This is a genomic window from Blautia sp. AM23-13AC, from assembly GCF_003435675.1.
GTDB classification, from domain to species: Bacteria; Bacillota; Clostridia; order Lachnospirales; family Lachnospiraceae; genus Fusicatenibacter; species Fusicatenibacter saccharivorans.
Genome location: NZ_QTUL01000018.1, coordinates 1 through 57,671, shown reverse-complemented (window position 1 = coordinate 57,671; position 57,671 = coordinate 1). Strand labels below are relative to the sequence as shown.

56 protein-coding genes and 2 pseudogenes are annotated in these 57,671 nt (G+C 48.5%); 53 read left to right on the top strand and 5 right to left on the bottom strand.

Translation table 11 applies throughout. The features are described 5' to 3' along the window. Positions 1-579: 579 nt before the first annotated feature. The 15 genes and pseudogenes from ltrA to DW642_RS14725 all read left to right on the top strand — a co-directional run bounded on the left by ltrA (position 580) and on the right by DW642_RS14725 (position 16,393). Positions 580-2,466: a group II intron reverse transcriptase/maturase gene (gene ltrA, locus DW642_RS14795; protein WP_117510809.1), complete on the top strand. Its 1,887-nt coding sequence runs from the start codon at positions 580-582 to the stop codon at positions 2,464-2,466. 149 nt (positions 2,467-2,615) lie between these two features. Next, positions 2,616-2,717 (top strand): annotated as a pseudogene (locus tag DW642_RS14790) (Maff2 family mobile element protein); the annotation flags it as partial. Positions 2,718-2,786: 69 nt separating this feature from the next. Beyond that, entirely contained in the window at positions 2,787-3,656 is an 870-nt protein-coding gene (locus DW642_RS14785) for a VirB6/TrbL-like conjugal transfer protein, CD1112 family (RefSeq protein WP_117510807.1), read from the top strand. Positions 3,657-3,676: 20 nt separating this feature from the next. Beyond that, the gene (locus tag DW642_RS14780; protein ID WP_009272665.1) at positions 3,677-4,132 is read left to right on the top strand and encodes a PrgI family protein; all 456 of its coding nucleotides are present in this window, start codon (positions 3,677-3,679) and stop codon (positions 4,130-4,132) included. Beyond that, positions 4,089-6,491: a VirB4-like conjugal transfer ATPase, CD1110 family gene (locus tag DW642_RS14775; protein ID WP_117510805.1), complete on the top strand. Its 2,403-nt coding sequence runs from the start codon at positions 4,089-4,091 to the stop codon at positions 6,489-6,491. Before DW642_RS14780 ends, DW642_RS14775 begins: the two co-directional genes overlap by 44 nt. Beyond that, on the top strand, positions 6,491-6,871 hold the full coding sequence (locus tag DW642_RS14770) for a DUF3851 domain-containing protein (protein ID WP_432764246.1): 381 nt from the start codon (positions 6,491-6,493) through the stop codon (positions 6,869-6,871). Before DW642_RS14775 ends, DW642_RS14770 begins: the two co-directional genes overlap by 1 nt. Further along, positions 6,864-8,600, top strand: a complete 1,737-nt coding sequence (locus tag DW642_RS14765) for a CHAP domain-containing protein (protein ID WP_117510801.1) — start codon at positions 6,864-6,866, stop codon at positions 8,598-8,600. Before DW642_RS14770 ends, DW642_RS14765 begins: the two co-directional genes overlap by 8 nt. A gap of 29 nt (positions 8,601-8,629) precedes the next feature. Next, a complete protein-coding gene (locus DW642_RS14760; protein WP_006777886.1) occupies positions 8,630-8,881 on the top strand; it encodes a DUF4315 family protein in 252 nt (83 codons plus the stop codon). Further along, positions 8,871-9,635, top strand: coding sequence for a DUF4366 domain-containing protein (locus DW642_RS14755; RefSeq protein WP_117510799.1), 765 nt, complete (start codon positions 8,871-8,873; stop codon positions 9,633-9,635). Before DW642_RS14760 ends, DW642_RS14755 begins: the two co-directional genes overlap by 11 nt. Next, positions 9,632-9,826 (top strand): hypothetical protein, encoded by a 195-nt coding sequence (locus tag DW642_RS14750; protein WP_004797798.1) that lies wholly within the window; start codon positions 9,632-9,634, stop codon positions 9,824-9,826. Before DW642_RS14755 ends, DW642_RS14750 begins: the two co-directional genes overlap by 4 nt. Continuing rightward, on the top strand, positions 9,823-10,515 hold the full coding sequence (locus DW642_RS14745; RefSeq protein WP_117510797.1) for a conjugal transfer protein TraG: 693 nt from the start codon (positions 9,823-9,825) through the stop codon (positions 10,513-10,515). The genes DW642_RS14750 and DW642_RS14745 overlap by 4 nt, the downstream gene beginning before the upstream one ends. After that, entirely contained in the window at positions 10,496-12,595 is a 2,100-nt protein-coding gene (locus tag DW642_RS14740) for a type IA DNA topoisomerase (protein WP_117510795.1), read from the top strand. Before DW642_RS14745 ends, DW642_RS14740 begins: the two co-directional genes overlap by 20 nt. Continuing rightward, on the top strand, positions 12,592-12,870 hold the full coding sequence (locus tag DW642_RS14735) for an immunoglobulin (RefSeq protein ID WP_117510793.1): 279 nt from the start codon (positions 12,592-12,594) through the stop codon (positions 12,868-12,870). Before DW642_RS14740 ends, DW642_RS14735 begins: the two co-directional genes overlap by 4 nt. A gap of 6 nt (positions 12,871-12,876) precedes the next feature. After that, positions 12,877-16,176, top strand: a complete 3,300-nt coding sequence (locus DW642_RS14730; RefSeq protein ID WP_117510791.1) for a YodL domain-containing protein — start codon at positions 12,877-12,879, stop codon at positions 16,174-16,176. 1 nt (position 16,177) lies between these two features. Next, complete coding sequence (locus DW642_RS14725; protein WP_117510789.1) at positions 16,178-16,393, top strand: transposon-transfer assisting family protein; 216 nt, start codon at positions 16,178-16,180, stop codon at positions 16,391-16,393. 96 nt (positions 16,394-16,489) lie between these two features. Here DW642_RS14725 and DW642_RS16355 read toward each other — a convergent pair whose 3' ends face one another. After that, entirely contained in the window at positions 16,490-17,257 is a 768-nt protein-coding gene (locus DW642_RS16355) for a hypothetical protein (RefSeq protein WP_242991203.1), read from the bottom strand. On the opposite strand from DW642_RS16355, the gene DW642_RS16350 reads away from it, so the two are divergent. The 6 genes from DW642_RS16350 (at position 17,256) to DW642_RS14695 (ending at position 27,160) form a co-directional block, all read left to right on the top strand. Further along, entirely contained in the window at positions 17,256-17,600 is a 345-nt protein-coding gene (locus DW642_RS16350) for a TnpV protein (RefSeq protein WP_425516118.1), read from the top strand. The genes DW642_RS16355 and DW642_RS16350 overlap by 2 nt on opposite strands. Before the next feature lie 1,496 nt (positions 17,601-19,096). Continuing rightward, the gene (locus DW642_RS14720) at positions 19,097-25,261 is read left to right on the top strand and encodes an SNF2-related protein (RefSeq protein ID WP_442857745.1); all 6,165 of its coding nucleotides are present in this window, start codon (positions 19,097-19,099) and stop codon (positions 25,259-25,261) included. A 1-nt stretch (position 25,262) separates the two neighbouring features. Beyond that, the gene (locus tag DW642_RS14715) at positions 25,263-26,069 is read left to right on the top strand and encodes a DUF3849 domain-containing protein (RefSeq protein WP_117510785.1); all 807 of its coding nucleotides are present in this window, start codon (positions 25,263-25,265) and stop codon (positions 26,067-26,069) included. 2 nt (positions 26,070-26,071) lie between these two features. After that, on the top strand, positions 26,072-26,410 hold the full coding sequence (locus DW642_RS14710) for a plasmid mobilization protein (RefSeq protein ID WP_003526263.1): 339 nt from the start codon (positions 26,072-26,074) through the stop codon (positions 26,408-26,410). A 151-nt stretch (positions 26,411-26,561) separates the two neighbouring features. Then, complete coding sequence (locus tag DW642_RS14700) at positions 26,562-26,864, top strand: hypothetical protein (protein ID WP_015529855.1); 303 nt, start codon at positions 26,562-26,564, stop codon at positions 26,862-26,864. Beyond that, on the top strand, positions 26,861-27,160 hold the full coding sequence (locus DW642_RS14695; RefSeq protein WP_097772891.1) for a CD1845 family protein: 300 nt from the start codon (positions 26,861-26,863) through the stop codon (positions 27,158-27,160). Before DW642_RS14700 ends, DW642_RS14695 begins: the two co-directional genes overlap by 4 nt. 73 nt (positions 27,161-27,233) lie before the next feature. Here DW642_RS14695 and DW642_RS14690 read toward each other — a convergent pair whose 3' ends face one another. Then, positions 27,234-28,643 (bottom strand): ATP-binding protein, encoded by a 1,410-nt coding sequence (locus tag DW642_RS14690; RefSeq protein WP_117510783.1) that lies wholly within the window; start codon positions 28,641-28,643, stop codon positions 27,234-27,236. A gap of 121 nt (positions 28,644-28,764) precedes the next feature. Between DW642_RS14690 and DW642_RS14685 the strand changes: the two genes are divergently transcribed. Then, complete coding sequence (locus tag DW642_RS14685) at positions 28,765-30,177, top strand: relaxase/mobilization nuclease domain-containing protein (RefSeq protein ID WP_117453443.1); 1,413 nt, start codon at positions 28,765-28,767, stop codon at positions 30,175-30,177. Between the two features lie 222 nt (positions 30,178-30,399). On the opposite strand, the gene DW642_RS14675 is transcribed toward DW642_RS14685, so the two are convergent. Continuing rightward, positions 30,400-30,756 carry a helix-turn-helix domain-containing protein gene (locus tag DW642_RS14675; RefSeq protein ID WP_005337966.1) on the bottom strand — a complete coding sequence of 119 codons (357 nt, stop codon included), beginning with the start codon at positions 30,754-30,756 and terminating at the stop codon, positions 30,400-30,402. A 164-nt stretch (positions 30,757-30,920) separates the two neighbouring features. Here DW642_RS14675 and DW642_RS14670 point away from each other — a divergent pair, with 164 nt between their 5' ends. The 5 genes and pseudogenes from DW642_RS14670 (at position 30,921) to DW642_RS14650 (ending at position 34,031) form a co-directional block, all read left to right on the top strand. Continuing rightward, positions 30,921-31,109: a helix-turn-helix domain-containing protein gene (locus DW642_RS14670; RefSeq protein ID WP_117510779.1), complete on the top strand. Its 189-nt coding sequence runs from the start codon at positions 30,921-30,923 to the stop codon at positions 31,107-31,109. Next, positions 31,102-31,788 carry a response regulator transcription factor gene (locus DW642_RS14665; RefSeq protein WP_117510777.1) on the top strand — a complete coding sequence of 229 codons (687 nt, stop codon included), beginning with the start codon at positions 31,102-31,104 and terminating at the stop codon, positions 31,786-31,788. Before DW642_RS14670 ends, DW642_RS14665 begins: the two co-directional genes overlap by 8 nt. Before the next feature lie 8 nt (positions 31,789-31,796). Further along, on the top strand, positions 31,797-32,834 hold the full coding sequence (locus DW642_RS14660; protein ID WP_117510775.1) for a sensor histidine kinase: 1,038 nt from the start codon (positions 31,797-31,799) through the stop codon (positions 32,832-32,834). A 112-nt stretch (positions 32,835-32,946) separates the two neighbouring features. Continuing rightward, positions 32,947-33,444, top strand: a pseudogene (locus DW642_RS14655) (ABC transporter ATP-binding protein); the annotation flags it as partial. Between the two features lie 272 nt (positions 33,445-33,716). After that, positions 33,717-34,031 carry a hypothetical protein gene (locus tag DW642_RS14650; RefSeq protein ID WP_117510771.1) on the top strand — a complete coding sequence of 105 codons (315 nt, stop codon included), beginning with the start codon at positions 33,717-33,719 and terminating at the stop codon, positions 34,029-34,031. A 134-nt stretch (positions 34,032-34,165) separates the two neighbouring features. Here the strand turns inward: DW642_RS14650 and DW642_RS14645 are convergent, their stop codons facing one another. Both DW642_RS14645 and DW642_RS14640 read right to left on the bottom strand, forming a co-directional pair. Continuing rightward, on the bottom strand, positions 34,166-34,423 hold the full coding sequence (locus DW642_RS14645) for a helix-turn-helix domain-containing protein (RefSeq protein WP_114002301.1): 258 nt from the start codon (positions 34,421-34,423) through the stop codon (positions 34,166-34,168). A gap of 213 nt (positions 34,424-34,636) precedes the next feature. Beyond that, positions 34,637-34,873, bottom strand: a complete 237-nt coding sequence (locus DW642_RS14640; protein ID WP_004840642.1) for a helix-turn-helix domain-containing protein — start codon at positions 34,871-34,873, stop codon at positions 34,637-34,639. Between the two features lie 202 nt (positions 34,874-35,075). On the opposite strand from DW642_RS14640, the gene DW642_RS14635 reads away from it, so the two are divergent. From DW642_RS14635 to DW642_RS14510, 26 genes are all read left to right on the top strand, one after another. Continuing rightward, complete coding sequence (locus DW642_RS14635) at positions 35,076-35,393, top strand: hypothetical protein (protein ID WP_242991202.1); 318 nt, start codon at positions 35,076-35,078, stop codon at positions 35,391-35,393. 59 nt (positions 35,394-35,452) lie between these two features. Continuing rightward, positions 35,453-35,770 carry a DUF5720 family protein gene (locus DW642_RS14630; RefSeq protein ID WP_117510767.1) on the top strand — a complete coding sequence of 106 codons (318 nt, stop codon included), beginning with the start codon at positions 35,453-35,455 and terminating at the stop codon, positions 35,768-35,770. Between the two features lie 111 nt (positions 35,771-35,881). Then, the gene (locus tag DW642_RS14625; RefSeq protein ID WP_117510765.1) at positions 35,882-36,790 is read left to right on the top strand and encodes a ParM/StbA family protein; all 909 of its coding nucleotides are present in this window, start codon (positions 35,882-35,884) and stop codon (positions 36,788-36,790) included. Next, positions 36,787-37,062, top strand: a complete 276-nt coding sequence (locus DW642_RS14620; RefSeq protein WP_117510763.1) for a hypothetical protein — start codon at positions 36,787-36,789, stop codon at positions 37,060-37,062. Before DW642_RS14625 ends, DW642_RS14620 begins: the two co-directional genes overlap by 4 nt. A gap of 155 nt (positions 37,063-37,217) precedes the next feature. Further along, positions 37,218-37,778, top strand: a complete 561-nt coding sequence (locus tag DW642_RS14615; protein ID WP_117510761.1) for a hypothetical protein — start codon at positions 37,218-37,220, stop codon at positions 37,776-37,778. A gap of 79 nt (positions 37,779-37,857) precedes the next feature. After that, positions 37,858-39,135, top strand: a complete 1,278-nt coding sequence (dcm, locus tag DW642_RS14610) for a DNA (cytosine-5-)-methyltransferase (protein ID WP_117510815.1) — start codon at positions 37,858-37,860, stop codon at positions 39,133-39,135. Between the two features lie 6 nt (positions 39,136-39,141). Then, complete coding sequence (locus tag DW642_RS14605) at positions 39,142-40,101, top strand: amidoligase family protein (protein WP_117510759.1); 960 nt, start codon at positions 39,142-39,144, stop codon at positions 40,099-40,101. A 9-nt stretch (positions 40,102-40,110) separates the two neighbouring features. After that, a complete protein-coding gene (locus DW642_RS14600; protein WP_117510757.1) occupies positions 40,111-40,608 on the top strand; it encodes a gamma-glutamylcyclotransferase family protein in 498 nt (165 codons plus the stop codon). 53 nt (positions 40,609-40,661) lie between these two features. Next, positions 40,662-45,050: a SpaA isopeptide-forming pilin-related protein gene (locus tag DW642_RS14595; protein WP_117510755.1), complete on the top strand. Its 4,389-nt coding sequence runs from the start codon at positions 40,662-40,664 to the stop codon at positions 45,048-45,050. Further along, entirely contained in the window at positions 45,028-45,810 is a 783-nt protein-coding gene (locus tag DW642_RS14590) for a class B sortase (protein ID WP_182397030.1), read from the top strand. The genes DW642_RS14595 and DW642_RS14590 overlap by 23 nt, the downstream gene beginning before the upstream one ends. Before the next feature lie 563 nt (positions 45,811-46,373). Then, on the top strand, positions 46,374-46,571 hold the full coding sequence (locus DW642_RS16345; RefSeq protein ID WP_117510753.1) for a hypothetical protein: 198 nt from the start codon (positions 46,374-46,376) through the stop codon (positions 46,569-46,571). Positions 46,572-46,590: 19 nt separating this feature from the next. Beyond that, on the top strand, positions 46,591-46,791 hold the full coding sequence (locus DW642_RS14580) for a UPF0175 family protein (RefSeq protein WP_009245978.1): 201 nt from the start codon (positions 46,591-46,593) through the stop codon (positions 46,789-46,791). 270 nt (positions 46,792-47,061) lie between these two features. Then, a complete protein-coding gene (locus DW642_RS14575) occupies positions 47,062-47,583 on the top strand; it encodes a type II toxin-antitoxin system PemK/MazF family toxin (RefSeq protein ID WP_004840611.1) in 522 nt (173 codons plus the stop codon). 304 nt (positions 47,584-47,887) lie between these two features. Next, positions 47,888-49,048, top strand: a complete 1,161-nt coding sequence (metK, locus tag DW642_RS14570; RefSeq protein ID WP_117510751.1) for a methionine adenosyltransferase — start codon at positions 47,888-47,890, stop codon at positions 49,046-49,048. Beyond that, positions 49,048-50,019, top strand: a complete 972-nt coding sequence (locus tag DW642_RS14565) for a DUF3991 and TOPRIM domain-containing protein (RefSeq protein WP_117510749.1) — start codon at positions 49,048-49,050, stop codon at positions 50,017-50,019. The genes metK and DW642_RS14565 overlap by 1 nt, the downstream gene beginning before the upstream one ends. A gap of 5 nt (positions 50,020-50,024) precedes the next feature. Continuing rightward, positions 50,025-50,822: a hypothetical protein gene (locus tag DW642_RS14560; RefSeq protein ID WP_117510747.1), complete on the top strand. Its 798-nt coding sequence runs from the start codon at positions 50,025-50,027 to the stop codon at positions 50,820-50,822. A 91-nt stretch (positions 50,823-50,913) separates the two neighbouring features. Next, positions 50,914-51,723, top strand: a complete 810-nt coding sequence (locus DW642_RS14555; protein WP_330410156.1) for a DNA-methyltransferase — start codon at positions 50,914-50,916, stop codon at positions 51,721-51,723. A gap of 81 nt (positions 51,724-51,804) precedes the next feature. Beyond that, the gene (locus DW642_RS14550) at positions 51,805-52,131 is read left to right on the top strand and encodes a DUF7768 domain-containing protein (RefSeq protein WP_117510743.1); all 327 of its coding nucleotides are present in this window, start codon (positions 51,805-51,807) and stop codon (positions 52,129-52,131) included. A 126-nt stretch (positions 52,132-52,257) separates the two neighbouring features. Continuing rightward, on the top strand, positions 52,258-52,635 hold the full coding sequence (locus DW642_RS14545; protein WP_117510741.1) for a DUF3789 domain-containing protein: 378 nt from the start codon (positions 52,258-52,260) through the stop codon (positions 52,633-52,635). 8 nt (positions 52,636-52,643) lie between these two features. After that, positions 52,644-52,952: a plasmid mobilization protein gene (locus tag DW642_RS14540; RefSeq protein WP_009243227.1), complete on the top strand. Its 309-nt coding sequence runs from the start codon at positions 52,644-52,646 to the stop codon at positions 52,950-52,952. After that, positions 52,953-54,227: a relaxase/mobilization nuclease domain-containing protein gene (locus DW642_RS14535; RefSeq protein WP_117510739.1), complete on the top strand. Its 1,275-nt coding sequence runs from the start codon at positions 52,953-52,955 to the stop codon at positions 54,225-54,227. A gap of 14 nt (positions 54,228-54,241) precedes the next feature. Further along, positions 54,242-55,045 (top strand): PcfB family protein, encoded by an 804-nt coding sequence (locus tag DW642_RS14530; protein WP_117510737.1) that lies wholly within the window; start codon positions 54,242-54,244, stop codon positions 55,043-55,045. 4 nt (positions 55,046-55,049) lie between these two features. Further along, positions 55,050-56,000, top strand: coding sequence for an ArdC-like ssDNA-binding domain-containing protein (locus DW642_RS14525; RefSeq protein WP_117510735.1), 951 nt, complete (start codon positions 55,050-55,052; stop codon positions 55,998-56,000). Between the two features lie 86 nt (positions 56,001-56,086). Continuing rightward, complete coding sequence (locus DW642_RS14520; RefSeq protein ID WP_117510733.1) at positions 56,087-56,398, top strand: hypothetical protein; 312 nt, start codon at positions 56,087-56,089, stop codon at positions 56,396-56,398. Positions 56,399-56,416: 18 nt separating this feature from the next. Beyond that, the gene (locus DW642_RS14515) at positions 56,417-56,695 is read left to right on the top strand and encodes a DUF4314 domain-containing protein (protein WP_117510731.1); all 279 of its coding nucleotides are present in this window, start codon (positions 56,417-56,419) and stop codon (positions 56,693-56,695) included. Between the two features lie 23 nt (positions 56,696-56,718). Then, positions 56,719-57,671 (top strand): type IV secretory system conjugative DNA transfer family protein (locus tag DW642_RS14510; protein ID WP_147326131.1); only part of this gene is annotated, 953 nt, incomplete at its 3' end.

The following is a 57,671-nucleotide window of genomic DNA, read 5'->3' as shown; positions in this document are numbered from 1 at the left end:
GCGTGCAACCGCCAAAGTGTCAGAAGCTCGGTAAAGTCGGCAGAGAGTAGCCGTAAATATGGCTAACTACCATATACGAAAGCTATCCAGCGGTGGATGGTGCTACCTATATGCCGGGTGTCGGTTACCCATGGTCAGAATGTACGAAAGTACTGACGAACTTCCGAATGTACGAGTCTAAACGTTGATACTGTCGAAAGGCAGTAGCCCTTGTACGGGCGTGTCCGTGGATTAGTAAGAATGGTTGTTATGAACATCCATATATCGTTACAGGCGATATGATTATGCATGATTGGACACAGGCTTAGAGGAAGGACCTAAAGATAATCAATGATAGGAATATCGGAACGTGGAAAGCTGGGAACGTATGAAACAAGCCGTTGCAGGTCGTTGGACGGGAAAGCCGGGCAAAACCGGTACAACCGTACTTAATCCCAGTGAGAGTAGGGGCACAGTACCTGTGAAGCGATGCTAAACATCGTGGAGGGATAGCCCCAAGTCGAATTCAACAGAAAAAAATGAATATACGATAAACGCAGCTTCGAGTATGACAAAGAAAATCCAAACCGAAGGGAGAGGATGCCTGTGTTGACTTCGAAACAGCAAGAACAGAAATCTAAACAGAGAAAAATCCGCAATTCTGAGTATTATGACATGATAAGTACTTTTGATGGATTGTATGCAGACAGTAAGAAAGACAAGATATTTAATCATCTTATGGAAATCATCGAAAGTGAAGAGAATATCAAGCTGGCATACAGAATGATAAAGACGAATACAGGAAGTGATACCGCAGGTGTGGACAAAAGGACAATTAATGACCTTGCTAAATTAAACGAGGAAGAATATGTCCGTCTCATAAGAAAGCAATTCAGCTGCTATCACCCACGCCCAGTAAAGCGTGTGGAGATACCAAAGCCCAATGGAAAGACCAGACCTCTGGGAATTCCAACTATCGTTGACCGAGTGGTACAGCAATGCATCTTACAGGTCATGGAGCCGATATGCGAGGCAAAATTCAGCGATAATTCTTACGGATTCCGCCCGAATAGATCCGCTGAACATGCCATCGCTCAGTGTATGCGATTGATACAGGTACAGCATATGTATCACGTAGTAGACCTTGATATTAAAGGATTTTTCGATAACATCAATCATACTAAACTGATAAGGCAGATATGGGCATTGGGAATAAGAGATAAGAAACTGTTATGCATCATTAAGGAAATGCTGAAAGCACCTGTTATTCTGCCAAATGGAGATAAAACTTTCCCCACCAAGGGAACCCCACAAGGCGGTATCCTGTCGCCATTGCTTGCAAACATTGTTTTGAACGAGTTGGATTGGTGGATTACTTCCCAATGGGAAGAAATGCCAACGAAAACAGATTTTACAACAAGAAGCAATAAGCAGGGAACAGTTATCAAAAGCCATGCTTACAGGGCTTTGCGCAGAAGCAGATTGAAAGAAGTGCATGCGGTGCGATATGCCGATGATTTCAAGATCTTCTGCCCTACACATGCAGAAGCCGTCAGAGCGTATAAAGCCACAGAAATGTGGTTAAAAGACCGCCTGGGTCTTGATATAAGCCCAGACAAATCTAAGGTTGTCAATCTAAAAAGACAGTATTCTGATTTTCTCGGATTCAAACTGAAAGTGCGGAAAAAGGGAAAGAAATATATCGTCAGGTCACATATGTGTGACAAGGCATACAAAAAGGCTCATGAAAAGCTGACCAAGGAAGTAAAAACTTTGGCTCATTCGCCAGATGACACAGCTCAGTTTATACAGTTACAGAAATATAATTCTGTAGTCGCAGGACTGCATGAATACTACTGTATAGCAACAGAAACAACAGCGGACTTTGGAAAGCTTGCCTTCAGTATCAATAAACAGCTTAGAAATCGGCTGAAAGGCGATGTGTCCCGTAAGGGTTCTCTGAAAAATGGTTTTATCAAGGACAAGTATGGTAAAAGCAGGCAATTGAGATTTCTGCACGAACGTCCCATTGTTCCAGTGGGAGCCGTTCCGCAGAAAAATGCCCAAAACAAAAGGAAAAACATCAATAAGTACACTGTCAAGGGACGAGAGCTGATTCATAAGAATCTAGCTATTAATACCGACGCAATGTTATGGCTGATGCGTAATCCTGTCAAGGGCAGGTCAATCGAATATGCAGACAACAGAATATCACTATTTGCGGCTCAATATGGAAAATGTGCAGTTACAGGACTTCCTATGGAAGTATACGACATTCACTGTCATCATAAAATGCCATTAGGCAAAGGTGGTACAGATGCATACGAAAATCTGATTTTAGTCTCAAAAGCCATCCATGTGATTATCCATGCATCGTCTGAAATCACTATCAGAGAATATCTGAACCCACTGCAATTAGATGATTCTAAACTTGCAAAGCTTAACAAACTTCGAACTATGGCAGAAATGCCTGTAATCATTCTTTGATAAATATGCTGTTACGAAGTGTGTAAATCGTATATGAAAAACCTTGGCTGTTGAATTCGATGGAACGCCGTGTGCGGTGAAAGCTGCATGCACGGTGTGGAGCGGGGGAAAATCTGGAGATTATATCAAAAGATTACCTATCGCTATCCGGCGCCAAGAGCCAGGGCATGAAGCAGCTCATGGCCGGTGCTGGTGTAGCCGTGGTAGGCATGGTCCTTGTACCTCTGCTCTCCGGGCTTTTCTCTGTCTAAGCGTCTCCGTATGAAATCCTTGCCGCTCCCGCAGCTTTGCGGGGGCGGCGGAAAGGAGGTTGACACCGTATGGATTTCTTACTTGAAGCCCTGACAAATTGGCTGAAAGAAATGCTGGTGGGAGGCATTATGAGCAACCTTTCGGGGATGTTTGACAGTGTAAATCAGCAGGTCGCGGATATATCCGTACAGGTAGGCCAGACCCCACAGGGATGGAATGGCAGTATTTTCAATATGATTGAGAATCTGTCAAACTCCATCATGGTGCCGATTGCAGGCGTGATCCTGTCTATCGTGATGACCGTAGACCTGATCCAGATGATTGCAGACAAGAACAACCTGCATGATGTGGACACCTGGATGATTTTCAAGTGGGTGTTCAAATCAGCTGCCGCCATCCTCATTGTCACAAATACATGGAATATCGTGATGGGCGTCTTTGATATGGCGCAGAGCGTGGTGGCGCAGGCGGCAGGGATTATCAATTCGGATGCGTCCATTGACATTTCCTCAGTTATGACCGATCTGGAACCGAGGCTGATGGAAATGGATTTGGGACCGCTGTTCGGACTGTGGTTCCAATCCCTCTTTATTGGCATTACCATGTGGGCGTTGTATATCTGTATCTTTATCGTTATTTATGGCCGTATGATCGAGATCTACCTTGTAACTTCGGTGGCTCCCGTTCCAATGGCTGCAATGATGGGCAAAGAATGGGGCGGTATGGGACAGAATTACCTCCGATCCCTGCTGGCACTGGGCTTTCAGGCGTTTCTCATTATCGTCTGCGTGGCAATTTATGCTGTGCTGGTGCAGAACATCGCTCTGGAAGATGACATCATCATGGCAATCTGGAGCTGCGTGGGCTACACCGTACTGCTATGTTTTACGCTGTTCAAAACCGGCAGTCTCGCCAAATCAGTCTTTCAGGCGCACTAAAACGGAAGGAGGTTTCCACATTGGCTTATGTACCCGTACCCAAGGACTTAACAAAAGTCAAAACAAAGGTCATGTTCAATCTGACCAAGCGGCAGCTTATCTGCTTCACGGGCGGAGCGCTTATTGGCGTACCGCTTTTCTTTTTGCTCAGAAAACCTACCGGAAACAGTGTAGCGGCTATGTGTATGATGCTGGTTATGCTGCCATTCTTTATGCTGGCTATGTACGAAAAGCATGGACAGCCCCTGGAAAAGATCGTGGGCAACATTCTCAAAGTAGCTGTGATCCGTCCCAAGCAGCGTCCCTACCAGACCAATAACTTTTATGCCGTATTAAAGCGGCAGGAAATGCTCGATAAGGAGGTGTATGATATTGTTCACCGCAATAAAAAAATGGCTGCATCGGATGTTCGGGAAAACCGAGGAAAAAACTGTGCAGCCGGTAAAGACAAAGAAAAAGCTGTCCCGCGCCGATAAGAAGCAGATCGAAGCGGCCATTGTCCGCGCCAACCGCACGGACAAAAAAGGAAAATCTGCGCAGGACAGTATCCCTTATGAACGGATGTGGCCGGACGGAATCTGCCGCATATCGGACAGCCACTACACAAAGACCATTCAGTTTCAGGACATCAACTATCAGCTCTCCCAAAACGAAGATAAGACGGCAATCTTTGAGGGTTGGTGTGATTTCCTCAATTATTTTGACAGCTCGATTCATTTCCAGCTGTCTTTTTTGAACCTTGCGGCATCGGAGGAGACCTTTGCTAACTCCATTTCCATCCCGCCCCAGAGGGACGCCTTTGACAGTATCCGCGAAGAATATACCACAATGCTGCAAAATCAGCTGGCCAGAGGTAACAACGGTCTCATCAAGACCAAATACCTGACCTTTGGTATCGACGCAGACAGCATCAAAGCCGCCAAGCCCCGTCTGGAGCGTATTGAGACCGATATACTTAATAACTTCAAGCGTCTTGGTGTAGCTGCCAGAACGCTGGACGGTAAAGAAAGGCTTTTTCAGCTTCATGCGGTATTCCACATGGATGAACAACTCCCGTTTCAGTTTGAATGGGACTGGCTGGCTCCTTCCGGTCTGTCCACAAAGGATTTTATTGCACCAAGCTCCTTTGAGTTCCGCACCGGCAAGCAGTTCCGTATGGGCAAGAAATACGGGGCTGTTTCTTTTTTGCAGATTCTCGCACCGGAGCTGAATGACCGTCTGCTGGCTGATTTTTTGGATATGGAAAGCTCGCTCATTGTGAGTATGCACATTCAGTCGGTGGATCAGGTGAAAGCCATCAAAACGATAAAGCGCAAGATTACCGACCTGGACCGCAGCAAGATCGAGGAACAGAAAAAAGCAGTCCGTGCCGGATACGACATGGACATCATTCCATCTGACCTTGCTACCTACGGCAGTGAAGCGAAAAAACTCTTGCAGGATTTGCAGAGCCGCAATGAGAGAATGTTCCTTTTGACCTTTCTGGTGTTGAACACAGCGGACAATCCCCGTCAGCTTGGCAACAACATCTTTCAGGCAGGCTCCATTGCCCAGAAGTATAACTGTCAGCTGATCAGGCTGGACTTCCAGCAGGAAGAAGGGCTGATGAGCTGTCTGCCTCTGGGTCTCAATCAGGTTGAGATTCAGCGAGGACTGACCACCAGTTCCACAGCTATCTTTGTGCCCTTCACTACGCAGGAACTGTTCCAGAACGGGAAAGAAGCTCTGTACTACGGCATCAATGCTCTGTCCAACAACCTCATCATGGTGGACAGAAAGCTGCTGAAAAACCCCAACGGCCTGATTCTGGGTACGCCGGGTTCCGGTAAGTCCTTCAGCGCAAAACGAGAAATTGCCAACTGCTTTTTGCTTACAAGTGATGATGTTATTATCTGTGACCCGGAAGCGGAGTACGCACCTCTTGTTGAACGTCTGCATGGGCAGGTCATCAAGATCTCGCCTACCTCCACCAACTACATCAATCCGATGGACCTGAACCTGGACTACTCGGATGATGAAAGCCCGCTGTCCCTCAAGTCTGATTTTATCCTCAGCTTATGTGAGCTGATTGTGGGCGGTAAGGAGGGCTTGCAGCCGGTGCAGAAAACCATCATCGACCGCTGTGTGCGTCTGGTCTATCAGACTTACCTCAATGACCCGCGCCCGGAGAATATGCCCATACTGGAGGACCTATATAACCTGCTTCGGGAACAGGAGGAAAAGGAAGCCCAGTATATCGCTACGGCCCTTGAAATCTATGTAACCGGCTCCCTCAATGTGTTCAACCACCAGAGCAATGTGGACATCAACAACCGCATTGTCTGCTATGACATCAAGGAACTGGGCAAGCAGCTCAAGAAAATCGGTATGCTGGTGGTACAGGATCAGGTGTGGAACCGCGTTACCATTAACCGCGCTGCCCACAAGTCCACCCGTTACTACATCGACGAGATGCACCTGCTTTTGAAGGAGGAACAGACCGCTGCCTATACAGTGGAAATCTGGAAGCGATTCCGTAAATGGGGCGGAATCCCGACAGGTATCACCCAGAATGTCAAAGACCTTTTGAGCAGCCGCGAGGTAGAGAACATCTTTGAAAACTCCGACTTCGTGTATATGCTCAACCAGGCAGGCGGAGACCGTCAGATACTTGCCAAGCAGCTTGGCATTTCCACGCACCAGCTTAGCTATGTGACCCACTCCGGTGAGGGCGAGGGCCTGCTGTTCTATGGCTCCACAATTCTGCCTTTCGTGGACCACTTCCCGAAGAATACCGAGCTGTACCGCATTATGACCACCAAACCCCAGGAACTGAAAAAGAAGGAGGATGAATGATGATGAACCCCAACATTTTTAATAAAAATCCGTTGATGTTTTTTGACAGGGCGGTAAATGCCCAGCGCAGCCAGCTGCTTACGGTCATGGCCGATGCGGTAAGTGAGTGCCGCACGGCGGCAGATCAGGCAGCCGAACTGAATGAGACCGGTCAGGTGGGGCTGCTCCGTCTGGCAGAGGTCTGGAGCACCATCCGTGCCAAGGAAGGTATGGGTGGTCTGGTTCTGGAAGGAACCGAAGCGAAAATCCTGTCCGATGTGGTGGCACAGTTTTACGCCTACCTGTCCGGCTGTATGTTCAACGATCCTGTGGGAATGGCCATTTATGCAGAGCTGCACTACATGATGTCCTCCCTCATGCTGGGAGAATGGTTTGAATAAAGAGCCGCGCCTGCGCTTTACTGATGAGGAACGGTCTGACCCTGCACTGGAAAAGCCGATCCGTAAAGCGGAGAAAGCTGCGGCCAGAGCAGATAAGGCGCAGGCCAATATCCCAAAGAAAAAGGTCAGGCAGACGGTCATCGACCCGGATACCGGAAAAAAGACCTCGAAGCTGACCTTTGAGGACAAGAAAAAGCCACCCTCCAAACTTTCTCAAGGGGTCAAGGAAGCTCCCGTCCATCTGGTTGCGGGCAAGCTCCACAAAGAGATCCGGGAAACAGAACAGGACAATGTGGGCGTGGAAAGCGCCCACAAGTCCGAGGAAGCGGTGGAGACCGGCGCTTATCTGGTGCGGGAGGGCTATCGCAGCCACAAGCTGAAGCCGTACCGCAAAGCAGCACAGGCAGAGCGCCAACTGGAAAAGGCAAATGTAAATGTTCTGTACCAGAAATCTTTGCAGGAAAATCCCCAGTTTGCCAGCAACCCTCTTTCCCGCTGGCAGCAAAAGCAGGTCATCAAAAAGCAGTATGCCGCCGCCAAACACGCCGGGCAGACTGCCGGAAATACCGCCCAGGCTGCATCCAAAACAGGAAAAGCCGCAAGGACGGTAAAAGAAAAGGTACAGCAGGCAGGGGCATTCGTCATGCGCCACAAGAAGGGTTTCCTGATGGCAGGGGTTTTGTTCCTCATTACCTGTATGCTGATGAATACCATGTCCTCCTGCTCCATGATGGCGCAGAGCATCGGTTCCGTTCTCTCCGGCACCACCTATCCGTCAGATGACTCGAAAATGCTGGCGGTGGAGGCAGATTATGCAGCCAGAGAAGCCCAGTTGCAGGAGGAAATCGACAACATTGAAAGCAGTCACCCAGGGTATGACGAGTATCGCTATGACCTTGGTATGATCGGCCATGACCCTCATGAGCTAGCGGCATTTCTCTCTGCCGTCTTGCAAGGCTACACCCGGCAGAGCGCTCAGGCAGAGCTGGCGCGTGTGTTTGCAGCACAGTATCAGCTGACGCTTACTGAGGAAGTGGAGATTCGCTACCGCACGGAGACCTCAACCGACCCGGAGACCGGCGAGACCACCTCAGAAGAAGTTCCCTATGAGTATTACATTTTGAATGTGAAACTCGCCAGCAAGCCCATTTCCGCTGTGGTGTCGGAACTTCTGACCCCGGAGCAGATGAAAATGTATCAGGTTTACCGGCAGACCATGGGCAATAAGCCGTTGTTGTTTGGCGGCGGCTCCCCTGATACCAGCGGCTCGGAAGATCTGTCCGGTGTGCAGTTCATTAACGGTACCCGCCCCGGCAATCCTCAGCTGGTGGAACTGGCCAAGCGTCAGGTGGGCAATGTGGGCGGTTATCCCTACTGGAGCTGGTACGGCTTTGACTCCCGTGTGGAATGGTGCGCCTGCTTCGTATCCTGGTGCTATAACCAGGCAGGAAAAAGTGAACCGCGCTTTGCAGGCTGTGAGTGGCAGGGCGTTCCGTGGTTCCAGTCTCATGGACAGTGGGGCGCAAGAGGCTATAACAATCTGGCTCCCGGAGATGCAATTTTCTTTGACTGGGATTTGGATGGGACAGCAGACCATGTAGGTATCGTGATCGGTACGGATGGCAGCCGTGTTTATACCGTGGAGGGAAATTCCGGCGATGCCTGCAAGATTAAAAGTTATGACCTGAATTATCAAAGCATTAAGGGCTACGGCCTGATGAACTGGTAACAGAGATTTTTAAGAAGGAGTGATAGACGATGGCAAAGAACAAAATTGAGCGCATTGACCAGGAGATTACAAAGGTCCGCGAGAAGATCGCAGAGTATCAGGAAAAGCTCAAGGCGCTGGAAGCACAGAAAACCGAGGCAGAAAATCTGGAGATCGTCCAGATGGTGCGCGCCTTGCGTATGACCCCGACCCAGTTGAGCGCCATGCTGTCCGGCGGCACAGTTCCCGGCAGTTTGGCTGATGACAACAACGAACAGGAGGAAAACAGCTATGAGGAATAAACGATTGCTCCGAACACTTTCCGCCCTTTGCCTGACAATGGTTGTGGCATTTGGCTTTACGATCCCTGCTTTTGCACAGGGGTCAGAACAGGCTCCGGCGGCACCGGCAGAGGATTCTACCAATGATAGCAACGTGATTGTGGAAGAAACAGAACCGGCACCGGCACTTACACCAGATGGCAATGCCGCTCTGGTGGATGATTTTGGTGGCAATAAGCAGCTTATTACGGTTACGACCAAAGCTGGAAATTACTTTTACATCCTGATTGACAGGGCGAATGAGGACAAGGAGACTGCTGTTCACTTTCTGAACCAGGTGGATGAAGCGGATTTGATGGCACTGATGGAAGATGGAAATGTTAAAGAGGAGCCAGCTGCTGTGTGTAGCTGCACGACAAAATGTGAAGCAGGGGCAGTCAATACGGCTTGTCCGGTCTGTGCAACTGATAAGAGTAAATGTACGGGCAAAGCACCGGAACCTCCGGCAGAAACACCGGAGCCGGAAAAAGAGACGCCTGCCGGACTAAATCCGGCTGCGCTGATTCTTCTGCTGGCTCTGCTTGGTGGCGGTGGCGTATTTGCCTATTTGAAGCTCGTTAAGAACAAGCCTAAGACCAAGGGCAATGACAGTCTGGACGATTATGATTATGGCGAGGAAGATTCCGAGGAATGGGAAACCGAAAATGAGGAGTCAGATGAGCCTGACGCTGACGGGGGCAGCACAGAAGAAGATGACGAGGATAGCGTGAAATGACCCGTTTCACAGACAGTCCCTATGAACGCATGATGACACGCAGGCCGGAGGGCGGGAGGGAAACTTCCCGTCCTCCTTCTTTACCCCACAACCACCCCTGCTATGGTTGCGGGAGTTATGGAAGCCCCTGCGTAGGTATCTGCCATCGTGAGATGGAACGCTGGCTCAAAGAAAGGAAACGAAAAAAATGAGTGTTCTGATTATATTTATCAAGCTGATTGCTGTTTTTGACCTGCTGGTGATCGCCGTGTATTTTGGCGGCGACATTCTTTCTACCATGTTAAACAAACTTCGGAGAAAGCCAAAGCAAGATGACCCCTTTGATTTCTCCTTAGATACCGTGACAGTTTCATTGTCCATAGATTCTATCCGTCAGCTTTGTTCCGACGATGCGGCAGATTTTGTGGAAGAAAAGATCCTGCCAAATGCGGAGAAAACAATGGCCGTGCTGACGGAACAAGAACAGACGGCGGCTCGTCTGCTCTTATCCGCTTTGATCGGTTTTCTTGCAGCAGAAGCTCCTATGGATGAACAGAGCTTTCCTTTGATGATGGAACTTCTGAACTGCATGGAAGGGGAAAAAGAAGATGGTTGTCAGGATGCAGTAGATAGTTTACTTGAAGATGCCGCCTGCAATACCCGCCGTCACGAAGAATATTACAGCAATTATCAACGCTACCAGCTGATGCAGGTGGATAAAACCCGTGTCATTTTGGCTTGCCGTATCATCATCAATGACCTGCTGGGGAAACTGTACCGCTATGACTACCGGTTTGGTTATAACCTGCTACTGGATGAGGAAAACAGCATAGAGAAAAAACTGCACACGCCTGTGCGGGAAGAATGGGAGGCTGAAGATTATGAATTTAGTGATTGCTGAAAAACCATCGGTTGCACAAAGTCTGGCTACGGTAATCGGTGCAACTGCTCGTAAGGACGGGTATCTGGAGGGCAACGGCTGGCGTGTCAGCTGGTGCGTGGGCCACCTGGCCGGTCTTGCGGATGCAGACAGCTATGACCCAAAGTATGCCAAGTGGCGATATGATGATCTGCCTATCCTGCCGGAACATTGGCAGATGGTGGTGGGAAAAGATAAGAAAAAGCAGTTTGATATTCTCAAAAAGCTGATGAATGCCCCGGATGTGACGGAAGTGGTAAATGCCTGTGATGCCGGACGCGAGGGCGAGATGATCTTCCGTAGCGTCTATGAGCTGGCAGGTTGCAAGAAGCCGATGAAAAGGCTCTGGATTTCTTCGATGGAGGACTCCGCCATAAGGGAAGGCTTTGCAAACCTGCGCCCCGGTGCGGACTATGACGGACTTCGGGATGCTGCCCTCTGCCGTGCCAAGGCCGACTGGCTGGTGGGGATCAATGCGACAAGGCTTTTTTCCGTGCTGTATCACCGAACCCTCAACATCGGGCGCGTGATGTCCCCGACGCTGGCGCTTATTGTTCAGCGAGAAGCTGAGATCGACACCTTTCAGCCGATTCCCTTTTATACCGTGGCGCTGGAGCTGCCCGGTCTTACCGTATCCGGGGAGCGCATGGCGGATAAGGTTGCTGCTGAGCAGCTGAAAGAAGCCTGTCAGGGTGCAAATGTCACAATCAAAAAGGTGGAGTGCAAGGAAAAGTCCGAAAAGCCGCCTGCCCTCTATGACCTGACTACTCTGCAAAGAGATGCCAACCGCCTGCTTGGATTTACAGCCCAGCAGACCCTGGACTATCTGCAAAGCCTGTATGAAAAGAAGCTCTGCACCTATCCCCGTACTGACAGCCGCTATCTGACTGGCGATATGGCAGACAGCCTGCCGGTGCTGGTGAATCTGGTTGCCAATGCTATGCCGTTTCGCAAAGGAATCGCCATTACCTGTGATCCGCAGACGGTCATCAACGATAAAAAAGTAACCGACCACCACGCAGTAATCCCTACCAGAAATCTCAAGGATGCAGACCTTTTTGCCCTTCCTGCGGGAGAAAAAGCGGTGCTGGAGCTGGTGGCCCTGCGTCTGATGTGCGCCGTAGCCCAACCCCATATCTATTTGGAAACCGTTGTGATTGCAGCGTGTGCCGGTGGGGAGTTTACCACAAAAGGAAAAACGGTGAGGCACCCCGGATGGAAAGCACTGGAGGACGCTTACCGTGCCAAAACGAAGGATGCAGAGCCGAAAAAAGAGGGTGCAGAGACAGCCCTGCCGGAGCTGACTGAAGGACAGACCCTTTCGGTTTCTGCGGCAATCGTCAAAGAAGGCAAAAGCAGTCCGCCCCAGCACTTTACGGAGGACACCCTGTTGTCCGCGATGGAGACTGCCGGAAAAGAGGATATGCCGGAGGATGCCGAGCGAAAAGGTCTGGGGACACCGGCCACCCGTGCCGGTATTTTGGAAAAGCTGGTATCTGCCGGTTTTCTGGAACGAAAAAAGAGCAGGAAAACGGTGCAGCTTCTCCCTTCCCACGATGCAGTTTCCCTGATCACCGTTCTGCCGGAACAACTGCAATCGCCGCTTCTGACTGCCGAGTGGGAGTACCGACTGGGCGAGATCGAGCGCGGGCAGCTTGCCCCAGAGGAGTTTTTGGATGGGATCAGCACCATGCTGAAAGACTTGGTGGGGACTTATCAGGTCATCAAGGGAACCGAGTACCTGTTCACTCCGCTCCGTGAGGTGGTGGGCAAATGCCCTCGCTGCGGCGGTGAAGTTGCAGAACTGCAAAAAGGCTTCTTCTGTCAGAATGATTCTTGCAAATTTGCAATCTGGAAAAATAACAAATGGTGGGCTGCCAAGAAAAAACAGCCGACCAAGGCTGTGGTGTCTGCGCTGCTGAACGATGGCCGTGTCCGTGTGACGGGGCTATATTCGGAGAAAACAGGCAAGACCTACGATGCCACTGTGGTTTTGGAGGACGATGGACAGTATGCCAACTTCAAGCTGGAATTTGACCAGCGGAAAGGAGGCAGCCGATGAAGCTCTCTTTAGTGGAACGGGAAACCATTCTCCTCTATAACCAGGCAGAACCAATGGCTGAGGTCTATACCCACGATCCCCGTCTGATGGAGAAGCTGGAACTGCTGGCAAAAAAGCACCCCGACCAGATCACCCGAAAGGACGCCCATAACTTTACCGTTCCCAAGCGGTGTGTATCAGTCCGGGAGCCATACAGCGCCGAGCGTCGCAAAGCTGCCAGTGAACGGGCGAAAACCGCCGGATACCAGCCCCCTGTGAAAAAGTCCGACAGTTAAAGGCACATGGCAGAGAATGTATTTGAAGCAGTTAAGCAGTCGGTCAGCACCAAAGAAGCGGCAGAGTTTTATGGGATAAAAGTCAGTCGAACTGGCATGGCCTGCTGTCCCTTCCACGATGATAAGAACCCCAGCATGAAGGTAGACCAGCGGTTCCACTGCTTTGGCTGCGGTGAAGATGGGGATGTGATCGACTTTACCGCAAAGCTCTTTGACCTCTCCCCAAAAGAAGCGGCGGAGAAACTGGCACAGGACTTTGGCCTGATCTATGACAGTCAGGTCCCTCCCCGTAGGAGATATGTCCGGCAGAAAACAGAGGCACAAAAGTTTCGGGAGGACCGGCAGCGGTGTTATCGCGTACTGTCCGATTATTACCATTTGCTGAAAAAATGGGAGGCCGACAATTCTCCCCGGACACCGGAGGAAGAACCGCACCCCCGTTTTGTGGAAGCAATCCAGAAGAAAACCTATGTAGAGTACCTGTTGGACCTTTTTCTTTATGAAAGTGAAGAAGAACAAAAGGCATGGATTGCAGAACACACAGCAGAAATCACACACTTGGAAAGGAGATTGAAAATCATGGCTGAGAACAAACCCACCAACCGAGAGCGGCTAAGGGAAATCACAGATGGCATCGAGCAGGGGATCAAAGAACTGTTTGAGAGTGAAAAGTATATGAGCTATCTGTCCGTTATGTCCCGCTTCCACCGCTATTCGGTAAACAACACCATGCTCATCTATATGCAGAAGCCGGACGCTACATTGGTAGCCGGATACAATAAGTGGAAAGACCAGTTTGAGCGTCATGTAAAAAAGGGCGAGCATGGCATTACCATCATTGCTCCCACACCGTATAAGAAGAAAATCGAGGAGCAGAAGCTGGACCCGGATACCAAGGCTCCGATTCTGGATAAAGACGGAAAGATCGTCACAGAGGAAAAAGAAATCGAGATCCCTATGTTCCGTCCGGTCAAGGTTTTTGATGTGAGCCAGACCGACGGGAAACCTTTGCCGGAGCTTGCTTCCTCCCTTTCCGGCAATGTGCCAAATTATGAGGCATTCATGGAGGCTCTGCGCCGCAGTGCGCCGGTGCCGATCACTTTTGAAGCAATGGCCGCCGATACGGACGGCTATTTTTCTGCCGATCATCAGAAAATCGCCATTCGTCAGGGCATGAGTGAGGTGCAGACGGTTTCGGCCACAGTACACGAGATTGCCCACAGCAAGCTCCATGACCCTAAAAAATATGAAATGCTACCGTCATGGAAGGTTGTGCTGGAGAGTGAAGGTGGAACCAAGCATGATTTCAAGCTGGATTTTGCCACAGAAAGAGAAGCTGAACAGTTTGCTTCTGATATGGATTGGTGCTATGTGGACGAAAATCAGTTTGAATGGCGTCTTGCAGTTGAGGAAGATCCAACCACAGAAAAACAGGCAATCAAAAATCGCCACACGGAGGAAGTGGAGGCTGAAAGCATCTCCTACGCAGTCTGCAAATATTTTGGCATCGAGACCGGAGAAAACAGCTTCGGCTATATTGCCAGTTGGAGTCAGGGCAAGGAACTGAAAGAGTTGAGAGCCAGTTTGGAGACCATCAACAAAACCTCCGGCACTTTGATCTCCGACATTGAGCGCCACTATAAGGAAATCTGCAAAGAGCGCGGAATCGACCCTCATGCAAAGGCAGAGTCGGAAACCGCCCCGATAGAGCAGCCAGCAGATGCCATTAAGGTATCTGATAGGCTGCCGACCGGCGATCTGACCTACTATGTAGCAGAGTGCATGGAATTTCCAAACCTCGGAGAATACCACGATAATCTGTCTTTGGAGGAAGCAATCCGCATTTATCAGGAGATTCCGGCAGAACGAATGAACGGGATCAAGGGCATTGGTTTTGAGCTGAAAGACGGAAGCGACTATGAAGGACCTTTTCCGATTTTGACCGGCCAGACCATTGACCTGGACACCATCCAGGCAATCGACTATTACCGTGATAATCCTCTGGTGCAAAAAGCGGTAAAGGAACTGGCTGCGGCAATGCCGGAAATGGAAGTGCTGGGGGCGGATGCCAACCAGCAGGAGGCTTTGTTTCTGATTGACGATGCCACCTATCTTCATATCCAGTCCTGTGGCAGCGGCTGGGACTATACCCTTTACGATGCCGCGTCCATGAAAGAGTTGGATGGTGGTCAGCTGGATATGCCGGAGATTTCCCGCATGAAGGCAGTTCTCCAGATTTGTGATGACAACGATTTGGGCAGAGACTCGGTAAAATACGCACCGTTGTCCATGATTGAGACCTTGCAGGAAGCTGCCTACCAGCAGATGCAGGCAGAGGCCAGTCAGATGGCTGCTTCTTCTCAGCTGCCGGAAGCACAAGAGCAGGCGCTGGATGAATACCCTATGCCTGATGAGCAGGTATCCACACCGGATATGCAGGAATACGGCTACTTCTATGATGGGATGCTCCCTGTCACCAGAGAACGGGCGCTGGAACTGGATGCCGCTGGTTTGACTGTCTATGTGCTGCATGAGGACAATACGGAGAGTATGGTATTTGACTCGCAGGAAATCATGGATCATGGCGGCATTTTCGGTGTGGACCGTGAGGAATGGGAGAAAAGCCCTCAGTTCCACGAAAAGGTCATGGAGCGCCAGGAACATCAGCAGGAACGCGAACAGGCATTTCTCTCCCAGAACAGAGATTGCTTTGCCATCTATCAGGTGAGCCGTGACGATCCGCAGAATGTGCGCTTTATGAATCTGGACTGGTTAAAGTCCCATAACATTTCCATAGACCGTAGCAATTATGACCTCATTTACACAGCTCCTCTGAGGGAGTCTGGCACTGTGCCGGAGCAGCTGGAAAAACTATATCAGCAATTCAATCTGGAAAAGCCCGTGGACTTTCACAGTCCCTCCATGAGCGTCAGCGACATCGTTGCGATCAGACAGGACGGTAAGGTATCCTGTCATTACTGTGACAGTGTTGGTTTTACCCAGATCCTCGGATTCCTGCCAGAAAACCCGCTGAAAAATGCGGAAATGATGCTGGAGGACGATTACGGCATGATCGACGGTATCATCAACAATGGCGCAAAAGAACCCACGGTGGCAGAGCTGGAACAGCAGGCCCGAAGCGGTCAGCCCATTTCCCTGATGGAGTTGGCAGCCGCTACCCATCGGGAGGAACGGGAAAAGAAAAAGTCCGTCATGGAGCAGCTGAAAGGCCAGCCCAAGACAGAACACAAAAAGACAGCACCCAAAAAGACAGCACCCAAAAAGAGTGCGGAAAGGGAGATTTGATATGGGAAACTTTACTTTTGAGGAAATGAACCTGATGTGCATTTACAATACCGGCAGCCGTACCGGACTGATCGACAGCCTGCGTGAGATGCGCGGCGAGCTGGCCCCGGAGGAAACCGAGCTGCGGGAGTTGACAGACAGCGCACTGGGCAAGCTCCAGGCCATGAGTGCTGCCGAGTTTGCCGAGCTGGAGTTGTACCCGGATTTTGACCAGTAAACAACATAACCGCAGGGATGGGGTGGCGATCTGCCACCCCACCTTTTTACCCCAAAACTGAAAGGAGGACAGAACACTATGCCAACCAAAGCTGAACTATATGCACAGATGGCGGACAAGGTGGCAACGCAGCTCACGGGGAGCTGGCAGGAATGGGCAGGGTTTCTCACCACTGCTTCCCGCCTTTACAAGTACCCGTTCCATGAGCAGCTGATGATTTACGCCCAGCGACCGGACGCCACCGCCTGTGCGGAGTACGATTTGTGGAATGAAAAGATGGGCCGGTATGTAAGGCGCGGCTCCAAGGGAATTGCTCTGGTGGATGATTCCGGGGACAGACCTCGCCTGCGTTATGTCTTTGACATTTCCGACACCGGAACCCGTGAACATTCCCGCACTCCCTGGCTGTGGCAGTTGGAGGAGCGCCATCTGGATTCCGTGCAGGCCATGCTGGAGCGCACCTATGATGTTTCCGGTGATGATCTTGCCGGACAGCTCACGGAGGTAGCCGGAAAACTGGCTGAGGAATACTGGACGGAGCATCAGCAGGACTTCTTCTATATCGTTGACGGTTCCTTTTTGGAGGAATATGATGAGTATAACATCGGAGTGCAGTTCAAGGCAGCCGCCACCGTCAGCATCACTTACGCTTTGATGTCCCGCTGTGGACTGGAGCCGGAACGCTACTTCGACCACGAAGATTTCATGGCGATCTTTGATTTCAACACCCCGTCCACCATCGGGGCGCTGGGAACAGCGGTCAGCCAGATCAACCAGCAGGTGCTGCGGCAGATCGGCGTTACCGTCCGAAATGCAGAGCGCGAAGCCAACCAAGAAAGGAGCAAGCAAGATGAACAATCCCATGACCTACATCCAGAACGGAGACTATCAGATTCCCGACCTGAAGCTGAGCCAGCAGCCGGAGAAACCCCTGGGCAAGTACGGCAGGATGAGGAAAACCTACCTGAAAGAACACCGTCCCATCCTCTACAACCAGATGTTGCTGAGCGAGAAGCTGTACCCGCACCTCATCGAGATCGACGAGACCGCCCAGAGCAGACTGGAACAGATGATGCCCCAGCTGGCGAAGGAAGCGGGAGCCACCGAGGAACTGAAAGCCAGCGATCCCATGAAGTGGGTGGGCCTGATGAACACCTGCAAAGCCCAGGCAGAGGAGATCCTGATGGCGGAGCTTATCAACAGCTGACCCTAAACCTGTTCCTCTCCGAAGCGGAGCAGATCCAATCCATAGATGAAGCAGAGAATGTAGCGCATACATCCTCTGCTTTTTCTTTTGCCCAAAATGATATTGACCATGTGCTGCGTTTGGGCGGCAATACAGACCGCCAGAGAGAGCGTGTGGTTGCTGCCTTTGAAAAGCAGAAAACCACCGCTGAGATTGCCGAGATACTGAAAACGCTGTACCACGGCGGCAACGGCCTTGGCAGTGTGAGCGCATGGTATGCCGAGGATGGTATCCATCTTTCCCACGGGAAGTCTGTCCGTTATGACAGGTCTGCCCAGGTCATTTCCTGGGAGAGCGCCGCAGAGCGTATCGGGGAGCTTTTGGAGAGCGGCCAGTTTGCCTCCAATGTGGAGCTTGCAGAAGCGGCAGGCTATGAACGCTCCCTCCTTGCAGAAAAGCTCTGGTATCTGTACCACGATTTCAGCGAGGAAGCCAGAGAAGCAGGATATTTGTCTTGCCTGTCAGAAATCAGAGGCAATGGGTTCCCGGAGGAGACCCGCCGCCTGACGGAGCAGTTGAATGACCCGGCTTTCCACCAGACACTCAAGGAAGAATACGCCGCCTTCTGGACTGCCTATCAGCAGGACCGTGACCTGTTGCGCTTTCATTACCATAGGCCAAGGGAAATCTGGGAGAACCTGAAAGACCTTGACCTGCCCCGCAGGACTTTTTCTTCGGACCTTTCCCAAGTGCCAACCGTCCAGCATTTCATTACCGAGGATGAGATCGACGCCGCCATGACCGGCGGCAGCAGTTTTGCCGGAGGAAAAGGCCGTATCTATGCGTTCTTCATGGAAAACCATACGGATAAGGAAAAAGTGAGATTCCTTAAAGACGAGTATGGCATTGGCGGACGCTCTCATGCCCTGTCCGGCGCAACACACAGCGGCGAAGATCACGACGGGAAAGGACTGCACTATAAAAAGCAGGACTGCCCGGATGTTCACTTGAACTGGGAAAAGGTTGCCAAGTGCATTACCTCACTTGTCCAGAAAGGCCGCTATCTTACCGAACAGGAACAAGCGCAGTATGACAAGATCCAGGCTGAAAAGGATCTGGTAGAAGAAGATGTCATTCATGCCCAGCAGCCGGAGATAGAGGAAGAAACGCCAAAGCCTACCCTTCGGGAGCTGTTTGAGCAGTATAAGCCTGTGGTGACTGCCGCCATTTCCGAGGATACCGCATATCGCAATGCCTGCGGTCATTCCGACCGTGAAAATGCTGTCATCGAGGGTAATGCCGCTGTGCGCCGTGCGGTCCTTGGTTCTAAGGATATGGAGCTGATCCGACTCTATTCGGATGTGCCGGAGTTCCGCCAGCGTCTGCACCGGGAAGTGATCGACGAAACCTATCCAAAGCTTCATGAACTTCTGCGCCCTCTTTCTCAGGAAGATATTGATACTGCCCTTTGTGCATGGAACGGCAATATCGAGAGTAAACACGCTGTTATCCGCTATATGAAAGACCATGCAAGAGAAAAAGATACCGCCGCATGGCTGGCTCAGGAATACGGCGGCAGTAACAGCAACAGCCTGTTCGTTGTCCGTGCCGGCAGCCCGGAGAAAACGCAGCTGCCCTGGCCGAAGGTACAGCGCCGGATTGCCCAGCTCATTCAGGAGGACCGGTTCTATACCGAAGAAGAACAGAACCGTTTTGACGACATCGACCCAATCGCCATCCGGGAAGCTCTGGAAGAAAGAGGGATCGTCAACGGACAGGTGACAGACCCGGAAAAACTGGACAATGATCCGTTTATCCAACAGGTGATGTCAGATGCCGAGCAGATCGCAGATGCCGAGACAGAGCAGACTTCCAAAGTTTCCATTTCCGATGAGGAATATGACGCAGTTCGCCGCCCAATTCCGCAAAGAACCTCCTATGACCCAGCCGCCCCGGTCTATGCCGTGGGCGATACCGTGTATATCGAGGATGACGCCTATCAGATCACCGAGCTGCGGGAGGACACCGTACAGCTTCTGCCCACCGGGATGGTATATCCCATCTACCGGGCAGAGCGCAAAGAACAGTTCGAGCAGCTGCTTCGGGCAGACCGGCGCAATGCTTACTATACCGAGTTTCTTCCTATTGCCCCGGACAAGGCAGATCAGGACTTGCGGGATGTATTGGCTCATGGACTGATGGATGAAGCGGATAAAAAGCAGATTTCCACGCTGCTGCAATCCGGCAGGAGCAACAGCGAGATCGCCTACTGGCTGAGCAGAGCCTATTCCGGTGAGATCGAGACACTGAATCTGGAGACCGGCGATATTGCCGATTACCGTACCACGGCACAGGGCATAGAACTGGAAGTCATGGATGCAGAGGAAAAGCGTCTGGCTGTGCTGTATTTCCGCTGGGATGAAGTTGCGCCTTTGCTGCGCGGGATGTATGCCCGTCAGCTGGATGGCTTTGGACAGGAACAGCCCGAACCGGCTGCCGAATCCCCGGCCTTCCATTCCGAGACCGTGGCCGTCTATCCGGGCGACAAGAACCATCTGCCTTATGATGTGGTGGTGGAACGGCTGCATATCGAGGAGCCGGAGCCGCCAGCCCCTGTGACAGAGCCGGAGAAAACCTTTGAGGAAGTGCTGGACGAACACCCGGTTTCCATTCAGGTCAATGGCCAGTGGCAGACCTTCCCCAATGCCAAAGCTGCCGAGGAAGCCTCCTATGAGGAATACAAGGCTAACCTGCGTCGCAATGCAAAAAACTTCCGTATTACCGATGAGCATTTGGGTGAAGGCGGTCCGAAAGCCAAGTTCCAGGCAAATATCAATGCCATTCGTTTGCTGAAAGAGCTGGAAGTTGCCGGACAGCAGGCAAGCCCTGAACAGCAGGAAGTCCTATCCCGCTATGTAGGCTGGGGAGGTCTTGCCGATGCCTTTGACCCGGAAAAACCGGCATGGGCTTTAGAGTATGCCCAGCTAAAAGAACTGCTGACCCCGGAGGAATATGCCGCCGCCAGAAGCTCTACCCTCAACGCCCATTACACCAGCCCTACGGTCATTCAGGCCATCTATGAAGCGGTGGACCGTATGGGATTTGAGACCGGAAATATTCTGGAGCCGTCTATGGGTGTGGGCAATTTCTTTGGTATGCTGCCGGAGAAAATGCGAAACAGCCGTCTGTACGGCGTGGAGCTGGACCCTGTTTCCGGGCGCATCGCAAAGCAGCTCTATCCCAAGGCGGACATCACAGTAGGCGGCTTTGAGACCACAGACAGGCGTGACTTCTTTGACCTTGCCATCGGCAATGTGCCGTTCGGTCAGTATCAGGTCAATGACAAAGCCTACAACAAGCTGAATTTCAGTATTCATAACTATTTTTTTGCCAAAGCACTCGACCAGGTGCGTCCCGGCGGTGTGGTAGCTTTTGTGACCTCTCGATATACCATGGACGCCAAGGATTCCACCGTGCGCCGCTATCTTGCCCAACGTGCCGAACTGCTGGGTGTTATTCGTCTGCCTAATGACGCGTTCAAAAAGAATGCCGGTGCCGAGGTGGTATCGGACATCATCTTCCTCCAAAAACGGGACCGCCCGTTGGACATCGTGCCGGAATGGACCCAGACCGGACAGACGGAGGACGGGTTTGCCATCAACCGGTATTTTATCGACCACCCGGAAATGGTGCTGGGCAGACAGGAGCCGGTAAGCACTGCACATGGTATGGACTACACCGTGAACCCCATCGAGGGACTGAAGCTTTCCGACCAGCTGCATGATGCTGTGAAGTACATTCATGGCACTTATCAGGAGGCAGAGCTGCCGGAGCTGGGCGAAGGCGAAGCCATTGGCACCTCCATTCCTGCCGATCCTAATGTGAAGAACTATTCTTATGCCATTGTAGACGGGCAGGTGTACTACCGGGAAAACAGCCGCATGGTGCGCCCGGATCTCAACACCACCGCAGAAGCCCGCGTAAAAGGTCTTGTGGGACTGCGTGATTGTGTGCAGGAACTGATCGACCTTCAGATGGATGCAGCGGTTCCAGACAGCACCATTACCCAAAAGCAGGCGGAACTGAACAGCCTCTATGACAGCTTTTCTGCCAAATACGGTCTCATCAATGACCGTGCAAACCGTCTGGCCTATGCAGACGATTCTTCCTATTACCTGCTCTGTGCGCTGGAAGTCATCGACGAGGACGGAAAGCTGGAGCGCAAGGCAGATATGTTCACCAAGCGGACCATCAAGCCCCATCAGGCGGTGGCTGTGGTGGATACGGCAAGTGAAGCACTGGCGGTGTCCATCTCGGAAAAAGCCTGCGTGGATATGGACTATATGAGCCAGCTTACCGGAAAAACAAAAGAAGAACTGGCCGGAGAGCTGCAAGGCGTAATCTTCCGTGTACCGGGACAGTTGGAGCAGGACGGAACGCCCCATTATGTGACTGCTGATGAATACCTCTCCGGCAATGTACGCCGCAAACTGCGTCAGGCGCAACGGGCGGCACAGCAGGACCCGGTTTATGCAGTCAATGTGGAAGCTCTTAGCGCCGCCCAGCCCAAAGACCTGGATGCGTCGGAGATCGAGGTGCGTCTGGGCGCTACCTGGATTGACAAGGAATATATCCAGCAGTTTATGTATGAGACCTTTAATACCCCGTTTTATCTCCAGCGCAGTATTGGGGTCAACTATTCGTCCTTTACCGCTGAATGGCAGATCAAGGGGAAATCTTCCGTATCCTACAACGATGTGGCAGCTTATACCACCTATGGGACCAGTCGTGCCAATGCCTATAAGATTTTGGAGGACAGCCTGAACCTGCGAGATGTCCGTATCTATGACACCATAGAGGACGCAGACGGAAAAGAGCGCCGCGTGCTGAACGCCAAGGAGACCACTTTGGCTGCCCAAAAACAGCAGGCTATCCGGGAAGTCTTTAGGGACTGGATCTGGAGAGACCCGGAGCGCCGCCAGACTTTGGTGCGCCAGTACAACGAAGAAATGAACTCCACCCGTCCCCGTGAGTATGATGGCAGCCATATCACTTTTGGCGGCATGAATCCGGCCATTACCCTGCGGGAACACCAGAAAAGCGCCATCGCCCATGTGCTGTATGGCGGTAATACTCTGCTGGCACACGAAGTGGGCGCAGGCAAAACTTTTGAGATGGTAGCTGCTTCGATGGAAGCCAAACGCCTGGGACTGTGCCAGAAATCTCTCTTTGTGGTTCCAAACCATCTGACCGAGCAGTGGGCGTCGGAGTTTCTACGTCTCTATCCTTCCGCCAATATCTTAGTCACCACAAAAAAGGACTTTGAGACCCATAACCGAAAGAAGTTCTGCGCCCGTATTGCGACCGGTGACTACGACGCCATCATCATGGGACACAGCCAGTTTGAGCGTATCCCAATCAGCCGGGAGCGCCAGGAAAGGCTTCTCTATGAGCAGATCGACGAGATCACTGAGGGCATCGCAGAGGTGCAGGCCAGCGGCGGCGAGCGTTTTACCGTCAAGCAGCTGGAGCGTACCCGAAAATCTCTGGAAGCCAGACTGGAAAAGCTGCAAGCCGAGGGACGAAAAGATGATGTGGTAACCTTCGAGCAGCTGGGTGTGGACCGTTTGTTTGTGGACGAGGCCCACAACTATAAAAACCTGTTTCTATACACAAAAATGCGGAATGTGGCTGGTCTTTCCACATCGGATGCACAGAAATCCTCCGATATGTTTGCCAAGTGCCGCTATATGGATGAGATCACCGGAAACCGTGGCGTGATTTTTGCCACCGGCACACCAGTCAGCAACTCTATGACCGAGCTTTACACCATGCAGCGTTACCTTCAGTATGAACGTCTGCAAGAACTGAACATGACCCACTTCGACTGCTGGGCTTCCCGATTTGGGGAGACCGTCACAGCATTGGAGCTGGCGCCGGAGGGAACCGGCTACCGGGCAAGAACGAGATTCAGCAAGTTCTTTAACCTGCCGGAGCTGATGAACCTGTTCAAAGAAGTGGCCGACATTAAGACTGCCGACCAGCTGAATCTGCCTACCCCGGAAGTGGAATACCACAACATCGTGGCGCAGCCTACCGAACATCAGCAGGAAATGGTCAAGGCCCTTTCGGAGCGCGCATCGCTGGTACACAGCGGAACCGTTGACCCGTCCCAGGACAATATGCTCAAGATTACCTCGGATGGCCGTAAGTTGGGGCTTGACCAGAGAATCGTCAACCAGATGCTGCCGGACGAACCTGGCACAAAGGTCAATCAGTGTGTGGACAACATCATGCAGATCTGGCGGGACGGCAAAGCTGACAAGCTGACCCAGCTGGTGTTCTGCGACATTTCTACACCGCAGGCAAAAGCTCCTGCAAGCAAGGCGGCGAAAACGCTGGATAATCCACTGCTTCACGCATTGGAAGGCGCTGTGCCTCTGCCGGAGCAGGAACCGGTCTTTACGGTATATGACGATATTCGTCAGAAACTCATTGCTCAGGGAATGCCTGCCGACCAGATCGCTTTTATCCATGAAGCCAACACCGAAGTGCGGAAAAAGGAGTTGTTCTCTAAAGTCCGTACCGGTCAGGTGCGTGTCCTTTTGGGCAGCACCGCCAAGATGGGCGCAGGCACCAATGTGCAGGACCGTCTGGTGGCACTTCATGATCTGGACTGTCCGTGGAGACCGGGAGACCTTGCCCAGCGCAAGGGTCGTATCGAGCGCCAGGGTAACCAGAATCCTCTTGTCCATGTGTACCGCTATGTGACCGAAGGAACCTTTGACGCATACCTCTGGCAGACGGTGGAGAATAAGCAAAAATTCATCAGTCAGATCATGACTTCTAAATCGCCGGTGCGTTCCTGCGATGATGTGGACGAAACGGCGCTTTCCTTTGCCGAGATCAAAGCCCTGTGCGCCGGAGATCCCCGCATCAAGGAGCGTATGGATTTGGATGTGGAGGTATCCCGCCTGAAGCTGATGAAAGCCGACCACCAGAGCAAGCAATATCGTCTGGAGGACCAGCTGCTCAAATACTTCCCGGAGGAGATTGAAAAGCACAAAGGCTTTATCAAGGGCTTTGAATCCGATCTGAAGGTTTTGGCAGCGCACCCGCACCCGGAGGACGGTTTTGCTGGTATGGAAATCCGCGGCGATCTGCTGACCGATAAGGAGAACGCCGGCGCAGCACTTCTGGATGCCTGCAAGGAGGTCAAAACCTCCGATCCGGTGCAGATCGGCAGCTACCGGGGCTATACCATATCCGTGGAATTTTCCGCATGGAAACAGGAGTATACGCTCCTGCTGAAAGGACAGATGACCCACCGGGCAACCCTTGGTACAGACCCTCGCGGAAATCTTACCCGTATCGACAATGCCCTCGCCCAGATGCCCCAGCGTCTGGAGGCGGCAAAGGCTCAGCTGGATAACCTCTATCAGCAGCAGGCTGCCGCAAAGGAGGAAGTCGGAAAGCCATTCCTTTATGAAGAAGAACTGAGAAGCAAAAACGCCCGTCTGGTGGAGCTGGATACCCTGCTCAACATCGACGGAAAGGGGCAGGCACACACCGAGTCTGTTGTTGCCAAAAGCACACGGCCTTCGGTGCTGGATAACCTAAAATGCCCGGTGCAACCCCGCAGTACAGACAAGAAACCAAAACAGCATGAGGAGGTGCGATAACATGAATACTAACGATCTGAATACAGCTCTTTATGAAAAGATGGCTGCCGAACAGGACAAGTTCCGGGACTGGCTGAAAAGCCAGCCCCCGGAAGAAGTCTTAAACCATGCCTATGAGTACACCATCCGCGAGGACATCGTGATGGCAATGGAGGAACTGGAGTTGACCGACACCCAGGCTCAGGCGCTTTTGGAATCTCCCTCTCCATTGACGGATGTGTACCGCTATTTTGAAAAGCTGGAGACCGGCTATATGGGTGTGATCCGGGACAGCATTGAAAGCCGTGCCGACGATGTGTGCAGAGCCAAAGAGGAACTGCGAACAACACCGGTCTATCCATATTCTGCTGCCTATGCGTCCGAGCATGGGGAAATGGCACAGTACAACCTCTCATATCAGGCGAACAGCGCCTGCAAAGAAGCCATTGAGCAGACCATCAGCGCCCACTATGCAGAGAATCGGCTGGATACGGAGGCTGCGGTCAAAGATGTGCTGGAAAAGTTCGGGACGGAACGGGTACAGTTTATTCTTGCCAACACCATCCAGCGCAAGAACTATGACGGGCGTATCTCTCAGGACAATAAAGCATGGGCAAAAACCATTCCTACGCTGGAGGACAGCGGCGCTTCCCGCCACTGTGCCTATCTGGTGGTAGATCAGGTCAATCCCGGTTTGAGCGACCTGTTCACCAGACAGTTCCGAAAAGTCGCTCAAGAACAGCAGAAAAGCTCTGTCCTGCAAAAGCTCAAGCAGGAACCGCCTGCCCGCAAGCCTGCCACCCCGAAAAAACGGGAGCCGGAGCGATAACCATGGCAAAGCGCAAGCGGGATGTGCCGGTTTTGTTTTGGGTGTCCGCAGAAGAACTGGAACTGATCCATCAAAAGATGCAGCAATACGGGACAGAGAATTTGAGCGCTTATCTGCGGAAAATGGCGCTGGATGGTTATGTGGTCAAGCTGGAACTGCCAGAGCTGAAGGAGCTGGTCTCCCTGATGCGCCGAAGCAGCAACAACTTGAACCAGCTGACCCGCAAAGTGCATGAGACCGGGCGGGTTTATAATGCTGACTTGGAGGATATATCCCAGCGGCAGGAACAACTGTGGGAGGGTGTGAAGGAAATCCTTACCCAACTCTCCAAACTTTCATAACAGGGATAGATACTCCATTTGCGGAGGGAGGAACGGCGTTTCTTCGCCGCACCTTCCTCCGCTTTTTCTTTTTGTCTGTATCCTTGTCTTTTGCCTGTCCGTACCGGATAATATGAGTAGAATAAGAAGCGTAGCAAAGGAGTGAAAACAGATGCTGACCTTTGAAAAGGTGCTGGAGATTTTTGCGGATTACCTAACCGCAGACGAGACCATAGAAGTTTATATCAGCCGCCATGGATGTGTAAGAGTTGAATTTGACCAAGATTTTCACTATTGCTCTGGCGAGGTGTGCCATACTCCCAAGGAACTGTTCGACCTCTTAGCCGATGATTACCGGACTTATCTGGAGATTGAACTGACCAAAGGAAAACGGGAAGTGACGGAAGATGATGAGAGAGAAGCGGATGCCCTATGCAAACAGTATCTGGAGCGTTGGAAGGAGGAACAGAAATGAAGATTTTGAAATGTCTGCTGATGATCGTAACTGCACCGGTCATTTTGGTGTTGACGCTTTTTGTCTGGCTCTGCACGGGGCTGATCTACATATCCGGTCTGGTGCTTGGTCTACTAAGCACGGTAATTGCTCTGCTTGGCGTGGCTGTGCTGATTACCTATTCCCCGCAGAATGGTGTGATTTTGCTGGTTATGGCATTTTTGATTAGCCCGATGGGGCTGCCGCTGGCTGCGATCTGGCTGCTGAGCAAGGTGCAGAGTTTGAAATTTGCGATCCAGGATTGGGTGTATGGGTAAATGATGTGAATATAATTTGGAATGAAAAGAAGCAGGACAATGGGAGATGAGACCCACTGCCCTGCTTCTCTGTTTATTCGGAACGAACTGTAATATATTTTTGATGTTTACTTTTCGGTTTATCGGGAAGTGTCATTTTGAGTGTTCCATTGTTCAATAGCGGACGCAGATATTTTTGTGTAAAGTTTTTTGTGTTTTTGTATCCACAGTGTTCTGCGATTTCTAATTTTGAATGTGGTTCTATGCAAAATGCAAGGATTTTATCATGGGTTGCATCATGGGTTGCGTCATAGGTCTTATCATGGGTCGTTTCTATGATAGAAGGACCATGATGGTAATTTACATTTTTCAAGATGACTCTGAAATCTGTCGCTGTTGAGGAAAATTCGGGCTTATATGCCTCTGTGTATCCAGGCAGCTTTTCAGTTTCACTGACGATTTTGCGCAGACCACTTCCACGGCGTTCCATGTACTTCATGCGGTGGAACAGGTCAGCAATCACAGGGTTTCGTCGCATCGAACGAATACTGTAAATATCGTATTCCTGAATTGAGCCGCCGCCAAACATACCGCCCGGAGATGTGATTTCCACCCGATCATCAAACATATCAATGTGGACTTCGCTGCCAAGCACAATATAATCACGATGGATAAGCGCATTGACAAGAGCCTCTGTCACAGCTCGTTCAGCATAATCCGGCTTGTCTACACGATACTGTGCCTCTTTGACAAAACGGACTTTGGAATTATTGCGAATAAATTCACTGCCGCTTTTCAGTAGATAAATCAGATTCCCTTCGTATTCCTTATCGTCCAATGCATCATCAAAGATAGAGCCTTTTTCCAAGCCATTCCACCGGGTACAGAACATACGGGAGTTATAGACTGTGTGCTGATCGGTCATGAGCTTTCCGGCATTGGTCAAGACCCCATTTTTGTCAGCCAAACCGAAGGAGACATAATCGGATGGCTCAAAGCGGAGACCAGTCCGTTCCAGATAGGTTGCTTCCAGAAGTGTAAAGCTGTAATCCTTTTTTACCGCGTCTGTTGTTAGGGTATCAAAGGACTGATTGGTTCCCTTTAAGATCAGTTCATTCACAATGTAATCAGGGGCAATTACGCTTTCATTTCCAACACGGATATATGCTTCCATCACGCCGTCTGCCTTGTAATAATATGGGGTGCTGCGGCCGGGAGAAACCTCCAGAGCTAATAGATTTTTACCATCTTCCTGTAATGGTTTTAAGATGAACTGAGGTAATGGTGTGATTCGTTCTTTGATTAAGCGGCTGATCGCTTCAGCATCCTTTTGAACATCTGACAAGCCGATAGGCTCCCGGTCATCAGAGACTCCGAAAAACAGAGTGCCGCCGATCCCATTGGAAAAGGCACTGACACTTTTTAACCAGCTTTTTGGCTTTTTTGTTTCGAGAGCAACTTTGAAATCACATTCCGTTGCTTCGGCAATGAGCTGTTCTATCATAAAATCCCTCCTTTGAGGTTGTAGAATGTTCTTTTTTATTATACCCAGCGGAGAAAGTTATTGCAACGATAGAAGCAAAGAGTTCAGCGAAAAAATATTTATGAGAGGAGGGCCTTCTATTATGGCAACTACAAGAATCATGCCGCTTCATGTTGGCAAGGGTCGCACAGAAAGTCGGGCAATCAGTGACATCATCGACTATGTAGCAAATCCACAGAAAACAGATAACGGCAAGCTCATTACCGGCTATGCGTGTGACAGCCGGACTGCGGATGCGGAGTTCCTTCTGGCAAAGCGGCAGTACATTGCCGCTACCGGACGGGTGCGCGGCGCAGATGATGTGATCGCCTATCATGTGCGCCAGTCCTTCCGCCCTGGTGAGATTACCCCGGAAGAAGCAAACCGGCTGGGCGTAGAATTTGCAAAGCGTTTTACTAAAGGCAATCATGCCTTTGTGGTCTGCACTCACATAGACAAGTCGCACATTCATAATCACATTATCTGGTCATCGGTCAGCTTAGAATATGACCGGAAATTCCGAAACTTTTGGGGCAGCACCAAGGCGGTTCGCCGGTTAAGTGATACAATCTGCATTGAAAACGGACTGTCCATTGTAGAGAATCCGAAACCTCACGGAAAAAGCTATAACAAGTGGCTGGGAGATCAGGCAAAGCCCTCTCACCGAGAGCTGCTGCGTGTGGCGATTGACAACGCATTATCACAAAGTCCTGCTGACTTTGAAGAACTGCTGAAACTGTTGCAAGAGTATGGTTGTGAAGTCTCAAAGCGCGGAAAATCGTATCGACTGAAACTCTCTGGTTGGGAGAAAGCCGCCCGCATGGACAGTCTGGGCGAAGGATATGGATTGGAAGATTTGCGGGCAGTTCTCTTAGGGAAGAAAGCACATACCCCGCGAAAGAAAACAGTCACACGGGCAGAGCCGCCAAAGATCAATCTGCTGGTGGACATTCAGGCAAAATTGCAGGCTGGAAAAGGTGCTGGCTATACGCGATGGGCTAAAGTTTTCAATCTGAAGCAAATGGCGCAGACCATGAATTACCTGTCAGAGAATAACCTGCTGGAGTATGCGGTTTTGGAAGAAAAAGCTGCGGCTGCCACGGCACATCACAATGAACTTTCGGCGCAGATTAAAGCGGCTGAAAAGCGCATGGCAGAGATTGCTGTTCTGCGTACTCACATCGTAAATTATGCTAAAACCCGTGAGGTCTATGTGGCATACCGCAAGGCGGGTTACTCTAAGAAATTCCGGGGGGAACATGAGGAAGAAATTCTGCTCCACCAGGCTGCTAAGAATGCCTTTGATGAGATGGGAGTCAAGAAACTTCCCAAGGTCAAAGAGTTGCAGACGGAGTACGCGAAATTGCTGGAAGAAAAGAAAAAGACCTATGCCGAGTACCGGCGTTCCCGTGAGGAAATGCGCGAGCTTTTAACGGCAAAGGCCAATGTGGATCGAGTGCTGAAAATGGAGGTAGAACAGGATGTTGAAAAAGAAAAAGACCACGGCCAGCGGTAAGCTGGTCCTGGTCAAAAGCGTTCGCAGAACGCGCAGCCACAGAATGAAATTCTGTGTTCAAAGGGGCTTGGGGGCGCTGCCCTCAACAAGCAAGCAGAGAGGAAAATCACAAAGGGATTTTCTTCTCTGCGGGCCTGTGTGTATTAACACAGGCATTGCTTGCCTCTTTTCTCTGGAAATAAAAAGAACCAGTGAGAAAATCGTTAAATTTCACTCACTGGCTCAATTCGTTTCAAATTTTTCGGACAACTCTGTCAGTTCTTTCACCGTTTCCTGGGTGTGATGCAGCAGGGTGTCACGCATTTCTGGCGGACAGCTGGAATAAAGCATTTTCATCTGATTGACACCCTCATCCTCCAGAGAAACATCTGGATTTATAAGTGTATCTAAAGAGATATGCAGGACCTTGGCCAATGCTCTCAAAATCAAATAAGAAGGATTCATTTTCCCCTTTTCGATATTGGCGATTTGCTTTACAGAAACATGGCTCAGATCAGAAAGTTCCTGTTGTGTCAGTTCTTTATTCTTTCGGGCTTCCCGCATTTTTTGCCCTAAAGCAGTTAAATCATCAATCGGCATAATCATTCACCTCAAATATATTTTATCGTTCCGATTTGCACAAAGGAATGACCTTATTGTGCCGAACAAGAAGACTGATTGTGCTGGTTATTTGAGAGAAACTGTTCTGGCAAACTTGTATTGTTCGAGACGGAGAACTATAATGTATTCTATGGAGGTGCGAAATGGATTATATGACACTAAAAGAGGCCGCCGAAAAATGGGGCGTGACATCTCGTAGGGTAAATTATTATTGTGCCGGTGGGCGCGTCCCCGGTGCGGTGAAGATGGCTGGCGTTTGGCTGATTCCTAAAACTGCTGAGAAGCCGATTGACGGTCGGACAAAACTAGGAAAGGAGCAAAAACATGAGTAACATATTACTTCTTGAAGACGATTTGAGTTTAATCAATGGGCTTTCTTTTGCGTTGAAAAAACAGGGATTTGAATTAGCTGTTGCCAGAACTCTCAAAGAAGCAGACAGTTTGTGGATAGATGGAAAATATGATTTGCTGATACTCGATGTATCACTGCCGGATGGCACCGGATTTGAATTTTGCAAAAAAGTGAGACAAGTTTCCAAAGTCCCTATCATTTTTTTGACAGCGGCAGATGAAGAAGTGGACATTATCATGGGATTGGACATTGGTGGTGATGACTATATCACAAAGCCGTTCAAGCTAGGAGTGTTGGTATCCAGAGTAAATGCACTGCTTCGTCGGGCAAAAGATTTCAGTTCCACGGATACCTGGCTGGAATCCAACGGAATGAAAGTGCTTTTGCTGCAAGGGCAGGCATTTAAGAATGGAGAGCTATTGGATCTGACTGCCGCAGAATATAAGCTGCTGTGTCTGTTTATGCGAAACCCGAACATGGTACTGACGAAAGCACAAATCTTAGATAAGCTGTGGGATTGTGATGGAAATTATATTGACAGCAGCACCCTTACGGTTTATATGCGTCGGCTGCGTATGAAGATCGAGGATAATCCAAGCGAACCGCAAATGCTCCTGACAGTTCGGGGCATGGGCTACAAATGGAATGTGATCAAGTGAGGTGGCCTATGAAAATATTTGCAAACAAAGAAATAAAAAAATTATTTCTTTCCGTATCCGTTATTTGGGTAGTCTCCCTTCTGCTGATACAAGGTTTTTTATGGTTGCGCTATCAGCAGTTTTCGCTGTTTTTATTGCTTGTTTCCGTATTGGCTGGAACATCCATATTGGCAGTATGCTGTTCTTATTTCAGAAAACAAAATCAGATTATGGAGCAGGCAGTATCGCAGATCAATGCGTATCTTGATGGGAATCGTAATGCCCGTATTGAATGTGATTACGAGGGCGAATTATATCGGCTATTCCATTCTGTCAATTCTCTAGCGGCTGTCTTAAACGCTCATGCAGATAATGAACTGCGGGAAAAGGAATTTTTGAAAAATACGATTTCAGATATTTCCCATCAACTGAAAACACCGCTAGCAGCACTCAATATTTATAACGGACTGCTTCAAGACGAGGATATAGAAGTGTCCTCCGTAAAAGAATTTGCGGATTTGTCTGAGCAGGAACTTGACCGTATCGAAACACTGGTACAAAGTCTGCTCAAGATTACAAGATTGGATGCCGGAGCCATTGTCTTGGAAAAGACCGCAGAAAATGTGGCAGATATGATGCGGGATATTGAACTGCATTTTGCATATAGAGCCAGACAGGAAAAGAAAGAAATCATTCTGTCTGGCTCGGATCATCTTTCTCTTTTTTGTGATCGTGATTGGTTGAATGAGGCAATCGACAATATTGTGAAAAATGCGTTTGACCATACAGAAAGTGGTGCAACGATTCGTGTTGCGTGGAAGGAATTGCCGTCTGGTGTCCAAATTGTGATAAAGGATAATGGATGCGGCATCCACCCGGAGGATATACATCACATCTTTAAGCGGTTTTATCGCAGCCGTTTTTCCAAGGACAAGCAAGGGATTGGACTGGGCTTACCTCTGGCAAAGGCAATCGTTGAAGCACATAACGGCACCATTGAGGTTGACAGCGAATTAGGTATCGGGACAACTTTCACAATGAATTTTCTGATTCCTACAAAATTGTAGGCTGGCTGTAGGCTTACAGTCATATTCAGGTGCTATCCTTTCAAACATAGGCAGGACAAACAAAGACAGCTTGTCTATATCGCAAAATCATTCAGAAAGAGGTGTTTGCACTATGAACTTATTAGAAGTCAAAAATATCAGTAAGACCTATGGCAGCGGAGAAACCGCTGTCAAGGCATTAAAGAATGTCAGCTTTTCTGTTCCAAAGGGCGAGTATGTGGCAATCGTCGGGGAATCCGGTTCCGGTAAAAGTACGCTGCTGAACATGATCGGCGCGTTGGACACGCCGACTTCCGGCAAGGTGCTGATTGATGGCAAGGACATTTTTTCCATGAACGACCGAAAGTTGACCGTGTTCCGGCGCAGGAACATCGGCTTTATCTTTCAGGCATTCAACTTAATTCCAGAACTGACCGTTGAGCAGAATATCATTTTCCCGGTGCTGCTCGATTATCAGAAACCCGATAAGAAGTATCTGGAAGAACTGCTTACGGTTCTTAATCTGAAAGAACGGCGTAACCACTTGCCGAGCCAGTTGTCTGGCGGTCAACAGCAGCGCGTGGCAATCGGACGCGCCCTTATTACACGTCCGTCCTTAATTCTTGCCGACGTAAACTGAACCCCATGTGCTTACTGTACATAGCGTATATACAGTAGGATTGCATGACAATATAGGTACATGGTACACAAGTAATGAGAAAAAATGTGTATGCAGTAGGAAGAAAGTATTGATATCTGGTATGAGGAAAGACATCCTTGTAGCAGGTTTTTTATTGTCAATAATAGACAGGTTTACAAGTAATATTTTGTTGGTATGTGTGAATAGCTTTCTGTTGGAGGATAGGGTAGTGTTGTAGTCGAAAAGGAAAGGAGAAATGTAAAATGAGTAAAGAACTTACAACAGAACAGAAGATTATGCAGGCAACACAGTATGGGCTATTGATTTATGCAGGACAACGGAAAATCCATGATGAGGATGAACGATTAAAGTTGGAAAAGATTGCAAACGAAATAGGAGAGTATTGGGGACTGGAAGAACCTGTAGCAGGTTATCCGGAACTTTTTGAGGAAATTACACTCCAGGGGCTTTGCAGATATGCTAGCGAAATGCAATATACGCATGGAGAAACAGAGCGGGAACGAATTAAAGAAGTATTGGATTTGGCGTATGAGATGAAGAAGCATTGGTCTGAATAAAGGCAACCGAATTAGACAGGAATGGAGAAACCTCAAGGATTACTTTAGAACGTTAAGAAAGTGAAAGAACCATGGAATAATTTCAAAAGTTAAAAAGCAAATTAAAGAAAAGCCACAGCCTCATACAATGGAAGCTATGACTTTTCTTCTGTTCCCTCGATGAGATACTCATAGGAAACATTAAAAATTTCAGTAAGCGCTTTTAATTCTACATCTGTGACATAACGCTTATTGGTCTCAATTCTAGTAATCACATTTTTATCCATATCATACCCATTCAGCTGAAGCTGGTAGGCTAAGAGGCGCTGTGACATATTATGCTGGCGGCGGAGTTCAATGAGCCTTTGGCTGATCAGATTTTTCTCCCCGGTGGATGTTTTCGGTTTTGGCATATCTCTAATCCCTCCTGCAAATAGTGTTGACAGGTTTGTCTCACTTTTTGCACTTTTTCTATTGATTTTACACGGGATTAGGAATACAATCGGTTGTAAAAGTGAGACAAAAAATATACCAAAATAGAACGATTGGATTGGTTGGAGAAAAACGGAGAGAATAAGAAAGAGCGATATAACAAGAGAAATTTAAGAAGTGGTTGCTTTTCCGGTTTAGAGAAGCCCGGAAAAGAATGCGTTGATATCGGTGTGGAAGATTTTAGCAAGGGCAACAAGTTCCGATACCTTGATGTTCATACGGTTGGTTTCCAGCTTGGCATAAGTGCTTTTGGACATAGAAATCCCCATCAGGTTTAATTTTGCAATGACCTGATCCTGGGTAAGTTTATTCGCATAACGAATTGTCTGGATATTTTTACCGATATCCATATCTGGTCTGATTTTCTGCATGATAAGGTCCTTTCATTTCTTGAATATTTCGCAATAAAGAAACTTTATATTGATTTTACTGGTTTCACTTTTTATAATGTTTCGTAATAAGGAATTATTTACAAGAAGGGTGATGGGTATGCACCAAAGAGATATGGAGCGGTTTGCTTTCCTGTTTTTATGCGGAAAGCGTGACAGGGCAATCTTGCTGGGAAAGGAAAAAATGACGTTTTCAGATTTGGACAGGCTGACGTATGTTTCTGATTTTCTAGGATTGAAGCTGTATAACTTAGAAATCTGGAATGAATATGCAGGACAGTTCAGTGAACAGTTTCGGCAGTTGGAATTGCTGTATGATGAAACCTGCAGCATTGTGTCCTGGGATCCGACAGAAGCAGATGAGCATTTACATGATAAATGGCTTCAGGAGTTTTGTACTCAGGTAGCGGATCAGGAAATGCGGAAACAGCTGGAACAGATCATCAAACAACAGTATCAGGAAAAAGGGATGGTAGATCCCACGGAGACAGACATCGTGTAGGTGCCTGTCTTTTTTTCGCAGAAAATCAGGAAAGGCTTCGAAGGGAGGTGATAGGAAACGTGAGCATCAGTATTCATGAATTACTGGCAGTAGCCAGGGAATCGGAGGGTGTGAAGGCAGTTCAGGGTGATGACATGCTGTGTGAGAAACGGTTCGCACCAGACACCCGGTATATGGTGGAGTTTTTGCTGCTGGAGCAAAAGGAGCAGTTTGGAGAAAAGGGAGAGTATCATCGTTATTTTTTGACCAAGGAAGCATACCAAGAACTGATTAACCTGCAGAACAAGGGAGTCCTGCGCTTTCAAAGGCAGGCGCTTGTTTTAGAGGGAACACTACATTATCTTCCAGCCCAGGCATTTTTCCGGGACCGGGAGTAGGAAGTTTAACAGGCTGGAAAGAAAAGAACAGCTGCCGGAGCGCTCCGCCGGACGCAAGGACTCTTTCTCCGGAAGTGTTTTACAGAATGACAAAGAAGGGAGTGGTAGGCGATGATTATTGGAATCGACCACGGATATTATGCTATTAAAACAAAGCAGGTGTGTTTCCCGACAGGACTGATGCGGTACACCTATGAACCTTATACCATGCAGAATGTTCTCCAATACGGAGGCGCTTATTATGTGTGTGGGACTGGGCGGCAGACCTTAGTAAAGGACAAGACTGCCAATGACAATTATTATCTTTTGACGCTGGCTGCACTGGCACAGGAGATTCGGAAGCGAAAAGGAGAGAGAACTGCCAAGGTTATTCTTGCAGCCGGGCTTCCTCTTGCTGGGTTTGGAAGGGAAAAACAGAAATTCAAGGAATATCTGTTTCGGAAAGAACAGCCCGTCCGCTTTTTCTACGAAGGGGAACATTATGAAATCCAGATTGAGGATGTGAAACTGTTTCCCCAGGGATATTCTGCCCTGGCACTGTATCCGGAATGCTTAAAAGATGAGCCTTCTGTGCTTCTTGTGGATATCGGAGGATGGACAGTGGACTTGATGCGTCTTGATAACGCTGTTCCCAATGCATCTACCTGCAGAAGTCTGGAACTGGGTGTCATTCGCTGCATGGATGAGATTCTGGAACAGGTGCGCAGAAACACCGGGTTGTCTGTAACAGAGACACAGGTTGAGCGCATCTTACAGGGAAAGCCCGGCAGCATGCCTGCGGAAGTGGTGTCTTTGATTGAGAAACAGGGCAGGATTTATGTTGAAAAAATACTGTCTGCGATTACCGAGGCAGGCTTTGATCTGCGGGCAGTTCCTTCCGTTTTCATGGGAGGCGGTGCTGCTATTTTTCAGCACCGTGTCAGCGAACAGGACCGCTTGTGCCGACCGATTTACCTAACAGACGTCCATGCCAACGCAGCCGGATATGAACGGATTGTGGGGCAGATGAGGACGCTGTGAGCCGCCCGGTTTTTTCCTTCCGCCCAAACCTTAAAAATCCGGAGCATGAAAAAGCGTGGCGAATTCTGATGGATGTTCCGGCAGGACAGAGGAACCAGTATCTGGTGGATGTGATTTTAGAAAAAGAAGAGCGGGAAACCTTGCGGAAACTGATTCAGGAGACTGTTCGGGAAGAACTAAAAAGTGGCGATATGGAACGAATACCAGCACGGGAAAAGGAAGAAATTCCCGGTCAGATGCTGGATTTTTTATTTCAGATGGAGCAGGAGTAAAGGGGGTGAGGCCTATGGACAAAGAAAGTATGGCATTGTTGGATCTGCTTGGGTTTTGCATGCATTTGACATGGATTCTTTAGTGGGTATTGTGAATAGCTTTCTTTCAAATTTTGGAGTATGTTGTGTATAACAAAACGAAAGGAGAAACGCAGATGGCAGAAATGAAGAACATATGCGGAAAGATCCCGGTGGAATTACATGAGAAAGTACGAGCCGAGATCGAAGAGAAGGACACGAGTACACAGATATTCATCCAGCAGGTGATTGAAGAACATTTTAACAGACTGGAAGGCAAAGGAGAAGAGAGCATGGAAAAAAGAACATTAGCAGTACAGGTCACAGAGGATTTATTCCAGAGAGTCAAATGGGCAGTCGCAAAAGAAGGCATCAAACAGAAAGATTTTCTCATCCGCATCATCGAAAAAGCGGTGGAAGAGGTAGAAGCCAAATGGAAAGAACTGGAACAGCCGGAAGAAACCCCAGAAGCAGACAGACTGGAAGAAGCAGAAGGACCTGCAGAAGAGACCAGTGAAGAAGAGATTGCCGAAGAGGGAATCGAAGGGATGGAAGCTGCGGAGGAAGAACCAGACGATGAGAGCTTCGAAGAATTCGCAGAACTGGAAGAGGAAGAACTAGATCCAGAACTTCCCGAAGATGCAGATGAGGAAGATGAACTGTCAGAATCCGAGGAAGAAACCGAAGAGATTGCATAATGCCAAATACATAGAACCTAAAAACCGACAGGCGGTGTGGGAAAGAAACCATGCCGCCTGTCTTTGTCAGCAAAGGAGGTTGATAGCCGCAACCATTCGATTTTTTGATTTATTCAGTGGAATTGGGGGATTCCGGGAAGGGTTAAGACGTGCAGGCGGTTTTACTTGTGTAGGGCACTGTGAGGTGGATGCTTATGCGGATAAGAACTACCGATTGCTGTTCGACACAGAAGGGGAGTGGTTTTGTAATGACGCAAGAACAATCGAAACAGACCGAATGCCAGACTTTGATCTTTTATGTGCAGGATTTCCTTGCCAGGCATTCTCTATCGCCGGAAAGCGGGAAGGATTTGCAGATGCCAGAGGAACTCTGTTCTTCGAGATTGCCAGACTGGTTGCAGACAAGCGACCTGCGTATTTCATCCTTGAAAATGTTCCCGGACTGCTTTCGCATGACAAAGGCAGGACGTTTCACACCATCCTCAGTATGCTATCTGAGCTGGGGTACGGTGTGGAATGGAAAGTGCTTAACAGCAAGGATTTTGGAGTCCCCCAATCCAGAAAGCGGGTGTATCTTGTCGGATATCTTGATCGAAGATGTGCCGGAAAAATATTACCTTTCCCAACAGCAAATGGAACGCCTCTTGTTCAAGTCCAGACGGGCAGACAGGGAGAAAGAGTCTACCATGCAGAAGGGTTAAGCTGTACCCTGACTTCCGGAGCGGGAGGCGTAGGTGGAAAAACCGGATTATATGAGGTTGGTGTTCCTATCAAAGAGAATACTAAGCAGGGTTATAAGATGGCGTATCCAGGAGACAGCATTGACTTAGGATATGCAGGACTGAACACCCGGAGAGGGCGTGTGGGGCATCAGATTGCCCATACCCTGACCACCGGAATCCAGCAGGGGACACTTCATTTTGTGGACCTGTCTCCGCCGCCTCTGGTGACAGAGCATTGCAGATGTCTGAATACCAGACAGTCCGGCATCCATAATCATCAAGGCGAATGTTCCGGTGTCTTAAAAGAGGAAGGTGCCAGAGCAGTGCTGACTCCGGGAAGAGAGGCAACAAGGCAGAATGGTCGGAGGATGAAGGAACCGGAAGAGCCGATGTTCACCATTACTGCCACAGACCGCCATGGAGTTGCTTATCGGGGAAGAATCCGGAAACTGGTGCCAAGGGAATGTCTGAGACTGCAGGGGTTTTATGATTGGCAGATTGATCTCATGGAACAGGACACTTCGGATAGCCAGCTTTATAAGCAGGCTGGGAATGGAGTAACGGTCAACGTAATCGAGGCCATTGGTAAACTTCTTCGTAAGGCAGATGAAGAAATACGTTTGGAAAAGGGGTAATACAGGATGGCAATCGGGATTCAGGACCAGTACTTTGGTACAGAGATTGAGATGACAGGTATTACAAGACAGAGGGCTGCAGAAGCAGTGGCAGAATTGTTTGGAACACGCGCAGTTTATGAAGGTGGATACTATAAAACATGGTCTGTGATGGACCGGGAAGGGAAAAAATGGAAGTTTATGTATGATGGCAGTATCTATACACAACGCAGGGAGCGTGGCCAGATGGTTCATGCCGGAAGTGAATATAGTACGGAGATGGTAAGCCCGAAACTTGAGTATTCTGAGATGGGAAAACTACAGGAAGTAGTCAGGTGTCTCAGACATCACCGGGCAAGAGTGAATGAATCCTGTGGGCAGCACGTTCACGTGGATGCCTCAAATCATACGGCGAGGAGCCTGAAAAATGCCATGACGATTATGTATTCGAAAGAGGATATTCTGTTTAAGGCATTGAAAGTGCAGACTTCCAGAGAAAGCAACTATTGTCAGAAAGTACGCCCTATTGTGTTGGAAAAAATCCGCAGGATGCCAAACAGCACCATTTCCATGGAAAAGCTGAAACAGATATGGTACGGAGGCAGGGATGGAAGTCATGATCATTATGACAGTACCCGATATTATGCCTTAAACCTGCATGCAGTATTTTCGAAGGGAACGCTGGAATGGCGGTGTTTTGAAAGCACCCTCCATGCAGGAAAGGTGCGGGCAAATATCACCCTGGCGCTTGCCATTTCCGCCCAGGCCATCAATCAGAAATGCACCCAGATGCGGAAAACAGAGATTACAGAAAATCCGGCATTTACCTTCCGTACCTTTTTATTGCGGCTGGGGCTCATTGGACCGGAATATAAAAATGTCCGGGAACATCTGCTTACCAATCTGGAAGGGAATCGGGCGTGGAGATATGACCGGAGCCAGTATGAATGTTTGAACAGAAATCATCGGGCAGAGGATGCCCGATAGGAGGTAGAGATGAAAGAAACGTATTATTTTGCTTATGGCAGTAACATGAACTTAGACCAGATGGCATACCGCTGTCCGGCAGCTTCTGTAGTAGAGCCTGTCTATTTGGAAGGGTATCGCCTGACCTTTTGTGGCAGGGGTAAGGGAAGCGGTGTTGCCACCATTCTGCCGGAAGAGGGAAGCCGGGTGGAAGGTGTACTTTGGAAGATTACACCGGAGTGTGAAAAGAGCCTGGACTTTTATGAAGGTTATCCCCATCTTTATGGGAAGGAGCCTGTTCTTGTTCAGGGCAAGGATGGCATGAAAAGGGAAGTCATGGCATATACCATGAATGCTCCGTATAAGGATCAACCAGCGATTCCTTCAGACCTCTATTTTATGGGGATTGTGGAAGGCTGCCATCAAAATGGGATTTCCAGCCGCTCTGTGACCGATGCGTTAAAACGTACAAGACAGGAAGTGGGCAGACAAAAAACCAGTCAAAAGAAAACAGAAGTAAGCAGATAACAAAGCCGCAGGGGAAAGCCTCTGCGGTATTTTTGACGAAAAAGGAGAATGCAATGAAGAGCAGAAATATCAAAACAAGACTTGCAGCCTTCGGGCTCGCATTGCTCATGGGCCTTAGTCCGCTTGGAAATTTGGCGGATGTCCATGCGGCAGAAAGTGAAATTTCACAGAATGCTGTGACAGAAAAAGAAAGTAAGACAGAATCGGAGCATCCGGTGTCGGAAATTTCTGAGCAGACAGTGACTGCAGAGAATATCACCAAAGATGTTTCCGACAAGGAATTTATGGCAGAGACCTGCATGGAAGGGATTCAGTATGATCCAGAAAAAGAGGATGTGACTTTGGAACGTATCGAAGCAGAGGATGGCAGTGCGTATCATCCAGACCAGGCAGGCACGTATATCGCAACGTATTGGGTTGTGCCAAAAGATGAGCGTGACAGCTACTCTATTACCCGTAAGATTATTCTGACCGATACGGAAGGGCAGGCCCATGCAGAAGAAAACGGTGGGCAGAAACAGAAAGAGGATACGAAATCCGAAGAAGATTCGGAGACGCCTGTGCAGGAGTTTCCGGATGTGGAAGTGACCGTATCCGGAGGGGATGCAGATGCACAGGCAGAAGCGAGAGAATTGGAAGAAAAAATTGAGGAAGGGGAAGTGATGATGCTTTCCGGCGCAGACAATACCTTTACTGCAAGGGAAACCGTACATCTGGAAAAAGGAGAGACCATCTACTATCCAAGTTATATTGGAAATTATCTGACCTGTTGGTTTACCGTAAATGGAAAGATTGCTTATTGTTTGGAATCCCATCGTGCGTCACCGCCAAGTGGGGATTATGTGGCACAGGTATTGGATAGCAATAAGAATCTGCAGAAAGTATTGTATTATGGCTATGGCGGTGCAGGAGATATCACGGAAAACTATCTTTCCGGAAAGACAAAGGAAGAGAAGTATGTGTATACCCATATCGCAGCCAGTTATGCCTATGCAGGGGAAGCCGGATTTACAGGTTGTGATTATAATGACCTTGTAAATGCCGGAGTGATTGCATACATTGATTATTTGTTTGCTATGGAGGAGCCGCCGAAAGGGGAGATTTCTCTTTCCGAGACATCGGTAAAAGCAGTCCGTGATGGAAATGTACAGAAAACACCGGATATCACACTGTCCGGAGACCATAGAAACTATATATCCGTGAGTGTTCCAAAAGACATTACAGTTTATAACAAGACTAAGGGAACTTCAGTAGAGAATGGAAGTTTGCAGATTTATGGTGGGGATACCTTTTATCTGACTGCACCGATGCTTTATACCGGAACCTATTCCTCCGGGGAACTGCACGGTTCTGTCGGAGAGACTTGGAGAACTTTGGTGTTATCTACCGGAAACAATAATCAGGATATCGGAGTGTTTGAATCGGAAAAGGCAAATCCGGTCAGCTTTACAGTCGACTGGCTGGAGATGACAAGAATTGAACTTCTCAAACAAGATGCAGATACTAAGAATCCACTGGATGGTGCGGTGTATGGCATTTATACAGACAGTAAGTGTGAACATCTGCTGATGGAAATGCCAGTTACCGGAGAAGATGGAAAGGCCGTCAGTGATTACTTCGAATCCGCTATCAAAACCGTGTATGTGAAGGAAATCAAAGCCCCGGACAAGTATGTGCAGAGCGATGTAATCCATAAGGTGGATGTAAAAGAAGGGAAAACTGTTCTTATCACAGCAGAGGATGACAGAGTAAAAGGGGCTGTCCATATTAAAAAGATTGATAAGGAGACACAAGCCTTTCTTCCACAGGGAGACAGTGCCCTTGCAGGAGCCGTGTATGGTTTGTATGCCAGAGAGGATATTGTACATCCAGACGGAAAAACAGGCGTGTTGTTCAAAAAAGACAGTCTCATTGCTCAGGGTGTGATTAAGGAAGATGGTACTTTGGACTTTTCCGAACTGAATCTGGGAAAGATGTATGTCAAAGAAATCACACCACCGGAAGGTTATACCGTGGATACTACGGAGTATGAGGTGAACCTCACTTATGAAGGACAGGAAGTAGCAGAGGTCACAAGAGACCTGACTGTGCAGGAGCAGGTAAAGAAACAGGCATTCCAGCTTATTAAAATTAGTGAGGATGGAGACCAGACGGAGACTGATCTTGTGGAAGGGGCAGGCTTTAAAGTGTATCTGGTAAGCAACCTTTCCAAAGTAAAGAGTGGGGAATTAAAACCATCCAATGGAAACCAGTTTACTGCAGAGGATTTCCGAGGATATGATTTCAGCAAAGAAGAGGTAGCAGTGACATATGTGGATGGAAAGGCAGTTCCAGTGCCGGAACTCATCACCGATAAAAAGGGGTATGCCATCAGCCCGGAGCTTCCGTACGGTCTTTATGTCGTAGAAGAAAGTACGGTGCCGGAAAACTTAAAAGCAGTGGATCCGTTCCTGGTACGGGTGGACGAGGACAGCAGAGAACCTATGGTATGGAGAATCTTTGATGACCGCCCGTTTGAATTTTTATTGAAGATTGTAAAAAAAGATGCCCAGACGGGAAATCCGGTATTAAAAGCAGGTGCATCTTATAAAATCTTTGATATGGAAAAAGGGGAATATGTAGAGCAGACGGTATATTATCCGAAGAAAGAGACCATCAGTGTTTTCAAGACGAATGAGGAAGGCTATCTGGTAACACCGGAAGAACTGAAATGTTCTACCTATCGGATTGAAGAAGTGAAAGCACCGGAAGGATTTGTAAGACAGGGGTATGAAATGTCCTTGTATGAAGGGGAAACTGTGATTTCTCCATTGGAAGTGACTGGAAAAGGAACTTACAAAGAGAATTCCAAAGAAGGAATTGTGATCACCGTTTCCTCGGATACTGCCCATCAGATCGATCCGGATACCGGAGCAGTCATTGTGGAAGTAGAGCAGCCAAACGATGAACAGGTGGGAAGCCTGACACTAACGAAAACCGGGGAACAGCCAGTAGAGGTGAAGGGAGATTCCCTGCTTGCAAAAGCCAAGAGACTGGCAGGAAAAATCAAAGATGCAGTGATCGGAGAGGATACCGATACAGGGGTGTTCCATGACTTTGTATATGAAGAATCCGGCGTGGAAGGGGCAACCTTTGAGCTGTATGCTAAGGACACCATTTATTCTCCAGATGGAGCAAAAGATGAACAGGGCAATCCGGTCATCCGCTATGAAAAAGATGATCTGGTAGCAACCCTTGTGACAGATACAGAAGGAAAAGCAGTGGTGAACAATCTTCCATTGGGTTCTTATTATCTGAAAGAAACCGTGGCAGGGGATCACTTTGTATTAAACCCGGAACAGAAGGAATTTACCCTGACTGCAAAGGATGATACTCAGGCTGTCGTTTATGAAGGCGTTGCCTATAAAAATGAAAGACAGAAAATTTCCATTTCTGTAGAGAAAAAAGATGCAGTCACAGAAGAGAAGCTGGAAGGCGTTATTTTTGGATTGTACGCAAAAGAAGATGTTCTGTCCCAGCAGGGTGAGGTTCTTGTAGAAAAGGATATGCTACTGGAGAAAAAAGCAACCGATGAGAACGGACAGCTTACTTTTGACAGCGACCTCTACCATGGGAAATATTATGTGAAAGAGGAAGTGAGAAAACCGGGTTATCTTCCAAATGAAGAAATCTGGGAGATCGATGCCTCTTACACAGACCAGAACCTTGCAGAAATCAAGCTGACAAAAGAGGTGAAAAACCAGCCGACTGAGAGTCAGTTTACGAAAACCGATGCTACAACCGGGGAAGAACTGGAAGGAGCCAAGCTGCAGATCATCGATAAAGAGGGCAACATTGTAGAAGAGTGGATCAGTACGAAAGAACCGCACGTGGTATATGGACTGCCAGAGGGAACTTATACGCTCCATGAAGAATTGCCGCCTTATGCAGAGGGGTATGTATCTGCGGAAGATATCGAGTTTGAAGTAAAGGAAGATGGCAGTGTGACCAAGGTGGAGATGAAGGATGCCTATTCCAAAGTGGAAATCTCCAAGACGGATATTACAACAGGCGAAGAACTGAAAGGAGCCAAGCTGCAGATCTTAAATAAAGAGGGTGAGATTCTGGAAGAGTGGGTAACGGACGGGAAACCTCATCTGGTAGAGAAACTTCCAGTAGGGGAAGAGCTGACTCTGCGTGAGATCACCGCACCGGAAGGTTATGAGATCGCAGAGGATGTGAAATTTACACTGGAAGATACCATGGAGATTCAGAACGTGGAGATGAAGGATGCAAGAACACCGGAAACACCGGGTGTACCGCAGACAGGCGATGACCAATGGAAACCAATCCTGCTGTTTGTACTTTTAGGAGTATCAGCGGCCGGACTCATGGCAACCATGATTTATAAGAAGAAACATGGAAAAGCAGAAAAAGCAGATGAAACGAAAAAAGAAGAATAAGCTGTGGATGCTGCAGGCAGTATTGTGTGCTGTCTGTATGCTCAGTGCGGCGCTGCTTTATTATGATTATGTGGCCGTTCCCCGGCAGAATCGGGAACTGGTGGAGGAGTTAAAAACCTGCTTCCCGGAGGATATTCCTCCGGGCGGGGGCTCTCCGGGACAGAAACCAGAACAGGCTGGAAGAGAACCGGAAGTGTCTGCCATTGACCTTCGATCCCTCCAGAGTAAGTATCCGAATGTTCGGGGCTGGCTTACGATCCCGGAGAGTGGCATCGATTATCCGGTACTGCAGAGCAATGTGGAAGATCCAGAGTATTATCTGCGGAGAGATTACCGGGGAAACTACGACATCAATGGAAGTTTATTCCTCCAGGCAGACTGTATTCTGGGAGAATCCGGGAATCTGACCATCTACGGTCACAACATGAACAGCGGTGCAATGTTCGGGAATCTGGATCAGTACGTTTCCTATGATTACTGGAAAGCACATCCCAAGGTGTTTTTTCAGACACAGGAAGGCATGGAAGAATACCAGATAGCGGCAGTCTTGAAAGCCGATGTGTCCATGTTTGACTTTCAGCAGGCATCTTTTCACAGTCCGCAGGGTGCGGAGGCTTATGTAGTGCAGGCGAAAGCGCTGGCGCTGTTTGAAACAGGGGTAGATGGTGCAGGTTGTGAGAAAACGCTGACGCTGGTAACCTGTTCTTATGAGTGGAAGGAAGCCCGGAATATCCTTGTAGCAGTAAAAGTAGGGACTTAAATGGGGAAAGTGTTCAAAGATAGGTACTTTCTTCTACTCTCTGGATATATCCTGCGGTGATCTGGAGCAATCTCCTGCGGGAAGTGTTCAAAACCACCCCAAAAGTGCAGAATGTGAGACGGGATGGAAGTCGGAAAGTGATGCTACGGAACAAAAAGTGTTCAAAGTTAAGGAACGTGCAACAAGTTGTGGCGGCTTGTGTAGTCTTGTAGTGTTGGAAGGGTGTTCAAAAGTGGGTGCTTTTCCAGCCCTTTGGTGGCTTTCTGGAACTGAAGTTGCCGGGAAGTGTTTGAAAGCACCCGAAAAGTGCAGAATGTGAGACAAGGTTGCATGAAAAAGACAGTACTATTATACAAAAAAGTGTTCGAGGATGTAGGATGCACAACGAAATGTGGCGTGATGTAGTGTCAGAAAGTGTTCGAAGACTGGGACTTTTGCAGCTATCTGGATGCATCTTCTATCTATCGGAAGAGTGTTTTCAAGAAGTATTTAAAAATAGAAAAACTCTGTTCAATTGTCTAAAAAAGCGTTACAATCATTTCATAAAGACAGGGAGGTGTTCCATGGATCAGAAAGAACAAACAAAGTGCATGGGTTCAGACGAAAAGCAGAAAATGAACGGTGCTATCAATGCCGATTTCATGACTGTGGAAGAGATTCATCAGAAGCTGGATGCAGGATATAAGGATATGGAAAACGGAAGAGTATGGGAGGCATCGGAAGTCTTTGCAGAATTTCGACAGCAGCATGAAACAAAATAAATGTGAAAGGGGGAAGAAGATGCAGGTTGTTATTGAGATACCCAAAGAAGTATTGTACGATACAAAGCAAACGATAGAACAAGCAACAGACTTTGCAAAAAGTGTAACTGCATTAGGATTTTATAAGCAATATGGGGTATCTGTGGAATTGTGTTCCCAGGTTGCTGGCATAACAGAGAAAGAATTTTTATCAGAAGTAAAACGTAGTTTTATAGGATAGCAAAAACCAGATGCGTAGAATGTGAAATACAAGGTCTTTTGTTCTTGACAAGTGTGTCAGAAGCGGTTACACTATGCCTAGTGATCGCACTACAGAAACTTGTGAAGCCTGTAGTCCGGAGAGACTCCTACGGGGGTCTTTTCGTTATTATAGGACAGATAAGAAATGGTTTTGGGTGGTGTAAGACTTATTGAAAAGCCTAAAAAGTAGTTGAAGATACACATTGGGTGAATTATAATGAATTTTATCATATATGAGTAGGTGATGCGAATGAATCAGGAAGCACAGGAATATTATAATATTGCCAGTTGGACAAAAGATAAAGTAAATTACAATCGGGTATCAAAATTTAATACGAATAAACATAGACAGGTTTTACATGGACAAATATGGTTTTGTGATTTGGGATATAACATAGGAACGGAGAAAAATAAAATGCGTCCGGTACTGGTGATGTCCAATAATAAAATCAATAATTCTGAAAAAGTGGTAGTTGTTTGTATTACCGATGCAAAAGGAAAAGTAAACGCAAGATGTTTGCCGATTCAGGATTCATGGTTTTTGTTATATTCTGATACAGAAGATGAAGAAAAGCAAGTGATTCCGGGAAGAACCATACCAGCGTCTATGCATACTTATGAATTTTTGGATAAAGACAGTATGATCCAGTGTGAGGAGATACGTGCAGTTAGTAAGGCAAGGCTGGATGCAAATCGAGGATGTATTGGTACTTTAACACCGGAAGATTTTAATCTTGTAAAAGGAAAATTCAAAAGAGCATACAACCTGTAAAATGTGACTGCTAAAAATTTGTTGACAAAGAGAAGGTAGTTGCATATAATAAAGAAGAACAGAGATACTATGATTAAGTCCCACGCTTGAGCAATCAAGATACAGTGGGTACTTTATAAATGTTTAAACGAAGCCGTAGGACCGTAAGGTATAGCTTCTGGAGGCTCCCCAGTTTATCTGGGGAGTTTTTCTTTGGAAAGATTTATGATAATAAAAAAATGAAAGTAATAAGAAAGCTGGCAGGATATGTTCCCGTGAAAAGGAAGGTATCCTGCCTTTTTTGCATGAAAGAGAGGAAATTCATATGAGAAAATTTTATACAGCAGAAGCAGTAACAGAAGGACATCCGGACAAATTGTGCGACCAGATTGCAGATGCAATTTTGGATGTGTGTCTGAAGAATGATGAAAATTCCAGAGTAGCCTGCGAAGTGCTTGCTACAAAAGGAAATATTATTGTGGCGGGAGAGATTACCAGTGCCTATGAACCGGATGTGTTTGCAGTCGTGCGAAAGGTACTGTCTGATATTGGGTATTCCAGTGAGGGGATTGCAATGGATACCTTTGTCCATCAGCAGAGTCCCGATATCGCAGGGGCAGTCGATACTTCAAAAGAACAAAGGGAAGGAGTGTCTGACAATCAAATGGACTGGTTCCAAGGGGCAGGGGATCAGGGTGTGATGATCGGATATGCCTGTGATGAAACGAAGCAGCTCATGCCCATGCCCGTAGTGCTGGCCAATCGGATTGTCCGGGAATTATCTGCTTGCAGACAAAGCTCTTATATTCAGGGAATTCTGCCCGATGGAAAAGCTCAGGTGACCGTAGAGTATGAAAACGGAAAGCCTGTTCGACTGGGCAGTGTGGTAGTGTCCTGTCAGCATACAGAGGACAAGAATCTGAAGAAACTGGAAGCAGAGATCCGAAAAAAGGTGCTTCTTCCGGCACTTCGTCTCCTTCCGCCAGATGAAGATACAAAAATTTTTATCAATCCATCAGGTCGTTTTGTCTGCGGAGGCATGGATGCGGATACAGGACTGACCGGAAGGAAGCTAATGGTAGATAGTTATGGCAGCATGGTTCCCCATGGCGGCGGAGCATTTTCTGGGAAAGACTGTTCAAAAGTAGACCGTTCGGCAGCGTATATGGCCAGATACATTGCCAAGAACATTGTCGCTGCGAGACTTGCCAGCAGATGTCAGGTGTCTTTGGCCTATGCCATTGGGGTTGCCCAGCCGGTGATGGTGCAGGTGGATACGTTTGGTACGGGGAAGGTGTGTGCCGATGACTGTCTGGAGCTGGCAATCCCGCTGGTGTTTGGGCTGACTCCGAAGCAGATTGTGGATAGCCTGCGCCTTACCCGTCCGATTTTCCGACAGACAGCAGCTTTCGGGCATTTCGGAAGAAAAGAGTTTCCGTGGGAGCGCACCGATAAGGTCGAGGCTCTTCGCAATGCGGTAATCTGATGGCTTGGGTTACCGAAGAAGAATATCAGGCAGCCAAGCAGGTGAGAGCTTATGAGTATCTGCAGACATACCAGCCGGGGAGATTGAAGAAAACAAGGACAAGAAACGAATGGCAGCTTCAGGACCATGACAGTTTTAAGATCAATGAGATCACAAGTAAATGGCATTGGAAATCCAGGGATATCGGTGGAATGTCTGCCCTTCGGTTTTTGATGCAGGTAGATGGCATGGGATATACGGAAGCCGTAAAAATCCTGTGTGAGCAGACGCCTGTGTATGTTCCCAGAGCAGAACCAGCGCCCAGGAAGAAGCTCTTTTCCCTGCCCCTGCCCAATGACAGCTTTTACCGGGTGCGGAGATATTTGAACCAAAGGGGAATTCGGGATGATGTTCTGGATTACTGTGTGCAGCTTGGAATCCTGTATGAGAGCGCCCCATATCATAACGCTGTTTTTGTTGGACTGGATGAACAGGAACATGCAAAGTATGCTTTCCTGCGAGGAATCAATGATAATCGGGGAAAGAGCTTTCGGATGGAACAGGAAAGCAGTGAAAAACAATATAGTTTTTGTGTTCCACCTTTAGGGAAAAGCTGCCGGGTGGCAGTATATGAAGCTTGCATTGACGCCCTTGCTCACATGACACTGGAAGATGGACGGACCGATAAGTACCGCCTGTCTCTGGGCGGGATTGCAGCACCAAAAGAAGGTGCGGAACAAGCAACGAAGAAGACGAAACGCCCGGAGGCATTGGAACATTTCCTAAAAGAGCATTCAGAGGTGACAGAGATTGAAATCTGCACCGATAATGATTTTGCCGGGCGATGGGCATGCGAGCAGTTAAAGGAGCAGTATGGGAAAAATTATACCGTGGTCTGTAACTTACCTCAGATAGAAGGAGCCGATTATGGAGATCTGGCAAAACAGGCATGGGAAAAACAGCAGAAACAGCGAAGGGAACGAGGGAGGTGAGACAAATGGAAGATACTTTAAAAATTGAATTATTGACACCACTGACAGGAACATTTCTTCCAAATGAGATGGAAGAAGATTGGGAAGGAGAGAAATATCATGAATTAGAAGAAGAACAGGTACTCTTTGATGGAGCAGATTTGATACCGTATGTTTCTGAAATTCAAGAGAAGATTGCGGAATATAGCCGTGTCGGACATGAGGATGATAAGACAGATAATCTGATGGATTATTTTGATGGAAGTGCTGCCATCAAAGAAAAAGTGTTATCCGCAGTTCCATCCGTGAAAGAAGCTGATGGAGTGTTATATGGCTGTACAATCTTAGAACTAAAGGAGTATCTGGAAACGGAAGAATTATCGGAACTGTGTGAATATCTTACCGGACAATATAGTGATGGATGGGGAGAAGGCTTTGAACAGCAGGAGATTCCGGTAGAGGGTGGTGAACTGTGTGTACACTTTTGGCGTCCAATGGATTTTGAATTTCAACAGGCCAAACCAGAAGTCTCAAAAGAAAAGTCGGAGAAACAAGAAAATCAGGCAAATGTTCCGAAACGCCCGAAGATGCAGCTCGTGGGACAGGATGGAAATGTGTTCTCTATTCTGGCAAGGGCAAATAAACTGCTTCAGGAAAATGGGCAGGAACCAGCAGCGAAGGAAATGATTGCACGTGTCCAAAAATCAGAGAACTATTATCAGGCGCTTCATATCATCAGTGAGTATGTAGAAACAGAACTGAGCAAAGATTTTCAGAAAGCCACCAAGACCCAAAAGAAATGTGGGAAGGAAGAATGCCGATGAAGTTATCTTTTGTCACATCAAAGGAGATGTGGGAAGAAAAGCAACAAAAAGTAAAAAACAGCCGGAGCGCTGATAAGAAAGGATGATGCCTATGGAAAATACCCTGCAGTTAGGGAACTTATTGAAAGAAGGAACATACCCGGAGGAATATACCGGAGGGAAAAACTGGACAATTTTACATGGAGATACGCTGAAACTGGTGAAAGCATTTCAGCCGGGAATCTTTGATGCAGTCATCACCGATCCGCCTTATGCGTCCGGGGGAACAAAACAGAATGAGCGAAATCGCACGACCAACCAGAAATACAGCAGTATGAAAGCGGAAAATGCCCTGCCGGATTTTGATGGGGATAATAAGGACCAGCGTTCCTGGACTCACTGGATGGCAGAATGGCTGTATGATGTGCGAAAAGCCTGCAAGACAGGCGCACCGATCTGCTTGTTTATTGACTGGAGACAGTATCCATCCATTACCGATGCCCTTCAGTGGGCAGGCTGGATCTGGAGAGGAACTGCAGTGTGGGATAAGGGAAACTCCCGACCTCAGAAGGGGCGCTTTCGCCAGCAGGCTGAGTATATTGTGTGGGGCAGTAATGGCCCGATGCCGATCAGCCGTCCGGTGTCCTGCCTTCCCGGTGTGTTCCGTTATGGAAATCCCCAGAATCGTATCCATGTAACAGAAAAGCCTCTGCAGCTTATGAAGGATGTAATTCAGATTTGTGAGCCGGGTGGTAGAATTTTAGACCCTTTCTCCGGAGCCGGGACAACCATCCTTGCGGCGGTGGAGGAAGGTTATGAGGCAGTAGGCATTGAAGTGACCGATGCTTATTATAAGCTGGGCAGTGACCGTGTGAAGTTTGCACTGGAAGCAAAAGAAAACGAAGAAGAAAAGGAAGAGTAACGAGGGCATCCACATGGATGTCCAAATTTATTTCTGAAGAAGAAAAGTGCATCCACGTGGATGCAGGAAAGGAGTGAGGCGATGGAACAGGCGATGGCCTATGTGTGTTGTTCTGCAGAAGAGAGCAGAGTGAAGGTGCAACGATATTGCCGGAAGATTTATGAGTTGGGATATGTGCCCATTTGTCCGAGGTTTGGATTTCTTCCTTTTTTGGATGAAGGGGAAGCCGAAGATTCGCAGGCATACAACCGGATGTCCCACTTAATCTTAAAGCGGTGCCGGATGGTGGTGGTCTGTGGAAAAGAGGTTACTGGAACAATGAATACCGATATCAGTACAGCAGACCGATTGCATATCATTTGCACCACATTAGATGGATTGATCAAGATTAAAGAAAAGGAATCATAATCGATTCTGCATGGGGGAGTCGATGGAAATCGATGGAACTGGTTTTGCAAGCATAGCGTTTGGATATCCAAACGCACTTTGGGGAGAACCCCAATCCCCCGGCAGTCGAGAAAGGAGAGAAGTGAAATGTTTTTTGCAGGAATGGCTCTTGGGATAGTGGCAGGCGCAGCCTTTGGCATTGGGATCATGTGCTGTGTAGTTGCCGGAAAGCAGGAGGATCAGCAGATGGAACAGATACGGGTTCGCAGACAGAAACAGGGAGAACCAAAACAGATCCAGTTCCGAGATATGGAAGGGAGAAAAAGGTTCTCCCTTTTGGATGGGGAAAGTCTTTGCATGATGGCAGAGGACGGAACGAAAGAGATTGGGATCTGCCGCTTTGTGGATGAAAAGCAGGTAGATGTGAATGGGCAGGTCTGGGAAATCGGGGAATTCCTTTGGCAGATGGAACGCAGAGGGATTCAGGTGTATCCCTTAGAGACAGCAGAAAAGAAGAAAAGGTAGGTGGTTGAATGAGAAAACGAAACCATGTAGTTCCTGTCCGTCTGAATGCGAAAGAACTTCGGCATTTGGACGGGCAGGTCGCAAAGAGTGGACTAAGCAGGGAGGAATTTTTACGATCTCTGATCTTAGGCGCACAGCTTCAGACAAAGCCCTGTGAGCATCACGCAGAACTTCTTCGAAAGATTGCGGGGCTTTGCAACAATGCCAACCAGCTTGCCCATGTTGCCAATGGAACAGGGATGGCAGGGGAAGCCAGCGTACAGGAAATGCTCCGGATTTCCAAAGAGACCTGGCGTCTGGTGAAAGAGGAATGGTAGATGGCATATACCAGCGTCCTCCCCGTCCACCGCCTGGAGCGTTCCATCGACTATGTGAAGGACCGGACGAAGACCACCAAGAGCGCCGGCTCTTTGGAAGAAGCCATTGATTATGCATTAAACCGGGAAAAAACAGAAGAGACCATTTTTGAGGATGCCATGGGGTGTACCTGTGAAAATGCCTATGCGGATATGGTAAAGACCAAAGAGCGCTTCCATAAGAAAGGCGGGGTACAGGGTTATCATTTGGTGCAGAGCTTTGCAAAAGGGGAAGTATCCCCCGAACTGGCACATCTGATTGGACAGGAGCTGGCAGAGCAGTTATTGAAAGGGCAGTTTGAAGTGGTAATCACCACCCATTTGAATACCAGTCATTACCATAATCATCTGGTATGGAATTCAGTGAGTATGGTGGATGGGAAGAAATACCATAGCAATGCCAAAAGTTATTTTACCGAAGTGCGCCGGATTTCGGATGACTTATGCAGGAAATACGGCCTTTCCGTGATCCAGACGAACCAGGGGAAAGCCATGCACTATGCCCAGTGGAAAGCAGAAGCAGAAGGGAAACCTACCTGGAGGACTGCCATCCGCATGGATATCCGGGATGCCATTGGCGTGAGCTTTTCCTGGAGTCAGTTTGTAAAAGAAATGGAGAAGCGGGGCTATACCTGGAAGCTGAACCGGAAGTATCCGGCATTAAAGACACCGGATATGGAGAGGTATGTCCGTCTGCGTTCCTTGGGAAAGGGCTATGGGGAGGCAGAAATCCGGGAGAAGATCCTGCGTCCAAAGATCCAACAGGTGTATGGAAACACACAGGTGCAGTCTCCAAAGAGGAAACTTACCGGACTTCAAAAGCTGTATTTTTCTTATCTGTATCGGATGGGAGTGCTTCAGCAGAAGCCGAAACGGATTTCTTATGCGGTCCGTTCCGATATCCGAAAACTGGATCTGCGCATCCGGCAGATGGAGTTTTTGCAAAAAGAAGGGATCACCACCAGGGAAGAGCTGGCAGCATACCGGAAACCTTTGGAGGAACAGGTACTTTCCTTGATGAAGGAGCGAAGAACGCTATACCGAAAAGAGCCGGGAAGTATGCGGATTCAGGAGATCAACGGGGAATTAAAAGAACTTCGGAAGAAGATCCGTTTAAGCCAGCAGATCGAAATCCAGTCGAAAGAGATGGAAGAGAGGTTAAAACGGGCAAAAGAACAGGAGCAGGTACAGGAATCGTCCGGGAAACAACGAAGGGAAGAAGAACGGAAGCGGTAAGGAGGTGAGAGCGTATGAACTATGGCGGTGATGCGGCAGATCAGATCGTCCGGTATTCCATGGAAGGCATGGAACACACGTTACGGATCAGCGGGAGCATTGCAAAGAATCTGGCGGTGCTGATCGTTGCAGTAATGAAGGACCAGAAAAAGACCAGGGGAAAGACCAACCTGCTTCGGATGTTAAAGGAACAGCGGGCAATGAAATTTTTCACCATTCCCCATGACAGGCTGCGGGAGTTTGCAGGGGAAGCCAAATCCAGGGGGCTTTTGTATGTGGTCATCCGGGATAAGAAGAATCCCCAGTTTTCCGAGATCATGGTGTTTGCCGATGATGCGGCAAAGGTGAACCGGGTGCTGGACAAGATGAATCTGGACTTTGTAAAATCCGAAGCCGGGGAAGCGGTTGTGGAACAAGCGCCAGTCCAGGAAGCAGAGCGTGTGATTGATGCAGAGTTTACCGAGAAAACCGAAGCAAAGGAAGAACTTCCGGTGAAGACCGAAAAGGTGGTGCTGCCGGAAGGGACCATTGAGTTTGAACTGGATGAAGAAGAGCATCTGTTTGATGTAGGGGAAGTCTCTCCTTCGGAGGGAAATTTTACCCAGGCGGAGAAGGCAGGGAATCTGTCCGGACCTTCCTCGCACAGCAGCGGTTCTTTTTCCGGGCAGGAAACTAGCTGGAAAGGGGAGAAACCATCTGTCCGGCAGGAATTAAAAAAGATTGAAACGGAACAGAAACAGCGGCAGAAGAAACAGCAGAGCCGGAGAAAACCGAGAAATCAGCAGAGAAAGAAACAGAAGAAAGTGAAAGGCAGGTAAGGCTATGGATTTAACGAACATGATCCCTGGTGGGGCAGGGGAAGAAAAAACTCCACAACAGCAGTTATCAAAAGAAGAATATGCAGCCATGAAAAAACAGCAGAGGGAAGAGGTGTGGGCAGAGGTAGATGCCCAGGCCCAGGCGGTGTTCCAAAACGGGGATTCTTTAAAGGGATTTTTAGATTTTATGGCGCAGTGCAATACGCAGAAAACACCTAATCTTCTGTTGATCTACGGACAGAATCCAGAGGCAACGGTGGTAAAATCCTATGATTACTGGAAAAAAGAACACCGTTCTCCGAAATCCGGGGTGCATGGCTACACCTATATGGTCAGTACGGAATATGAAAAAGATGGGGAGATGCGGACAGGCTATGCCATCGGTAAAGGATTTGACATCAGCCAGATGTCTGGGAAACCGCTGGAGGAACGTCCACAGCGTTCCATGGAAGAACTGATCCATGCAGTCTTAAAGGATCAGCCAGTGCGGATGCAGATTGCAGACAATCTGCCGGAGGGCATTCAGGCACAGTATATCCCGAAACAGCGTACCGTCTATGTGCGCAACGGAATGGATGAGAATACAACGTTCCATGCAGTGAACCGGGAACTGGCCTGTGCCGCCCTGGATCAGCATGATGGGAACTATGCAAGGAAGAAGGTGAATGCCCAGGCATACTGTGCCGCGTATGTGATCGGCAAGCGGTATGGGGCAGAGGTTTCCGGTTTCCAGTTTGGAAAAGTGGCAGAGATGCAGGCAAACGGACAGAAAGATCCTCAGGAATTAAGGGGGTTTTTGAATGATGTGCGTCAGGCAGCCTATACCATCCGCAACCATATGGAACGAAATTTCGGGGAACAGGAGCAGACCTTTTCCAAGGATGCGTTTTCCTTTGAGGAACCGCCAAAGCAGACACCGAAGAAGGAGAAAAAAGAGAAACAGCCGGAGCGATAGGTTCTTAAAAAAAGTTCCGCCGTTGGGATAGCTATTGGGAGATTCTTGTGGTATGTTGGGTGTAACAAAGACAGGAGGGAATGCGGATGGCAGATTACTATTTAAAAACGGATAACATCATGAAAAATATGTTTGTGGTGGCACTCAAAGATGAGCTGGCAGCTCAGAGCCAAAGGGGAACGGTTCACCCAGAGACAGAAGCCATGCTGCAGAAAGTCCGAGCCTATGAGCTTTCCGAGAAAAGGCTTCCCATCACCACAGAGGAACAGCGGGAACTTCGCAATGCCCTTAATCGGCTGCGGGACAAGTATCTGGCCATGGGTAGGTACAGTGATGGCATTGACAGCGTGATCTTAAAGGTCATGAAACCAAACACCAGCAGGCGCTTCTTCTGGTAACAGAAGGGAGGGATGTCTATGAGGATATATGATCAAAAACAAGTGGAACAATTACGAAAGCGGTATCCGAAAGGAACAAGGCTCTGCCTGGACTTTATGGACGAGCCGGGGATGTCGCCGGGATTACAGGGAACGGTAGCATTTATCGATGATGCCGGGCAGATTCACATGCATTGGGAGAATGGGCGAAGCCTTGCCCTGATCCCCGGAGAGGATTCTTTTCATAGGATAGACGGACCAGCAAACGAAGTGCCAAAGAGTGAAAAAGCGAAGAAGGAGAGAAGCCCGCAGAGGTAGCATGGAAACGTGCGGATCTTTGGGTGTGGCTGCTGTTTCTGCCCGTTGTCTGGTGGGCAGGCGCCATCACTGCCTGTGCCATAAAACCGGATACCAATCTGTTACAGATCTTACAAGTGCTGACCGAAAAACTGGATCAGCCTTTTTCTATTTCTTATACACCGTACACGCTGCGGTGTATGTTCACATTCACAATCGCCTATGTGTTAGGCATCGGTATTTATTATTCCCAGAAGAGAAACTATCGAAGAGGGGTGGAGCATGGCTCTGCCAAATGGGGTGATGCAGCTTCCATCTGCAAGCGTTACCGGGACAAGCGGTACACCCAGAATCTCATTTTAACCCAGAACTTCCGCATGGGATTGGACTGCTATAAGCACAAACGAAACTTAAATGTTTTGGTGGTGGGCGGTTCCGGTGCAGGAAAAAGCCGGGCATATGCTGTAGTCAACATTATGCAGTGTAACTGTTCCATGGTGATTACCGATCCCAAAGGAGAGCTTCTGCGGAAAACCGGAGGACTACTGGAGCGGGAAGGATATGAAGTGCGGGTGTTTGACCTCATCAATCCGGAAAACTCTTTTTGTTACAATCCCTTTGCTTATGTGCGGGATGACAAGGATGTGCTAAAACTCATCAACAACCTGATCCGAAACACCACGCCGAAAGGAGCGCAGAGTTCGGATCCGTTTTGGGAGAAAAGTGAGACTGCCTTGCTGCAGGCGCTCATGCTGTATCTTCTGCATGAAGCACCGCCGGAGGAACAGAACTTCTCCATGATCATGGAAATGTTAGGTTCTGCCCAGGTAAAAGAGGACGATGAGGAATACCAGTCTCCGCTGGATATCCTGTTTGAACGTTTGGAGATGCGAAATCCGGAAAGCATTGCAGTCAAGCAGTATGCGATTTACAAGCAGGCGGCAGGTGTTGTATGCTCTAAAAGACTTCTTAATCAAGCGGTTGGGAAGTCTCTTAG

What these genes read in the sequence shown, in the direction of transcription:
- DW642_RS14725 (WP_117510789.1), top strand. Translation starts at nt 16,178, where the DNA reads ATGGGAAACTTTACTTTTGAGGAAATGAACCTGATGTGCATTTACAAT.
- DW642_RS14735 (WP_117510793.1), top strand. Translation starts at nt 12,592, where the DNA reads ATGAAGCTCTCTTTAGTGGAACGGGAAACCATTCTCCTCTATAACCAG.
- DW642_RS14785 (WP_117510807.1), top strand. Translation starts at nt 2,787, where the DNA reads ATGGATTTCTTACTTGAAGCCCTGACAAATTGGCTGAAAGAAATGCTG.
- ltrA (WP_117510809.1), top strand. Translation starts at nt 580, where the DNA reads ATGCCTGTGTTGACTTCGAAACAGCAAGAACAGAAATCTAAACAGAGA.
- DW642_RS14550 (WP_117510743.1), top strand. Translation starts at nt 51,805, where the DNA reads ATGGAACAGGCGATGGCCTATGTGTGTTGTTCTGCAGAAGAGAGCAGA.
- DW642_RS14605 (WP_117510759.1), top strand. Translation starts at nt 39,142, where the DNA reads ATGGCAATCGGGATTCAGGACCAGTACTTTGGTACAGAGATTGAGATG.
- DW642_RS14690 (WP_117510783.1), bottom strand. Translation starts at nt 28,643, where the DNA reads ATGATAGAACAGCTCATTGCCGAAGCAACGGAATGTGATTTCAAAGTT.
- DW642_RS14720 (WP_442857745.1), top strand. Translation starts at nt 19,097, where the DNA reads ATGAAAGACCATGCAAGAGAAAAAGATACCGCCGCATGGCTGGCTCAG.
- DW642_RS14755 (WP_117510799.1), top strand. Translation starts at nt 8,871, where the DNA reads ATGAGGAATAAACGATTGCTCCGAACACTTTCCGCCCTTTGCCTGACA.
- DW642_RS14745 (WP_117510797.1), top strand. Translation starts at nt 9,823, where the DNA reads ATGAGTGTTCTGATTATATTTATCAAGCTGATTGCTGTTTTTGACCTG.
- DW642_RS14715 (WP_117510785.1), top strand. Translation starts at nt 25,263, where the DNA reads ATGAATACTAACGATCTGAATACAGCTCTTTATGAAAAGATGGCTGCC.
- metK (WP_117510751.1), top strand. Translation starts at nt 47,888, where the DNA reads ATGAGAAAATTTTATACAGCAGAAGCAGTAACAGAAGGACATCCGGAC.
- DW642_RS14645 (WP_114002301.1), bottom strand. Translation starts at nt 34,423, where the DNA reads ATGCCAAAACCGAAAACATCCACCGGGGAGAAAAATCTGATCAGCCAA.
- DW642_RS14640 (WP_004840642.1), bottom strand. Translation starts at nt 34,873, where the DNA reads ATGCAGAAAATCAGACCAGATATGGATATCGGTAAAAATATCCAGACA.
- DW642_RS14615 (WP_117510761.1), top strand. Translation starts at nt 37,218, where the DNA reads ATGGCAGAAATGAAGAACATATGCGGAAAGATCCCGGTGGAATTACAT.
- DW642_RS14580 (WP_009245978.1), top strand. Translation starts at nt 46,591, where the DNA reads ATGCAGGTTGTTATTGAGATACCCAAAGAAGTATTGTACGATACAAAG.
- DW642_RS14525 (WP_117510735.1), top strand. Translation starts at nt 55,050, where the DNA reads ATGGATTTAACGAACATGATCCCTGGTGGGGCAGGGGAAGAAAAAACT.
- DW642_RS16350 (WP_425516118.1), top strand. Translation starts at nt 17,256, where the DNA reads ATGACCTACATCCAGAACGGAGACTATCAGATTCCCGACCTGAAGCTG.
- DW642_RS14560 (WP_117510747.1), top strand. Translation starts at nt 50,025, where the DNA reads ATGGAAGATACTTTAAAAATTGAATTATTGACACCACTGACAGGAACA.
- DW642_RS14665 (WP_117510777.1), top strand. Translation starts at nt 31,102, where the DNA reads ATGAGTAACATATTACTTCTTGAAGACGATTTGAGTTTAATCAATGGG.
- DW642_RS14600 (WP_117510757.1), top strand. Translation starts at nt 40,111, where the DNA reads ATGAAAGAAACGTATTATTTTGCTTATGGCAGTAACATGAACTTAGAC.
- DW642_RS16345 (WP_117510753.1), top strand. Translation starts at nt 46,374, where the DNA reads ATGGATCAGAAAGAACAAACAAAGTGCATGGGTTCAGACGAAAAGCAG.
- DW642_RS14750 (WP_004797798.1), top strand. Translation starts at nt 9,632, where the DNA reads ATGACCCGTTTCACAGACAGTCCCTATGAACGCATGATGACACGCAGG.
- DW642_RS14520 (WP_117510733.1), top strand. Translation starts at nt 56,087, where the DNA reads ATGGCAGATTACTATTTAAAAACGGATAACATCATGAAAAATATGTTT.
- DW642_RS14625 (WP_117510765.1), top strand. Translation starts at nt 35,882, where the DNA reads ATGATTATTGGAATCGACCACGGATATTATGCTATTAAAACAAAGCAG.
- DW642_RS14730 (WP_117510791.1), top strand. Translation starts at nt 12,877, where the DNA reads ATGGCAGAGAATGTATTTGAAGCAGTTAAGCAGTCGGTCAGCACCAAA.
- DW642_RS14565 (WP_117510749.1), top strand. Translation starts at nt 49,048, where the DNA reads ATGGCTTGGGTTACCGAAGAAGAATATCAGGCAGCCAAGCAGGTGAGA.
- DW642_RS14685 (WP_117453443.1), top strand. Translation starts at nt 28,765, where the DNA reads ATGGCAACTACAAGAATCATGCCGCTTCATGTTGGCAAGGGTCGCACA.
- DW642_RS14660 (WP_117510775.1), top strand. Translation starts at nt 31,797, where the DNA reads ATGAAAATATTTGCAAACAAAGAAATAAAAAAATTATTTCTTTCCGTA.
- DW642_RS14590 (WP_182397030.1), top strand. Translation starts at nt 45,028, where the DNA reads ATGAAACGAAAAAAGAAGAATAAGCTGTGGATGCTGCAGGCAGTATTG.
- DW642_RS14675 (WP_005337966.1), bottom strand. Translation starts at nt 30,756, where the DNA reads ATGCCGATTGATGATTTAACTGCTTTAGGGCAAAAAATGCGGGAAGCC.
- DW642_RS14545 (WP_117510741.1), top strand. Translation starts at nt 52,258, where the DNA reads ATGTTTTTTGCAGGAATGGCTCTTGGGATAGTGGCAGGCGCAGCCTTT.
- DW642_RS14650 (WP_117510771.1), top strand. Translation starts at nt 33,717, where the DNA reads ATGAGTAAAGAACTTACAACAGAACAGAAGATTATGCAGGCAACACAG.
- DW642_RS14635 (WP_242991202.1), top strand. Translation starts at nt 35,076, where the DNA reads ATGACGTTTTCAGATTTGGACAGGCTGACGTATGTTTCTGATTTTCTA.
- DW642_RS14770 (WP_432764246.1), top strand. Translation starts at nt 6,491, where the DNA reads ATGATGAACCCCAACATTTTTAATAAAAATCCGTTGATGTTTTTTGAC.
- DW642_RS14555 (WP_330410156.1), top strand. Translation starts at nt 50,914, where the DNA reads ATGGAAAATACCCTGCAGTTAGGGAACTTATTGAAAGAAGGAACATAC.
- DW642_RS14595 (WP_117510755.1), top strand. Translation starts at nt 40,662, where the DNA reads ATGAAGAGCAGAAATATCAAAACAAGACTTGCAGCCTTCGGGCTCGCA.
- DW642_RS14575 (WP_004840611.1), top strand. Translation starts at nt 47,062, where the DNA reads ATGAATCAGGAAGCACAGGAATATTATAATATTGCCAGTTGGACAAAA.
- DW642_RS14530 (WP_117510737.1), top strand. Translation starts at nt 54,242, where the DNA reads ATGAACTATGGCGGTGATGCGGCAGATCAGATCGTCCGGTATTCCATG.
- DW642_RS14700 (WP_015529855.1), top strand. Translation starts at nt 26,562, where the DNA reads ATGCTGACCTTTGAAAAGGTGCTGGAGATTTTTGCGGATTACCTAACC.
- DW642_RS14540 (WP_009243227.1), top strand. Translation starts at nt 52,644, where the DNA reads ATGAGAAAACGAAACCATGTAGTTCCTGTCCGTCTGAATGCGAAAGAA.
- DW642_RS14515 (WP_117510731.1), top strand. Translation starts at nt 56,417, where the DNA reads ATGAGGATATATGATCAAAAACAAGTGGAACAATTACGAAAGCGGTAT.
- DW642_RS14695 (WP_097772891.1), top strand. Translation starts at nt 26,861, where the DNA reads ATGAAGATTTTGAAATGTCTGCTGATGATCGTAACTGCACCGGTCATT.
- DW642_RS14740 (WP_117510795.1), top strand. Translation starts at nt 10,496, where the DNA reads ATGAATTTAGTGATTGCTGAAAAACCATCGGTTGCACAAAGTCTGGCT.
- DW642_RS16355 (WP_242991203.1), bottom strand. Translation starts at nt 17,257, where the DNA reads ATGGGATTGTTCATCTTGCTTGCTCCTTTCTTGGTTGGCTTCGCGCTC.
- DW642_RS14535 (WP_117510739.1), top strand. Translation starts at nt 52,953, where the DNA reads ATGGCATATACCAGCGTCCTCCCCGTCCACCGCCTGGAGCGTTCCATC.
- DW642_RS14760 (WP_006777886.1), top strand. Translation starts at nt 8,630, where the DNA reads ATGGCAAAGAACAAAATTGAGCGCATTGACCAGGAGATTACAAAGGTC.
- DW642_RS14670 (WP_117510779.1), top strand. Translation starts at nt 30,921, where the DNA reads ATGGATTATATGACACTAAAAGAGGCCGCCGAAAAATGGGGCGTGACA.
- DW642_RS14710 (WP_003526263.1), top strand. Translation starts at nt 26,072, where the DNA reads ATGGCAAAGCGCAAGCGGGATGTGCCGGTTTTGTTTTGGGTGTCCGCA.